The organism is Pantoea conspicua (genome assembly GCF_002095315.1).
GTDB lineage: Bacteria > Pseudomonadota > Gammaproteobacteria > Enterobacterales > Enterobacteriaceae > Pantoea > Pantoea conspicua.
This window is the reverse complement of record NZ_MLFN01000022.1, coordinates 1-55,762: the sequence shown is the minus strand read 5'-3', so window position 1 is coordinate 55,762 and position 55,762 is coordinate 1. Positions and strand designations below refer to the sequence as shown.

Annotated in this window: 50 protein-coding genes, 1 pseudogene and 1 riboswitch; of the genes and pseudogenes, 27 read left to right on the top strand and 24 right to left on the bottom strand. The window is 57.3% G+C overall.

All coding sequences use genetic code 11. The features are described from left to right. Nucleotides 1-66 precede the first annotated feature (66 nt). Entirely contained in the window at nt 67-1,812 is a 1,746-nt protein-coding gene (dnaG, locus tag HA41_RS09990; protein ID WP_094120659.1) for a DNA primase, read from the bottom strand. 118 nt (nt 1,813-1,930) lie between these two features. Beyond that, a complete protein-coding gene (gene rpsU / locus HA41_RS09985) occupies nt 1,931-2,146 on the bottom strand; it encodes a 30S ribosomal protein S21 (protein WP_001144069.1) in 216 nt (71 codons plus the stop codon). A 277-nt stretch (nt 2,147-2,423) separates the two neighbouring features. Here rpsU and tsaD point away from each other — a divergent pair, with 277 nt between their 5' ends. Continuing rightward, nucleotides 2,424-3,437, top strand: coding sequence for a tRNA (adenosine(37)-N6)-threonylcarbamoyltransferase complex transferase subunit TsaD (gene tsaD / locus HA41_RS09980; protein WP_094120658.1), 1,014 nt, complete (start codon nt 2,424-2,426; stop codon nt 3,435-3,437). 29 nt (nt 3,438-3,466) lie between these two features. Here tsaD and plsY read toward each other — a convergent pair whose 3' ends face one another. After that, nucleotides 3,467-4,072 carry a glycerol-3-phosphate 1-O-acyltransferase PlsY gene (plsY, locus tag HA41_RS09975; RefSeq protein ID WP_094120657.1) on the bottom strand — a complete coding sequence of 202 codons (606 nt, stop codon included), beginning with the start codon at nt 4,070-4,072 and terminating at the stop codon, nt 3,467-3,469. Nucleotides 4,073-4,180: 108 nt separating this feature from the next. Between plsY and folB the strand changes: the two genes are divergently transcribed. Together folB and bacA are read left to right on the top strand one after the other, a co-directional pair. Next, the gene (gene folB, locus HA41_RS09970) at nt 4,181-4,540 is read left to right on the top strand and encodes a bifunctional dihydroneopterin aldolase/7,8-dihydroneopterin epimerase (RefSeq protein ID WP_094120656.1); all 360 of its coding nucleotides are present in this window, start codon (nt 4,181-4,183) and stop codon (nt 4,538-4,540) included. 192 nt (nt 4,541-4,732) lie between these two features. Next, nucleotides 4,733-5,551, top strand: a complete 819-nt coding sequence (gene bacA / locus HA41_RS09965; RefSeq protein ID WP_094120655.1) for an undecaprenyl-diphosphate phosphatase — start codon at nt 4,733-4,735, stop codon at nt 5,549-5,551. A gap of 15 nt (nt 5,552-5,566) precedes the next feature. On the opposite strand, the gene HA41_RS09960 is transcribed toward bacA, so the two are convergent. Together HA41_RS09960 and HA41_RS09955 are read right to left on the bottom strand one after the other, a co-directional pair. Further along, a complete protein-coding gene (locus HA41_RS09960; RefSeq protein WP_094120654.1) occupies nt 5,567-6,799 on the bottom strand; it encodes a multifunctional CCA addition/repair protein in 1,233 nt (410 codons plus the stop codon). 158 nt (nt 6,800-6,957) lie between these two features. Next, on the bottom strand, nt 6,958-7,578 hold the full coding sequence (locus tag HA41_RS09955; RefSeq protein WP_069729240.1) for a TIGR04211 family SH3 domain-containing protein: 621 nt from the start codon (nt 7,576-7,578) through the stop codon (nt 6,958-6,960). Nucleotides 7,579-7,850: 272 nt separating this feature from the next. Between HA41_RS09955 and HA41_RS09950 the strand changes: the two genes are divergently transcribed. From HA41_RS09950 to hldE, 3 genes are all read left to right on the top strand, one after another. Continuing rightward, entirely contained in the window at nt 7,851-9,161 is a 1,311-nt protein-coding gene (locus tag HA41_RS09950; RefSeq protein WP_094120653.1) for a CYTH domain-containing protein, read from the top strand. Between the two features lie 28 nt (nt 9,162-9,189). Next, complete coding sequence (gene glnE / locus HA41_RS09945) at nt 9,190-12,042, top strand: bifunctional [glutamate--ammonia ligase]-adenylyl-L-tyrosine phosphorylase/[glutamate--ammonia-ligase] adenylyltransferase (protein ID WP_094120652.1); 2,853 nt, start codon at nt 9,190-9,192, stop codon at nt 12,040-12,042. 69 nt (nt 12,043-12,111) lie between these two features. After that, complete coding sequence (hldE, locus tag HA41_RS09940; protein ID WP_094120651.1) at nt 12,112-13,539, top strand: bifunctional D-glycero-beta-D-manno-heptose-7-phosphate kinase/D-glycero-beta-D-manno-heptose 1-phosphate adenylyltransferase HldE; 1,428 nt, start codon at nt 12,112-12,114, stop codon at nt 13,537-13,539. Between the two features lie 145 nt (nt 13,540-13,684). Here the strand turns inward: hldE and ubiK are convergent, their stop codons facing one another. Beyond that, nucleotides 13,685-14,005: a ubiquinone biosynthesis accessory factor UbiK gene (gene ubiK / locus HA41_RS21195; RefSeq protein ID WP_244175115.1), complete on the bottom strand. Its 321-nt coding sequence runs from the start codon at nt 14,003-14,005 to the stop codon at nt 13,685-13,687. A gap of 169 nt (nt 14,006-14,174) precedes the next feature. Then, a riboswitch (FMN riboswitch) is annotated at nt 14,175-14,332 on the top strand. 110 nt (nt 14,333-14,442) lie between these two features. Between ubiK and ribB the strand changes: the two genes are divergently transcribed. Together ribB and ygiD are read left to right on the top strand one after the other, a co-directional pair. Then, entirely contained in the window at nt 14,443-15,099 is a 657-nt protein-coding gene (gene ribB / locus HA41_RS09930; protein WP_094120650.1) for a 3,4-dihydroxy-2-butanone-4-phosphate synthase, read from the top strand. 239 nt (nt 15,100-15,338) lie between these two features. Continuing rightward, nucleotides 15,339-16,124: a 4,5-DOPA-extradiol-dioxygenase gene (gene ygiD, locus HA41_RS09925; protein ID WP_094120649.1), complete on the top strand. Its 786-nt coding sequence runs from the start codon at nt 15,339-15,341 to the stop codon at nt 16,122-16,124. A 38-nt stretch (nt 16,125-16,162) separates the two neighbouring features. Here ygiD and HA41_RS09920 read toward each other — a convergent pair whose 3' ends face one another. The 3 genes from HA41_RS09920 to tolC all read right to left on the bottom strand — a co-directional run bounded on the left by HA41_RS09920 (nt 16,163) and on the right by tolC (nt 19,615). Next, a complete protein-coding gene (locus HA41_RS09920) occupies nt 16,163-17,323 on the bottom strand; it encodes a glutathionylspermidine synthase family protein (RefSeq protein ID WP_094120648.1) in 1,161 nt (386 codons plus the stop codon). 7 nt (nt 17,324-17,330) lie between these two features. Next, complete coding sequence (locus HA41_RS09915; RefSeq protein WP_094120647.1) at nt 17,331-18,005, bottom strand: DUF1190 family protein; 675 nt, start codon at nt 18,003-18,005, stop codon at nt 17,331-17,333. Between the two features lie 143 nt (nt 18,006-18,148). Then, nucleotides 18,149-19,615 carry an outer membrane channel protein TolC gene (gene tolC, locus HA41_RS09910; protein WP_094120646.1) on the bottom strand — a complete coding sequence of 489 codons (1,467 nt, stop codon included), beginning with the start codon at nt 19,613-19,615 and terminating at the stop codon, nt 18,149-18,151. Nucleotides 19,616-19,828: 213 nt separating this feature from the next. Here tolC and nudF point away from each other — a divergent pair, with 213 nt between their 5' ends. The 6 genes from nudF to HA41_RS09880 all read left to right on the top strand — a co-directional run bounded on the left by nudF (nt 19,829) and on the right by HA41_RS09880 (nt 25,291). Then, entirely contained in the window at nt 19,829-20,461 is a 633-nt protein-coding gene (gene nudF, locus HA41_RS09905) for an ADP-ribose diphosphatase (protein ID WP_094120645.1), read from the top strand. Then, nucleotides 20,461-20,886: a DUF1249 family protein gene (locus HA41_RS09900; protein WP_009087284.1), complete on the top strand. Its 426-nt coding sequence runs from the start codon at nt 20,461-20,463 to the stop codon at nt 20,884-20,886. Before nudF ends, HA41_RS09900 begins: the two co-directional genes overlap by 1 nt. Before the next feature lie 42 nt (nt 20,887-20,928). Further along, nucleotides 20,929-21,756: a 3',5'-cyclic-AMP phosphodiesterase gene (gene cpdA / locus HA41_RS09895; RefSeq protein ID WP_094120644.1), complete on the top strand. Its 828-nt coding sequence runs from the start codon at nt 20,929-20,931 to the stop codon at nt 21,754-21,756. Nucleotides 21,757-21,759: 3 nt separating this feature from the next. Continuing rightward, nucleotides 21,760-22,341 carry an esterase YqiA gene (gene yqiA, locus HA41_RS09890; protein ID WP_094120643.1) on the top strand — a complete coding sequence of 194 codons (582 nt, stop codon included), beginning with the start codon at nt 21,760-21,762 and terminating at the stop codon, nt 22,339-22,341. A gap of 49 nt (nt 22,342-22,390) precedes the next feature. Continuing rightward, entirely contained in the window at nt 22,391-24,286 is a 1,896-nt protein-coding gene (gene parE, locus HA41_RS09885) for a DNA topoisomerase IV subunit B (RefSeq protein WP_094120642.1), read from the top strand. A gap of 105 nt (nt 24,287-24,391) precedes the next feature. Continuing rightward, on the top strand, nt 24,392-25,291 hold the full coding sequence (locus HA41_RS09880) for a LysR substrate-binding domain-containing protein (RefSeq protein WP_094120641.1): 900 nt from the start codon (nt 24,392-24,394) through the stop codon (nt 25,289-25,291). 72 nt (nt 25,292-25,363) lie between these two features. Here the strand turns inward: HA41_RS09880 and HA41_RS09875 are convergent, their stop codons facing one another. Both HA41_RS09875 and HA41_RS09870 read right to left on the bottom strand, forming a co-directional pair. Beyond that, entirely contained in the window at nt 25,364-25,672 is a 309-nt protein-coding gene (locus HA41_RS09875) for a putative quinol monooxygenase (protein ID WP_094120640.1), read from the bottom strand. A gap of 48 nt (nt 25,673-25,720) precedes the next feature. After that, nucleotides 25,721-26,302, bottom strand: coding sequence for an NAD(P)H-dependent oxidoreductase (locus HA41_RS09870; protein ID WP_094120639.1), 582 nt, complete (start codon nt 26,300-26,302; stop codon nt 25,721-25,723). Nucleotides 26,303-26,463: 161 nt separating this feature from the next. On the opposite strand from HA41_RS09870, the gene HA41_RS09865 reads away from it, so the two are divergent. The 4 genes from HA41_RS09865 (at nt 26,464) to ftsP (ending at nt 32,029) form a co-directional block, all read left to right on the top strand. Further along, on the top strand, nt 26,464-27,231 hold the full coding sequence (locus tag HA41_RS09865) for a transporter substrate-binding domain-containing protein (protein WP_094120638.1): 768 nt from the start codon (nt 26,464-26,466) through the stop codon (nt 27,229-27,231). Nucleotides 27,232-27,398: 167 nt separating this feature from the next. Then, entirely contained in the window at nt 27,399-29,672 is a 2,274-nt protein-coding gene (gene parC / locus HA41_RS09860; RefSeq protein WP_094120637.1) for a DNA topoisomerase IV subunit A, read from the top strand. A gap of 45 nt (nt 29,673-29,717) precedes the next feature. Continuing rightward, nucleotides 29,718-30,455 carry a 1-acylglycerol-3-phosphate O-acyltransferase gene (locus HA41_RS09855; protein ID WP_094120636.1) on the top strand — a complete coding sequence of 246 codons (738 nt, stop codon included), beginning with the start codon at nt 29,718-29,720 and terminating at the stop codon, nt 30,453-30,455. Nucleotides 30,456-30,598: 143 nt separating this feature from the next. Continuing rightward, entirely contained in the window at nt 30,599-32,029 is a 1,431-nt protein-coding gene (ftsP, locus tag HA41_RS09850; RefSeq protein ID WP_094120635.1) for a cell division protein FtsP, read from the top strand. Between the two features lie 93 nt (nt 32,030-32,122). Here ftsP and dkgA read toward each other — a convergent pair whose 3' ends face one another. Further along, nucleotides 32,123-32,950, bottom strand: a complete 828-nt coding sequence (gene dkgA, locus HA41_RS09845; protein WP_094120634.1) for a 2,5-didehydrogluconate reductase DkgA — start codon at nt 32,948-32,950, stop codon at nt 32,123-32,125. Nucleotides 32,951-33,154: 204 nt separating this feature from the next. On the opposite strand from dkgA, the gene HA41_RS09840 reads away from it, so the two are divergent. After that, nucleotides 33,155-34,063 carry an AraC family transcriptional regulator gene (locus HA41_RS09840; protein WP_094120633.1) on the top strand — a complete coding sequence of 303 codons (909 nt, stop codon included), beginning with the start codon at nt 33,155-33,157 and terminating at the stop codon, nt 34,061-34,063. 28 nt (nt 34,064-34,091) lie between these two features. On the opposite strand, the gene HA41_RS09835 is transcribed toward HA41_RS09840, so the two are convergent. The 5 genes from HA41_RS09835 to HA41_RS09815 all read right to left on the bottom strand — a co-directional run bounded on the left by HA41_RS09835 (nt 34,092) and on the right by HA41_RS09815 (nt 39,115). Further along, nucleotides 34,092-34,754 (bottom strand): DedA family protein, encoded by a 663-nt coding sequence (locus HA41_RS09835; protein WP_094120632.1) that lies wholly within the window; start codon nt 34,752-34,754, stop codon nt 34,092-34,094. A gap of 207 nt (nt 34,755-34,961) precedes the next feature. Further along, the gene (metC, locus tag HA41_RS09830; RefSeq protein WP_094120631.1) at nt 34,962-36,152 is read right to left on the bottom strand and encodes a cystathionine beta-lyase; all 1,191 of its coding nucleotides are present in this window, start codon (nt 36,150-36,152) and stop codon (nt 34,962-34,964) included. A gap of 135 nt (nt 36,153-36,287) precedes the next feature. Beyond that, on the bottom strand, nt 36,288-37,574 hold the full coding sequence (locus HA41_RS09825; protein WP_094120630.1) for a TRAP transporter large permease: 1,287 nt from the start codon (nt 37,572-37,574) through the stop codon (nt 36,288-36,290). 13 nt (nt 37,575-37,587) lie between these two features. Then, nucleotides 37,588-38,094, bottom strand: coding sequence for a TRAP transporter small permease (locus HA41_RS09820; RefSeq protein ID WP_094120629.1), 507 nt, complete (start codon nt 38,092-38,094; stop codon nt 37,588-37,590). Nucleotides 38,095-38,143: 49 nt separating this feature from the next. After that, complete coding sequence (locus tag HA41_RS09815) at nt 38,144-39,115, bottom strand: TRAP transporter substrate-binding protein (RefSeq protein ID WP_094120628.1); 972 nt, start codon at nt 39,113-39,115, stop codon at nt 38,144-38,146. 343 nt (nt 39,116-39,458) lie between these two features. Here HA41_RS09815 and exbB point away from each other — a divergent pair, with 343 nt between their 5' ends. Together exbB and exbD are read left to right on the top strand one after the other, a co-directional pair. After that, nucleotides 39,459-40,181, top strand: a complete 723-nt coding sequence (gene exbB, locus HA41_RS09810) for a tol-pal system-associated acyl-CoA thioesterase (protein ID WP_208612757.1) — start codon at nt 39,459-39,461, stop codon at nt 40,179-40,181. Nucleotides 40,182-40,187: 6 nt separating this feature from the next. Continuing rightward, a complete protein-coding gene (exbD, locus tag HA41_RS09805; protein WP_094120626.1) occupies nt 40,188-40,610 on the top strand; it encodes a TonB system transport protein ExbD in 423 nt (140 codons plus the stop codon). 33 nt (nt 40,611-40,643) lie between these two features. Here exbD and HA41_RS20985 read toward each other — a convergent pair whose 3' ends face one another. Beyond that, complete coding sequence (locus HA41_RS20985) at nt 40,644-40,793, bottom strand: hypothetical protein (protein WP_158086620.1); 150 nt, start codon at nt 40,791-40,793, stop codon at nt 40,644-40,646. Nucleotides 40,794-40,846: 53 nt separating this feature from the next. Here HA41_RS20985 and tcuC point away from each other — a divergent pair, with 53 nt between their 5' ends. Then, a complete protein-coding gene (gene tcuC / locus HA41_RS09800) occupies nt 40,847-42,169 on the top strand; it encodes an MFS transporter (protein WP_094120625.1) in 1,323 nt (440 codons plus the stop codon). Here tcuC and HA41_RS09795 read toward each other — a convergent pair. The 5 genes and pseudogenes from HA41_RS09795 to HA41_RS09775 form a co-directional block, all read right to left on the bottom strand. After that, a complete protein-coding gene (locus HA41_RS09795) occupies nt 42,166-43,143 on the bottom strand; it encodes a Csu type fimbrial protein (RefSeq protein ID WP_094120624.1) in 978 nt (325 codons plus the stop codon). The two genes, tcuC and HA41_RS09795, sit on opposite strands and share 4 nt — an antisense overlap. Beyond that, nucleotides 43,140-45,586: pseudogene (locus tag HA41_RS09790) on the bottom strand (fimbria/pilus outer membrane usher protein). The gene HA41_RS09795 and the pseudogene HA41_RS09790 overlap by 4 nt, the downstream one beginning before the upstream one ends. A gap of 7 nt (nt 45,587-45,593) precedes the next feature. Next, entirely contained in the window at nt 45,594-46,292 is a 699-nt protein-coding gene (locus tag HA41_RS09785) for a fimbrial biogenesis chaperone (protein ID WP_094120623.1), read from the bottom strand. Nucleotides 46,293-46,319: 27 nt separating this feature from the next. After that, a complete protein-coding gene (locus tag HA41_RS09780; RefSeq protein ID WP_208612756.1) occupies nt 46,320-46,841 on the bottom strand; it encodes a Csu type fimbrial protein in 522 nt (173 codons plus the stop codon). Nucleotides 46,842-46,857: 16 nt separating this feature from the next. Continuing rightward, complete coding sequence (locus tag HA41_RS09775; protein WP_094120622.1) at nt 46,858-47,427, bottom strand: spore coat protein U domain-containing protein; 570 nt, start codon at nt 47,425-47,427, stop codon at nt 46,858-46,860. Between the two features lie 531 nt (nt 47,428-47,958). Here HA41_RS09775 and HA41_RS09770 point away from each other — a divergent pair. The 3 genes from HA41_RS09770 to HA41_RS09760 all read left to right on the top strand — a co-directional run bounded on the left by HA41_RS09770 (nt 47,959) and on the right by HA41_RS09760 (nt 53,851). Further along, nucleotides 47,959-50,046 (top strand): putative bifunctional diguanylate cyclase/phosphodiesterase, encoded by a 2,088-nt coding sequence (locus HA41_RS09770; RefSeq protein WP_094120621.1) that lies wholly within the window; start codon nt 47,959-47,961, stop codon nt 50,044-50,046. A 166-nt stretch (nt 50,047-50,212) separates the two neighbouring features. Further along, nucleotides 50,213-52,348, top strand: a complete 2,136-nt coding sequence (locus HA41_RS09765; protein ID WP_094120620.1) for a bifunctional diguanylate cyclase/phosphodiesterase — start codon at nt 50,213-50,215, stop codon at nt 52,346-52,348. A 90-nt stretch (nt 52,349-52,438) separates the two neighbouring features. Continuing rightward, complete coding sequence (locus tag HA41_RS09760) at nt 52,439-53,851, top strand: aminotransferase-like domain-containing protein (protein WP_094120619.1); 1,413 nt, start codon at nt 52,439-52,441, stop codon at nt 53,849-53,851. Here HA41_RS09760 and HA41_RS09755 read toward each other — a convergent pair. After that, the gene (locus HA41_RS09755; RefSeq protein ID WP_094120618.1) at nt 53,830-54,312 is read right to left on the bottom strand and encodes a YlaC family protein; all 483 of its coding nucleotides are present in this window, start codon (nt 54,310-54,312) and stop codon (nt 53,830-53,832) included. The two genes, HA41_RS09760 and HA41_RS09755, sit on opposite strands and share 22 nt — an antisense overlap. Nucleotides 54,313-54,616: 304 nt before the next feature. Between HA41_RS09755 and HA41_RS09750 the strand changes: the two genes are divergently transcribed. Both HA41_RS09750 and HA41_RS09745 read left to right on the top strand, forming a co-directional pair. After that, nucleotides 54,617-55,219 carry a cupin domain-containing protein gene (locus HA41_RS09750; protein ID WP_094120617.1) on the top strand — a complete coding sequence of 201 codons (603 nt, stop codon included), beginning with the start codon at nt 54,617-54,619 and terminating at the stop codon, nt 55,217-55,219. 130 nt (nt 55,220-55,349) lie between these two features. Continuing rightward, the coding region (locus HA41_RS09745) for an ABC transporter ATP-binding protein (protein WP_143807312.1) at nt 55,350-55,762 on the top strand (413 nt) is incomplete at its 3' end.

Below are 55,762 nucleotides of genomic sequence, written 5' to 3'. Positions count from 1 at the left end.
CCATAAAGCCATAAAACGCTCAATCTGTCCTTTCACACGTCAGAATGGACAAATGATTAAAATCGGTTATTTTCTGGCAAAAGCCTGGCTCAGTGTCCAGAGCTCGCGACGCTCATCGGCGCTTAATCCCTGGGTGCGCTCACGCGCTATCAAAAACTCCAGGCGCTCTTCAAGAGCGGAATCGTAGATGCTGGCCAGCGAGTCCTGAAACACCGCTTCGGCTTCCTCATCTACTATCATGTGGTTCCAGATCGCCAGCGTTTCAAGCGTCTGACTAAAATTTGTCCCGCGATATAACTCTAGTAGCTGTCCGGTGGTCAATCCAGGATTCTCGTTACAACGGCCCACTAATTCGATAAATAGCGGTAATCCCGGCATTTTTGACTCAGACAAACCATCAAGTGAAGGCACCATCGTCGCCAGCTGCGGGTTCTGAATCAGCAATGCCACCAGCACCCGCATCGTGGTGCGCTTAAGCGGGGGAGCAACCGGTGCGGCTCCGCTTGCGGCCAGCTTTGGCATCAGCTTTTCAAGCTGATTGTCATCCAGAATACCCAGCTTATTGCCCAGCTCCTGACGCATATAAATACGCAGCGTTTCACCGGGGATCTGCGAAATCAGCGGTAAAGCCAGCGTACTCAGGCGTGCTTTACCGTCGCGTGAAGTCAGATCGACCTGCGGCAGCAAACTATCGAATAAAAACGAAGAGAGCGGCATCGCCTGCTCCATCCTCGCTTCGAAAGCTGCTTTGCCCTCTTTGCGCACCAGCGTATCCGGGTCTTCGCCATCCGGTAAAAACATAAAGCGTAGCTGACGACCATCATTCATGTAAGGTAATGCGGTCTCAAGCGCACGCCAGGCGGCTTCACGGCCAGCACGATCGCCGTCATAACAGCAAATCACGTTGTCGGTACTGCGAAACAGCAGCTGAATATGTTCAGCAGTGGTTGAGGTGCCCAGCGAGGCGACGGCGTAATCGATGCCGTACTGCGCCAGTGCCACCACATCCATGTATCCCTCGACCACCAGTAAACGGGCCGGTTCCGGATGGTTTTTCACTGCTTCATACAGGCCATACAGCTGGCGACCTTTATGAAAAATCGGTGTTTCCGGCGAGTTCAGATATTTAGGCGTATCGTTGCCTAATACCCGTCCGCCAAAACCAATGACGCGGCCACGCTTATCGCGAATCGGAAACATGACGCGGTCGCGAAACCGGTCATAGGTGCGACCCTTATCATTGCTGACCAGCATGCCCGCTTCCATCAACGATTCACGATCTTCCGACTGCTTACCAAAACGTTTGAGAACGTTATCCCAGCCGGCAGGCGCGTAACCAATGGCGAAATGATTGATGATATCGGCGCTCAGACCACGACGGTCAAGATAGTCGCGTGCAGGTTGCGCACTGGATTGCTGCAGGCCCTGCTGATAAAAACCGTTCAGGTTCTCCATCAGCTGATACAGGCTCTGGCGCTGATGGCGTTCCATCTGCCTGGGCCCGCTGCCTGCTTCGTAAGGCACGTCTAAACCGTGAGAGGTGGCTAACTCTTCGATACTTTCAACAAACTCAAGACGATCATAGTTCATTAAAAAGTCGATAGCGTTGCCGTGTGCGCCACAGCCGAAACAGTGATAGAACTGTTTTTCGCCGTTTACGGTGAAAGAAGGCGTTTTTTCATTATGGAAAGGACAACACGCGTGGAAATTCTTACCCTGCTTTTTCAGCTTAACGCGGGCATCGATCAGATCCACGATATCCGTGCGGGCAAGTAAATCATTAATAAATACGCGTGGAATTCGTCCAGCCATACGCCCCAGATTTTCAGCTCATAAACGGCAACAAGCCGCGCTTCCTTTCGGAAAGCACGGCCTTTTACTTGACTCTGTCTGCGTTTAACACGCGGTGGAGGCGGACCTCCGGAAGAAATTAGTACAGACGAGTGCGGCGTGCGTTTTCGCGAGCCAGTTTCTTGGCGTGACGCTTAACTGCAGACGCTTTAGCGCGCTTACGTTCGGTAGTCGGTTTTTCATAGAACTCCCGACGACGAACTTCAGCCAGAACGCCTGCTTTCTCGCAAGAACGCTTGAAGCGACGCAGTGCTACGTCAAATGGCTCGTTTTCACGTACTTTAATTACCGGCATGTAACTCTCACCTCGAATAATTCGGTTTTTGCTGCTGACTGCGGCGCCAGCACATTTCAAAATGGTGCAGCATTTTACTCCAACTCAAGTTGGTTTGTAAAGCACCATGGATAATTTGAAACCAACAGGAGCGTTTGCCTGTGCGGCTGCCGGTTTTTCCAGGGGCGGGAGTATAGCGTACTCTTTAGCCGACAGAAAATGACTTTTTGCGGGCATTGGCTCCTCTGTCCGCACAATGGCTGTGCTAAACTGCGCGCCGCGAGAAAGAGGTGATGCAATGCGAATTCTGGGTATTGAAACGTCATGCGATGAAACCGGCATCGCAATTTACGATGATGAGGCCGGGTTACTGGCGAATCAGCTGTACAGCCAGGTGAAACTGCACGCCGATTACGGTGGTGTGGTACCGGAACTGGCATCACGCGATCATGTGCGTAAAACCGTGCCGTTAATTCAGGCGGCGCTGAAGCAAGCTGGATTAGCACCGAACCAGATCGATGCGGTGGCATATACCGCCGGTCCGGGTCTGGTGGGCGCACTGCTGGTCGGCGCCACCATTGGTCGGGCGCTGGCCTTCGCCTGGAAAGTGCCGGCGGTGCCGGTCCATCATATGGAAGGCCACCTGCTGGCACCGATGCTGGAAGAAAATCCGCCGGAATTTCCCTTCGTCGCGCTGCTGGTATCCGGCGGGCACACCCAGCTGATCAGCGTGACCGGTATCGGTGAATATGAACTGCTGGGCGAATCGATTGATGATGCAGCCGGTGAAGCGTTCGACAAAACCGCCAAGCTGCTGGGGCTGGATTATCCTGGCGGGCCGATGCTGTCGAAGATGGCGCAGCAGGGAACGGCGGGACGTTTTACCTTCCCGCGACCGATGACCGATCGTCCGGGGCTGGACTTCAGCTTCTCGGGCCTGAAAACCTTTGCCGCTAATACCATCCGCGGTAACGATGATGACGCACAGACCCGGGCCGACATCGCCCGAGCCTTTGAAGATGCGGTGGTGGATACGCTGTCGATAAAATGTAAGCGTGCGCTGGATCAGACCGGCTTCAAACGCCTGGTGATTGCCGGTGGCGTCAGCGCCAACCGGACGCTGCGCGAGCAGATGGCGGTGATGATGCAGAAGCGTGGCGGAGAAGTCTTCTACGCACGCCCTGAGTTCTGTACTGACAACGGTGCAATGATCGCGTATGCGGGCATGGTGCGACTGAAAGGCGGAACGCGGGGAGGATTAGGCGTCAGCGTGCGACCACGCTGGCCGCTGGCAGAACTGCCCGCCATCTGAATGTAAAAAAGCCGGCTAGCCGGCTTTTTTTATTCCTGAGATTTCTTCTTACGCTTCCAGATTTTTCCTTCCTGGCCGCGCCACAAGCGTTGAATATTATCGTGATGGCGCAGCAGGATCAGGCAGGAGAGCATCGAAACCGGAAAGGTGAACTGGGGTTTAAACCACCAGACATAGAAGGGTGCAATCAGCGCGCTGACAATCGCGCCCAAAGAAGAATAACCGCTGAGCAGCACCGTGAGCAGCCAGGTGCCGGTGACCAGCCCGGTTAAGTCCCAGCCAATCGGCGCAATCGCCCCGAAAGCAGTCGCGACCCCTTTGCCACCGCGGAACTGGAAGAAGACCGGATAGATGTGACCCACGCAGGCTGCAATCGCTGTCAGACCCAGAAACAGGGGTGTCACATGCAGCAGGTAAGCCAGCCAGACCGGCACCATTCCTTTCAGCACATCAAACACCAGCACGCAGGCCGCTGCGACTTTGCCACCAAGACGTAACACATTGGTCGCGCCAGGATTGCCTGAGCCGTGGGTGCGGGGATCGGGCAGGCCAGCGAGTTTGCAGACCAGAATCGCACTGGAAATCGAACCGCAGAGATACGCGAAAATAATCATACCAGGCGCGAAAGCACTCATAACACCGTACCGTTACCTTTAGGGTCGTTTTGATCTCATCAACCGTGGATAATACGCATAATCCGCCGGAAGTGGTATCCGGCTAAGCCAAAAACAGAGACCATCATCATGGATATCGTATTTATAGAACAACTCACGGTGTTCACCACCATTGGCGTTTACGACTGGGAACAGGGTATGCAGCAGAAGCTGGTGCTCGATGTCGAAATGGCATGGGATAACCGACTGGCGGCCCGCAGTGACGATGTGAACGATTGTCTGAGTTATGCCGACGTCTCCGAAGCGATTCTGATGCACCTGACCGGCAGCCGTTTTGCGCTGGTTGAGCGGGTCGCTGAAGAAATCGCGGATCTGTTGATGAACCGTTTCAATTCGCCTGGCGTGCGCGTAAAGGTAAGCAAACCGGGCGCTATCGCCCAGGCAGCGCAGGTTGGCGTGCGAATTGAGCGCGGGACTATTCCTAAATAAGTGCGATGTGATTGCCATCACAATGAAACCAAACCAAATTACTGTCTGTCATAGCAAGAGCCGTTTCGTTGTAGCCAGCGAAATGGCCTAAGACCTTAAGGTTTTACTCAGGCTGATGCAGCATGATTTCAGGCGATAGCCTTTGCGCTAGCGCCTTTTTAATGGTTTTGAAACGGATAGAGGGAAAATTTGATGGCAGATATTCATCAGCTTTGGGTAGCTGCAATCCTGGGCGTTGTGGAAGGGCTGACCGAATTTTTACCGGTCTCATCCACAGGGCACATGATTATAGTGGGTCACCTGCTGGGCTTTGAAGGTGAGAAAGCGGAGACCTTCGAGGTGGTTATCCAGTTAGGTTCGATCCTGGCGGTTGTCGTGATGTTCTGGCGACGTCTGTTTGGTCTGATCGGAATCCACTTCGGTGAAGTAAAACATGAAGGCGTCGGCACCGGGCGTTTATCGCTGATCCACATTCTGCTCGGCATGGTGCCAGCGGTGGTCGTCGGACTGGTACTGCACGATCAGATCAAAACGCTGTTTAATCCGATCAACGTGATGTATGCGCTGGTGGTCGGAGGTGTGTTACTGCTGGCAGCGGAATACCTTAAACCGAAGCAGCCAAAAGCGGTTGGCGTCGACGACATTACCTATCGTCAGGCGTTTATGATTGGCTGCTTTCAGTGCTTAGCGCTGTGGCCGGGCTTCTCTCGCTCAGGTGCAACCATTTCCGGCGGGATGCTGATGGGCGTGAGCCGCTATGCAGCGTCTGAGTTCTCTTTCATCCTGGCGGTGCCGATGATGATGGGTGCCACGGTGCTGGATATGTATAAAAGCATCGGCTTCCTGACCATGGCGGATTTCCCGATGTTCGCCGTCGGCTTCGCCACCGCCTTCGTGGTCGCGCTGATCGCGATTAAAGCCTTCCTGGAGCTGATTAAGCGTATCTCTTTCGTCTCGTTTGCTATCTACCGCTTTATCGTGGCGGGCGCGGTTTACATGGTCTTCATGTAAACCGCCTGCAGCCTGCTAGTCAGGCTGCGGTGTTGCCAGACCCTGCGCGACGGCGTCAACCCGTCGTCGCGTTAACTCCTCCCGCACCTCAGCGCCTTTAAAACCCGCCTCGACCACCGCTTTGGTCGGAACTGCCTGTGCCCGCGCAAATGCGCGCCGCAGATAGTCGCCCTGCGGATAGGCCATGCTTTCCAGTCCGGCACGTCCGCGCGCATCGGCTTCGCTGGTCAGCGCCATCTGCTCGATGCGCTGCGGCTTGCGCCAGGCATCGATCCGATCAAACAGTGCCACCAGCGAGTCAGCCGACTGGCGTTCAATGGTATGCACGATGTCGTGAAATTCGGTGACGATCAGCGCCAGATCGCGAATCGCATTCGGCACGCGCAGACGCTGGCAAATCGCTTCAACCAGCGGCACGCCCGCCAGGCCATGACCGTGATGGCTGGGCCATTTTTCAGGCGGCGTCAGCGCCTTACCCACGTCGTGAAACAGCGTAGCGAAACGCACATCAACGGAGTCGGAGAGCGCAGCCGCTATGGTCAGCGTCATCAGGGTATGCACGCCGGTATCGATCTCCGGATGCCACTTCGCCGGTGCCGGAATGCCAAACAGGTTATCGAGCTCCGGGAACAGCACCTGCAACGCGCCACAGTCGCGCAGCACCTGGAAGTAAACCTGAGGATTGCGGGTAGTCAGCGCTTTTTCGGTCTCTTTCCACACTCTTTCAGCGGTCAGGTGCGCCAGCTCGCCGCTGCTCGCCATCTGCTGCATCAGGTGCTGAGTCTCATCGGCAATACGGAAGTTGAGATGGGCGAAACGGGCTGCAAAGCGCGCCACACGCAACACCCGCAGCGGATCTTCATTGAACGCATCGGAAACATGACGCAACTGGCGCCCGGCGAGGTCGCGCTGACCGTGGTAGGGGTCAACCAGCGTGCCATTTTCATCCTGCGCAATCGCATTGATGGTCAGATCGCGGCGTTGTAAGTCCTGCTCCAGCGTCACATCCGGCGCGGACCAGGTCACAAATCCGGTATAGCCTTTCCCGTTTTTCCGCTCGGTACGCGCCAGCGCATACTCTTCGCGGCTGTCAGGGTGCAGGAAAACGGGAAAGTCGCGACCGACCTGTTGATAGCCCTGCTCAAGCATGGCTTCGGGTGTGGCACCAACCACCACCCAATCTTTATCTTTAACCGGCAGCTTCAGCAGTGCATCACGCACTGCGCCGCCCACAAGAAACGTCTTCACGCAAAACTCCAGAGAAAAAGAAATGACCTGCACGCCGGTCGCTTCCCGCGCGACGCTTCAGCGGTGCATGTTGCTCTATTGTTGCACAGATTCAGCAGATTGCAGGCATGCCAAAAGGGGGATCTGGCGATCCCCTGATGAAAAACGGCAGAGACGGGTCAGTTCATCCAGCGATCGTTTTTCTTGCGGCGCGGCAGCATGTGCGGCAGCAGTAAACCTAACAGCAGACCGACACCCAGCACGCCGCCGCCATACATAAACCACTGCATGATGATGGTCCGCTGCTTGTCATCCAGCTGAACGTTAGCCGCGCTGACTTTCTTCTGCGCCACGATCAGTTCGTTTTTCAGCTTCTGATTTTCGCCCTTCAGCCCGTTGATCACGCCGTCGCTGCTGGCAACTTTGTTCTGCATTTCAGCGGTGCGCTGATTCCAGCTGTTATCGATGTTATCCAGCTTGGCGGTAAGATCTTTGACCTGTTGTTCCAGCTGCGGCACCCGGGTACGCAGGCTGGGGCTGGCGCTGAGCTGCGACAGCGGGATCCAGGTGGTGCGGCCTTCCGAGTCACGGATCTGGCCATAATGCGTGTCATTATTGGTCTGGAGCAGCTGCACCTCTTCCCCGGCATTCAGCTTACCGAGCAGGCGAAACTGATCGCCAGGGCCACTGCGAACCCAGGTCGATAACTCATCAGACACGTAGCGTTTTTCGTCGGCATGGGCAGGTGCAAGGGTGCTGAGAGCCAGCAAAGTGAGTCCAGCGAGTGTAATTTTTTTCATTCGATTTCGTTTTGCTTAGTCTGACTAAAAATTTACCGGCACAGTCTGGAGAGGCCTCGCATAAATCACTATGAGAACTATCCTGGTCTCATGAGAGTGCGAAAAGGTCTGCGAAAGCACAAAGAAAGCAGAGACAGCGCGGCTTCTGTGCATTAATCTTCGCCTGATAACCCCTTGCCCTTCAGGCGACAGCATGAGTAACCTGCTGATTATCGCCTGAAATATGCAGGAAACATCCTCTTAAGTGCCAGCGGCGTAGTGAATAAAAAATTATGACCATCGAAATCGAACTAAAGTTCATTGCAACTCCTCAGGCGGCCGGGAAGCTGGCTGACCTTGTCGCGGCGTGGCCGCATCAGCATCAGCCTGCACGTGAGCTGACCAACATCTATTTTGAAACCGACGATAACCAGCTGCGGCGCTGGGATATGGGGCTGCGGATCCGTGGCGTCGATAAGCGTTATGAGATGACGCTGAAAGCGGCCGGGCAAACGCTGGGTGGGCTGCATCAGCGGCCGGAATATAATGTCGACCTCAGCGAGCCGACGCTGGATATTGCGCAACTGCCTGCCGACATCTGGCCGAAGGGCACCGATATTGCGGCGTTGCAGCAACGCTTACAGCCGCTGTTCACCACCCATTTCCAGCGTGAAGTCTGGCTGCTCACCGTGGGTGACAGCGAAATCGAGCTGGCGTTTGATCAGGGCGACGTCACGGCGGGTGAGCTGAGCGAACCGCTGTGTGAAATCGAGCTGGAATTAAAACGCGGCGAGCGAAAGGACATGCTGACCTTCGCGCAGCAGCTGGTGGCGATCGGCGGTTTGCGGATGGGCAGCCTGAGTAAAGCGGCACGCGGCTATCAGCTGGCACAGGGCAATCCGCCGCGCCAGCTGCGTCCTTTCCCGCTGCTGAAGGCCGGTGCCAAAGCCACGGTGGAAGAGGGCATGGTGGCCGCGATGTCGGCCGGTCTCAGCCACTGGCAGTATCATGAAGAAGTCTGGCTGCGCGGCAACGCGGCGGCCCAGGATGCGGTGCGGGAAGCGCTGGATGTGCTGCGTCAGGCATTTACGCTGTTCGGCGCACTGGTGCCACGTAAAGCCAGCAGCGCCCTGCGTCAGCAACTGACCACGCTGGAAGAGACGCTGGTCAATGACGAAGTGGATGCGTCCGGCTTCTGCCTCTCATCACTGGCGGTGGAAACCCAGCTGGCGCTGACGCACTGGCTGGTGGAATCGCAGTGGCAACAATGGGTCGATGCCAAAGGCCAGGCCAAGTTGCAGGGATCGTTTAAACGCTTTGGCGATATCATGCTGAGCCGCATTAATGCCGATCTCAAAGAGACCTTCAGCACCGTCAAACAGCCGAATGAGTATCAGGATAAAGCGACCCGCCTGGCGCGTCAGTTGCTGGCGGTACATCTGCTGGCCGGTGCCTATCCGCAGGAAGATGTGGCGGTCTGGCTGGCTCCCTGGCAGCAACTGTTGTCAGCGATTCACGAACAGCAGGAAGCCGGATTAGCCTGGCTGGCGTCGCAGGCGCTGAAACAGCCGCCGTTCTGGCTGACCAGCGGGTCGGCACGCTAATCGGATCAATGCCATCATGGAGGGATTTATGTTGTCAGCACTTCCCGCGTTGTTACGCGAACAGGCCGAACGCGCCGCGCAGCAGCTTAATGACTCCCTGACTTCGCTCAGCGCGGAGCAGGTCGCCGGGCTGGCTTTCAGTGATTTTGTGCTGGAAAACCTGCAGCAGCATCCCGACTGGTGGCAGACGATCCGTGATACGCCGCCACAGGCAGACGAGTGGCAGCACTATGCCGACTGGCTCAATCAGGTGATGGCGACGGTGGACAGCGAAGCCAGCCTGATGCGCGAACTGCGGCTGTTTCGCCGCCAGATGCTGGTGCGTATCGCCTGGATGCAGTGCCTGCAACACGCCAGCACGGAACAGAGCCTGCAGCAGTTAAGTGTGCTGGCGGAAGTGTTAATCAGCCGGGCGCGTGACTGGGTTTATCAGGATTGCTGTCGTGACTTTGGTACGCCCTGTAACGCCGACGGCGAAGCGCAGCCGATGCTGATCCTCGGCATGGGCAAGCTGGGCGGCGGCGAGCTGAATTTCTCATCCGATATCGACCTGATTTTTGCCTGGCCGGAAAACGGCACGACTCGCGGTGGACGGCGTGAGCTGGATAACGCCCAGTTTTTCACCCGCATGGGACAGCGGCTGATCAAGGTACTCGATCAGCCGACCATGGATGGCTTTGTTTACCGGGTTGATATGCGTCTGCGTCCGTTTGGCGACAGCGGCCCGCTGGTGATGAGCTTTGCCGCACTGGAAGATTATTATCAGGAGCAGGGCCGCGACTGGGAACGGTACGCAATGGTCAAAGCGCGGCTGATGGGCGACGATCACGATCGCTGGAGCATCGAGCTGCAGCAGATGCTGCGGCCGTTCGTCTACCGGCGTTATATCGACTTTAGCGTGATCCAGTCGCTGCGTAACATGAAAGGGATGATCAGCCGGGAAGTACGCCGCCGTGGCCTGAAGAACAACATCAAGCTGGGCGCGGGCGGCATCCGTGAAACAGAATTTATCGTCCAGGTGTTTCAGCTGATTCGCGGCGGCCGTGAGCGCTCGCTACAGCTGCGCGCTTTACTGCCGACGCTGGAAGCGATTAAGGCGCTGGCGTTATTGCCGGCAGAACAGGTGGATGCGCTGCGTGAAGCCTATCTGTTTCTGCGGCGGCTGGAGAATCTGCTGCAAAGCCTCGGTGATGAGCAGACCCAGACCTTACCCGAAGATGAACTGCATCGCGCCCGTCTTGCGTGGGCGATGGGCTATGCCGACTGGCCAGCTCTGATGGCGGCGCTTGAACGCCAGATGGCAGCGGTTCGCGCCATTTTTGATGAACTGATTGGTGAAGATACGCCAGAAATCGGCGATCAGCGCGAGCTGGCGGAGTACCAGATGCTGTGGCAGGATCCGCTGGAGGAGAGCGAGCTGGCCCCGCTGGTGCCGCAACTCAGCAATGAACAGTGCCGTACGCTGCATCAGACGCTGGAGGCGTTTCGCCAGGATATCAGCCGACGCACCATCGGCCCGCGCGGCCGTCAGGCGCTGGATCAGCTGATGCCGCGTCTGTTAAGTGAAGTCTGCCCACGCGACGATGCTGCCGTCACGCTCAGCCGCCTGACGCCATTACTGCTTGGCGTGCTGACCCGCAGCACCTATCTGGAGTTACTCACTGAATATCATGGCGCGCTGCGTCATTTGATCCGGCTGTGCGCCGCGTCACCGATGGTGGCTAGCCAGCTGGCACGGCATCCATTATTGCTGGATGAGCTACTCGATCCGGCCACGCTCTACCAGCCAACCGCCACAGATGCCTACCGCGATGAGCTGCGTCAGTACCTGATGCGAATCCCCACCGACGACGAAGAGCAGCAGCTGGAGGCGGTGCGGCAGTTCAAGCAGGCGCAGCATCTGCGTATTGCCGCTGCCGACATCGCCGGCACGCTACCGGTGATGAAAGTCAGCGATCACCTGACCTGGCTGGCCGAGGCGATCATCGAATCGGTGGTACGCCAGGCCTGGCATATGATGGTGCAGCGCTACGGCCGGCCATCACATCTCAGTAATGAGCACGAACGTGGCTTTGCGGTGCTGGGCTACGGCAAACTGGGCGGCTGGGAGCTGGGATACAGCTCCGATCTCGATCTCGTCTTTCTGCACGATTGCCCGGCGGATGCGGTGACCGAAGGAGAACGCAGCATTGATGGCCGCCAGTTCTATCTGCGCCTCGCCCAGCGCATCATGCACCTGTTCAGTACCCGTACCTCATCCGGCATTCTGTATGAAGTGGACGCGCGGCTACGTCCTTCCGGCGCGGCGGGCATGCTGGTCAGCACCTTTGAGGCATACGAAGAGTATCAGCGCAATGAGGCCTGGACCTGGGAGCATCAGGCGCTGGTGCGGGCGCGCGTGGTGTTTGGCGAGCCGGCGCTGGGTGAACGTTTTAACACTATCCGCCAGGCGATTCTCTGCCTGCCGCGTCCCGCTGAGGCGTTACAGACAGAAGTGCGCGAGATGCGTGAAAAGATGCGCACTCACCTCAGTAACCGGCATAAAGGGCGCTGGGAGATCAAAACCGATCAGGGCGGTATCACCGACATTGAATTCATCGCCCAATATCTTGTCTTACGCTACGCCGCTGAACAACCGGAGCTCACGCGCTGGTCCGACAATGTGCGTATTTTTGAACTGATGGCGAAATACCATAAAATGCCCGCCGATGAAGCGCAGGCGCTGACCGAGGCGTACGTTACCCTGCGCGACGCGTTACATCATCGGGCATTGCAGGAGCTGCCCGGCCATGTGGAGCCGGATGCTTTCGCCGCCGAGCGGCAAACGGTTGTTGCCAGCTGGCAGCGCTGGCTGAACTCGCCCGCGTCTCTCCCGGCGTGATGCTGATAGCACAAATCGCAACTGTGCTATCATCCGCGCACTATTTTAATGCAGTCTGGAGTGTCTGGAATGAAAGTTACTCTGCCCGCGTTCGGCCAAGCCTCAGTGCTGGTCGTTGGCGATGTGATGTTGGATCGTTACTGGTATGGCCCTACCAGCCGTATCTCCCCTGAAGCACCGGTTCCGGTGGTGAAAGTGGACACCGTTGAGGAGCGTCCTGGCGGCGCAGCAAACGTGGCGATGAACATTGCAGCACTCGGTGCCGCCTCACGCCTGATTGGCCTGACCGGTGAAGATGATGCGGCACGCGTGTTGAGTAACACGCTGAAAGACGTCAACGTACATTGCGATTTCGTGGCGGTGAAAAGCCATCCGACTATCACTAAGCTGCGCGTGCTGTCACGCAACCAGCAGCTGATCCGCCTCGATTTTGAAGAGGGCTTCGATCAGGTTGATCCTGAGCCGATCCACGACAAAATGCGCGCCTCACTGGCCGCAGCGGGCGCACTGGTGCTGTCGGACTACGCCAAAGGCGCGCTCTGCAGTGTGCAGACGATGATCGCTCTGGCGCGTGACGCGAACGTCCCGGTACTGATCGATCCGAAAGGTACCGACTTTGCCCGCTACCGTGGCGCAACGCTACTGACCCCGAATCTCTCTGAGTTTGAAGCAGTGGTGGGTAAGTGTAAGAACGAAGAGGAGATCGTGGCGCGCGGTATGCAGCTGATCGCCGATTTTGATCTCTCCGCACTGCTGGTGACCCGCTCAGAAAATGGCATGACACTGCTGCAGCCCGGCAAAGCGCCGTTGCATCTGCCGACCCAGGCGCAGGAAGTCTATGACGTGACCGGCGCCGGTGACACGGTGATTGGCGTGCTGGCGGCAGCGTTAGCGGCCGGTGACTCGCTGGAAGAGGCCTGTTTCCTTGCCAACGCTGCCGCAGGCGTGGTGGTCGGTAAACTGGGGACCTCAACCGTCAGCACGGTTGAGCTGGAAAATGCGATTCATGCCCGTCCGGAACAGGGCTTTGGCATCATGACCGAAGCTGAACTGAAAGCGGCGGTGGAGATGGCACGCCGGCGCGGTGAAAAAGTAGTGATGACCAATGGCGTGTTCGACATTCTGCATGCCGGTCACGTCTCCTATCTGGCCAATGCGCGCAAGCTGGGCGATCGCCTGATCGTCGCGGTAAACAGCGATGCCTCAACCAAACGGCTGAAGGGCGCGAGCCGCCCGGTTAACCCGCAGGAAAACCGCATGATCGTGCTGGGTGCGCTGGAAGCGGTAGATTGGGTGGTGGTATTTGAAGAGGATACACCGCAGCGGCTGATTGCCAGCATTCTGCCGGATCTGCTGGTGAAAGGCGGCGATTACAAACCGGAAGAGATTGCGGGCAGTAAAGAGGTGTGGGCCAATGGCGGTGATGTCCAGGTGCTGAATTTTGAAGATGGCATCTCAACCACCAATATCATCAAAACCATTCGCGGCGACAGTTAACACCAGAAATCAGCGGGAGACCGGCTCCCGCTAAACCGGTTGTTAGTGGTTACTGTCGTTATCAGGCTTGACCACATCCGCTGGAGTAATGGCTGACGGCGCCGGTGAAGCGGCAGGGGAGGTCGCGGCACCCGCAGTGGCGGTGTTAGCCGTGGCGGCACCGGTCACCGCCGGAGTCACTGTCGCGGCAGGGGCACTGGCCGTTGGTGGGGGTGCTGGTACCGCCACTCTGGCTTTCCAGCTGCGCCAGACGCTGCTCCAGCGCCGCCAGTTTCTCCCGCGTGCGCAGTAACACCTGGGTCTGTACATCAAACTCTTCACGGTTGACCAGATCCATACGCGTCAGCTGCGCCTGCAGAACCTGACGAATTTTCTTTTCGACATCATCACCAAACTCACGTACCCCTTTCGGCATCGCTTCGTGAACCTGACGTGCAAGTTGTTCAATTTTTTTCGTGTCGATCATGATGATTTCCTGGTTTCGGGGAGCTGTGTCAGCATTTTACTAACCTGATAACGGTAAGTGTAATGCCAGAAATGAAAAGGATAAACCTCAAATCGGTAACGCAGGAAATGCAAAAGCAATTGCACTAATGGTGATTGCTGCTCCAGATAATCAGCGCTATAGTAAAACCGCTTATTCTCAGGGCGGGGCGCAATTCCCCACCGGCGGTAAATCAGCCAGGCTGAAAGCCCGCGAGCGCTTCATGATGATGAAAATTCGCCATGAAGGTCAGCAGATCCGGTGTAATTCCGGGGCCGACGGTTACAGTCCGGATGGGAGAGGGTAACGACTTCTGTCGGACAACTGTGTCTGCTTCACGTTATTGCCACGTCTTTTTGACGTCACTCCTAAGCACGCCCTGATTCTGGTAACCCATACATTTAAAGGTTTTTATTACCATGAATCAGACGCTACTTTCTGAATTTGGCACGCCTGAACAGCGTGTAGAACGTGCTATCGCCGCCCTGCGTGAGGGACGCGGTGTGATGGTACTCGACGATGAAAATCGTGAAAACGAAGGCGATATGATTTTCGCCGCCGAAACCATGACCGTTGAACAGATGGCGCTGACCATTCGCCACGGTAGCGGCATTGTCTGCCTGTGTTTGACCGAAGAGCGTCGTCAGCAGTTAGATCTGCCGATGATGGTAGAGAACAACACCAGCTCTTACGGCACCGGTTTCACCGTGACGATTGAAGCGGCTGAAGGCGTGACTACCGGCGTTTCTGCTCAGGATCGTATTACCACTATCCGTGCCGCGATTGCCGATAACGCGAAGCCCACCGATCTGAATCGTCCTGGTCATGTCTTCCCGCTGCGCGCGCGCGAAGGCGGCGTACTGACCCGTGGCGGCCACACCGAAGCCACCATCGACTTAGTGACCCTGGCGGGCTTTAAGCCGGCGGGCGTGCTGTGCGAACTGACCAACGATGACGGCACCATGGCCCACGCGCCCGAAGCCATTACGTTTGCCAGACAACACAATATGCCGGTGGTGACCATTGAAGATTTAGTGGCCTGGCGTCGTAACCACGAAACGCGTCACGCCAGCTAATCAGTGTGATGACGAGGTGAAACAGGCCAGCCCGGCCTGTTTCACCGACACGCCCGCTTTTGTGACGGCCCTCTGAATCGTCAGCCCGCCTTCGTCTGGCGTTATCCCCGATCGATCCGCTTCTTAATCTCCGATCTTATTCAGATTTTCTGAGCATCACCATCAGGCTTATCCGCGTGATATAGCGGGTAAAGCGCGTATCGTAGTGGCTATCAAATACTCCATTCTGAGAACCCATTATGAGCCAGTCACGTATGCCAGCGCTGTTTCTGGGCCACGGCAGTCCAATGAATGCCCTGGAAGAGAACCGCTATACCACCGCGTGGCGTGACGCAGGCGATACCCTGCCGCGACCCCGCGCCATTATTGCGGTTTCTGCCCACTGGTATACAACCGGCACTGCGGTAACGGCGATGGCGCAACCCCGCACGGTGCATGACTTTGGCGGTTTTCCTCAGGCGCTGTTTGATACCCGCTATCCGGCACCGGGATCGCCCGAACTGGCTGAACAACTGGTCAGTTTGTTAGCGCCGATTCCGGTGAAGCGGGATCACGCATGGGGATTCGATCACGGCTCGTGGGGCGTATTGATCAAGATGTATCCGCAGGCTGACATTCCGGTAGTGCAGTTAAGCATCGACAGCACCAAACCGCCGGCCTGGCATTATGAACTGGGTCAGAAGCTGGCGGCGCTGCGCGACGAAGGTGTGATGATCGTTGCCAGCGGTAACGTGGTGCATAACCTGAGAAAGGTGCAATGGGACGGGGGCAATGAAGTCTATCCGTGGGCCAGCAGCTTTGAGCAGTATGTACGTGACAACCTGGCGGCAGAGAGTGACGCAGCATCGCATCCGCTGGTCAACTTTATGCAGCATCCCGGCGCAGCGCTCTCTAACCCGACGCCGGAGCATTATCTGCCGTTGCTCTACGTGCTGGGCTCGCGTCAGAAAGGCGAAGCGATCACCATTCCGGTTGATGGAATTGAGATGGGTGCAATCAGTATGTTGTCAGTACAGGTTGGATAAAGATAAACAGGCCAGCGACTGGCCTGTTTACCGCGGCATTAACCGATAAAGGCGTGTGGATAGAAGCGGGAGAGATCCTGGGTGATCAGATCGCGATCTTCACGCAGGCCGATACCAGCCGGTTGATCGTCGATCAGCCAGCTACCGATCAGCGTGTAGCTGTCGCCAAATTTGGGCAGCGGATGGAACTGCTGGACGATCATTCCCTCTTCGCCGTACGGGCCGTCGACGCGGGCTATCTCCTGACCGTTTTCGACAATGCGAATATTGGCACCTTCGCGGGAGAACAGCGGTTTCACCACATATTTGTCCATCGGCGGCACGTCATCTTCGGCAAAGTAGGCGGGCAGCAGGTTAGGATGATTCGGGAACATCTGCCACAGCATCGGCAACAGCGCTTTGTTCGACAGAATGCTTTTCCACGCCGGTTCCAGCCAGCGTACGCCTGCATCCCCCAGCTTGGTGGAAAACATCTCGCGCAGCATGAACTCCCACGGGTAGAGCTTAAACAGGTTGCTGATCACCTGGTCGTGGACGTCGGTAAACTCACCTTTTTCACCCAGACCAATTTCATCCATGTAGAGAAATTCGCTCGGCAGGCCCGCTTCGGTGGCGCAATCCTGCAGATACTGCACTGTGCCACGATCTTCGTCGGTGTCGCGGCAGCAGGCGAAATGCAGCCAGTTAAAACCGTGCTGCTGATGCAACGCCGCAAAGCGTTCGATCAGCTTTTCCTGCAGGCTATTGAACTGATCGCTGCCTGCCGGTAACTGTCCGGCGCTGAGCTGATCTTCCAGCCATAACCACTGGAAAAACGCCGCTTCATACAGCGAGGTGGGCGTATCCGCGTTGTTCTCCAGTAATTTGGCATCGCTTTTGCCATCCCAGGCAAGATCGAGACGGGAATAGAGCGAAGGCTGACGCTGATGCCAGGAATCACGCACAAAATCCCAGGTATGTTTGGGAATGCGGAATTTGGTCAGCAACGTCTCACTGTTAACGACTTTGTCGACCACCTGCAGGCACATCTGGTGCAGCTCAGCGGTAACCTCTTCGAGTTGTTCGATCTGCGCCAGCGTGAACTGGTAGTAAGCATCTTCACACCAGTAGGGCTCGCCATGCATAGTATGAAAACGAAAACCGAACTCGGTGGCTTTTTCCCGCCAGCCTGGGCGTTCTGAAATGGCAATGCGTTGCATCGGGGCGTTAGCCTCCCATTGAACGGCTGGAGGTGCCGGTGGCGCTGCTGCGCTGCATGCTGTTCTGCTTAGCTACCGTCTCGCCAAAGCCGCCACGGGTAATGGTCGAGGTGGTGGCAGGTTTCGGTGCTAATGCGGTTTTCGGCACGTTCATGGTTTTACCCGAGGTGGCCGCGCCATAGTTACGACCGGAGGCATCCACAAACTGACCGTTTGCCGGGCTGTTAGGCGTTTTAGGTGAAAACAGCGGTTGCTGAGCGAAGCCTGCGCCGCCACCCATCATCCGGCCCATCATGTAGCCAGCCATTAATGGCATCCAGAAGCTACCGCCGCCCTGTTGCGCTTCCGCATTATTGGTGCTGCCGACGCCAGCCTGAGCCGGCGTTTGCTGACACTGATTCTCGCCAAACTCAGCGACACAATCTTCGCGGGTCGCATATTTTGGCGCAGTACGTTCTGCCTCTTTTTTGGCTTCATTGAAGGCGGTGGTGCACTGTGCGCTCTGGCCTGGATTGGCTTTCGAACAGTCATCCGCATTCTGATACATCGAGACTGATTCGTCGTTTTGTTCACAGCCAGCCAGCATAAATACCGCCGAAACGGCGATCGCGACGGGCGTTAAATGGCGTGCCTGCCAGCTCTTACGAAAAGCGGCATAGCGAATAGATTTTGTGCGTTTCATTATGATTATCCTGTGCCCAAAGGTAGCGCATAGAATAGGGGATGAGGGGTCAAAATTGAAGCTGAGGGCCTGATACAGTAGGGATCTTTACTTAGCTATACGTTCGATAGAGAGACGGGCCGCAAAGCGACCCGTCTGTTCAATCAGTTACCGAACGGATTGCTGCTGTTGCTGCGTGCCGCAGGGCGTGCTGCCGCGGCAGAGCCGTTGGCGGAAGGGCCGTTATCCACCCGCGCGGTCTGCTGAGCGTCTTCCGGTGCTACCGTTTCTGGCGAGGTTGGAATCTCTTTACCCAGCTGGCTGTTCAATGTCTGCAGGTTCTGCTCGTTGAGCGTTCCCAGCGCATAGCTGATGTTCAGCTGGTTGATCAGGTAGTTATAACGCGCATCAGAGAGCTGCTGCTTGGCATTATACAGGGCGGTGGTCGCATCCAGCACGTCAACGATGGTACGCGTACCGACCTGATAACCCGCTTCAGACGCATCCAGCGAACTCTGTGCCGAGACCACAGCCTGTTTGTAGGCGTTAATCGTACTGATCGAGGCATTTACGTTGTTAAACGATGAACGCACGGTCTGGACGGCGGAACGGTGCGCGCTTTCCAGCTGTTCGCTGGCGCTGACAAAATTATACTGCGCCTGTTTCACCTGCGAGGTCACGCTGCCGCCGCTGTAGAGTGGCAGAGAGAAGCTCAGGCCAACCTGGTTAGTCCCGGTAATTGAGTCGGTCGAGCCGGCGCTCTGGTTCGCGCGGCTGCCGCCATATTTGCTGTTTGACATGCCGGTCGAAGCGGTCAAATCCAGCGTCGGCATATGGCCGGTTTCTGCTAAACGAATCTGCTCACGTGACAGATCCTGGTTCAGACGAGCAGAGAGCAAAGAGAGGTTACGGCTTTCCGCCTGCTTCAGCAGCGCGCTGACCGCCTCCGGCTTATCGGTTTTGAAACGCTCAATATTTAGCGACGCCAGTGCCTGATAATCCATGCCGGTAATCTGACGCAGGGATTCAACGGTGTTATCCAGATTATTACGGGCCGTCACTTCGTTGGCTAATACGTTGTCATACTGTGCACGGGCGTTTTGCACATCCGTGATCGCGACCAGGCCGACGTTGAAACGCTGGGTGGTTTGATCCAGTTCGCGATAGATCGACTGTTTCTGCGCTTCGGTGTAAGAAAGGGTATCAATCGCTTTCAGCACGTTGAAGTAGGCGGTAGCGGTGTTCAGAATCAGATCCTGCTGCGCGACCTGATAGGTAACGTCCTGGATGCCGGCCGCTTTTTCCTGCAGGGTCAGGGCGCGCCATTTCGACATGTCGAAAATTGTCTGGGTTAATTGCAGCGTGCCGCTGGTCGTGTTGGAATGGAGACCACTGCTGTCACGATAGCCGTTATTATAGGTGTAGTCTGCACCCAGTCCGAGTTGGGGTAATAAGGGGCTACGCGCTTCGTTGATTTTCTCAAAGGCAGAATCGCGATCGGCAGCGGCGCTGCGCAGATCCGGGTTGCTCAGACGTGCTTGTTGATAAACCTGAAGCAGGTCTTCGGCCTGGCTGGCGAAGCTGAAACCGCCCAGGCTCAGCCCAATAAAAAATGGGAGCAGTTTTTTCATTTGCATTCCTTGTATTGCAGCAAATTGCAGTGGTAGCGCTGCCGGGTAAGCCAAAAAATTATCGCCGATTCTAGCAGAGGGCAACTGTGAGATAAGTTGGCTGAAAGTGCCTTCTTCCCCTAATTTACGTAAATAATTCAGAAAGAACCACTCAGACGGAGCACCGTGCCAGGCTTTTTTCGCTCCACCCCAATCTGCACAAGGAACCATATGATGTCGGAAGAAAAAAAATCCCCTGTGACTTTTACAAAAAACGATGTAGAAATTATTGCACGCGAAACCGTCTACGATGGTTTTTTTTCGGTGGTACGCTATCGCTTCCGTCATCGCCGTTTTAATGGCGAAATGAGCGCCGAAGTGCAGCGCGAAGTTTTTGAGCGCGGACATGCCGCCGTGCTGCTACCTTATGATCCCTTACGCGACGAAGTGGTGCTGATCGAACAGATCCGCATTCCGGCCTATGACAGCAGTGCATCACCCTGGCTGCTGGAGATGGTGGCCGGCATTATCGATCCCGGTGAAACCGTTGAGCAGGTGGTGCGTCGTGAAGCGGTCGAAGAAGCAGGATTACAGGTTGGGCGAATTAAGCCAATGCTTAATTACCTGGCCAGCCCCGGTGGCACCAGTGAACGTTTATCGGTGCTGATTGGGGAAGTGGATGCCAGCCAGGCAACAGGATGCCATGGTCTGGAGGAAGAGAATGAGGATATTCTTGTCCATGTGGTCAGCCGCGAACAGGCTTATCGCTGGGTGGAAGAGGGGATTATTGACAATGCGGCGTCTGTCATCGCCTTGCAATGGCTGGCGTTGCACCATGAGAAACTACGACAAGAGTGGAAACCATAATGAAACAGCGCTATACCCCTGACTTCCCCGAAATGATGCGGTTGTGCGAAACCAATTTCGCCCAGTTACGCCGCCTGCTGCCCCGCAGTGATGAGGCGGGTGCATCGGTGATCTATCAGGTGAGTGGCGCCCGTTATCAACTGACGATTCAGGAGTCGACGCGTTACACCACGCTGGTAGAGATCCGCCAGGTCGCGCCTGCGGTCAGTTACTGGAGCCTGCCGTCGATGTCGGTGCGGCTCTATCACGACGCGATGGTCGCCGAAGTGTGTTCAACGCAACAGATCTATCGTTTCAAAGCGCGCTATGATTATCCTAATAAAAAACTGCATCAGCGTGATGAAAAACACCAGATAAACCAGTTTCTCGCAGACTGGCTGCGCTACTGCCTGGCGCACGGCGCAATGGCAGTTCCGGTCTGCTGATGCGTATAATGCATTAAATGGCGTGGAGACGAAGGAAACGCTTTGGATAGCCTGCTAACTCTTCCTGCAGCGAACGGTTCCGCAATCAGGATTCTGCAAATCACGGACACCCACCTGTTCGCGGGAAAACATGAATCGCTACTTGGGGTAAATACCTGGTCGAGCTATGAGGCGGTGCTGGATGCGATCATTGCGCAGCATCGCGACTATGACCTGATTATCGCCACCGGCGATCTCGCCCAGGACCACTCTGTTGAAGCCTATCAGCATTTTGCTGAGGGCATATCACGTTTACCGCGGCCCTGTGTCTGGCTGCCGGGCAACCACGATTTCCAGCCGGCGATGGTCGACACCTTCGCTGACGCCCACATTAATTCGCATAAACAGATACTGATCGGTGAGCAGTGGCAGATCGTCTTGCTCGACAGTCAGGTCTTTGGTGTACCGCACGGTATGCTGAGCGACTATCAGCTGGAGTGGCTCGAAAAAGCCCTGGCGCGTTATCCGCAACGCCACACGCTGGTGTTGCTGCATCACCATCCGCTGGCGTCCGGCTGCACCTGGCTTGACCAGCACAGCCTGCGGAATTCACACCAGCTGGATGCGGTGCTGCAACACTATCCGCTGGCGAAGACGCTGGTCTGCGGCCATATCCATCAGGAGCTGGATATGGAATGGCATGGCCGCCGGGTACTGGCAACGCCCTCCACCTGTGTGCAGTTCAAGCCGCACTGCACCAGCTTCGCGATTGACACCGTCGCACCCGGCTGGCGCTGGTTTACCCTGCACCCGGACGGGCAGCTTGAAACCGAGGTTAACCGCCTCGACACCGATATCTTCCGCCCCGATTTAGATTCGGATGGATACTGACCGATGGCAGCGCTCCTTTATCTGCACGGTTTCAACAGCTCACCGCAGTCGGCGAAGGCGACACAGTTTCGCCAGTGGTTACAGACATCGCATCCCGGGATCGAGATGATCGTGCCGCAGTTGCCGACCTTTCCGGCCGATGCCGCTGCGATGCTGGAAGAGCTGGTATTGAGCCGCAGTGGTGAAACTCTGGGGCTGGTGGGCTCCTCGCTTGGGGGGTATTACGCCACCTGGCTGTCGCAATGTTTTATGCTGCCCGCCGTGGTGGTGAATCCCGCGGTGCGGCCTTTTGAGTTGCTGGCGGATTATCTGGGCGACAATCAGAATCCCTACACCGGTCAGCAATATGTGTTAGAGTCACGCCACATTTACGATCTGAAAGTGATGCAGATTGAACCGCTGGAAGCGCCCGATTTACTCTGGTTGCTGCAACAAACCGGCGATGAAGTTCTCGATTACCGTCAGGCGCTCGACTATTACAGCGCGTGCCGCCATACGGTCGAAGAGGGCGGAAACCATACATTTACTGGATTCGAGCGCCATTTCCCGCAGATTCTGGACTTTCTCGGTCTGAATCACCCCTGAGTAATGCGGAAATCGCACCCCATTTCACCCTTCTAATCAGACATTTACGATGAGTCAATCAAACTATAACGCGGATGCCATTGAGGTCCTGACTGGCCTTGAGCCTGTTCGCCGTCGCCCGGGCATGTACACCGACACGACGCGACCCAACCATTTGGGTCAGGAAGTGATTGATAACAGCGTCGATGAGGCGCTGGGCGGCCACGCGAAGCGGGTTGAAGTGATTCTGCACGCCGATCAGTCACTGGAAGTGATTGATGATGGTCGCGGCATGCCGGTGGATATTCACCCTGAAGAGGGCGTGCCTGCGGTGGAGCTGATCCTCTGTCGCCTGCACGCCGGCGGCAAATTCTCCAACAAAAACTATCAGTTCTCGGGCGGCCTGCACGGCGTCGGCATTTCGGTGGTTAACGCCCTGTCAAAACGGGTGGAAGTTACGGTACGCCGTAATGGTGAAGTGTATGACATCGCCTTTGAAAATGGCGAAAAAGTGCAGGAACTGACGGTGACTGGCACGGTGGCGAAACGCAACACCGGCACCCGTGTTCACTTCTGGCCCGATGAAAGCTTCTTCGACAGCCCGCGCTTTTCGGTGTCACGTCTGTCACACCTGCTGAAAGCCAAAGCGGTGCTCTGTCCGGGCGTTGAAATTGTCTTTAAAGATAAGCTGAACAACACCGAACAGCGCTGGTGCTACGAAGATGGCCTGACCGACTACCTGTGCGAAGCGGTTAACGGGCTGCCAACGCTGCCGGAAAGACCTTTTGTCGGCAGCTTTGCCGGTGATGTGGAAGCGGTCGACTGGGCGCTGTTGTGGCTGCCGGAAGGCGGTGAGCTGCTGACCGAAAGCTACGTCAACCTGATCCCGACCATGCAGGGCGGTACCCACGTTAATGGCCTGCGTCAGGGCCTGCTGGATGCGATGCGCGAGTTCTGTGCATACCGCAACATCCTGCCGCGCGGCGTAAAACTCTCGGCGGAAGATATCTGGGATCGCTGCGCCTACGTACTGTCTGTGAAGATGCAGGACCCGCAGTTTGCCGGTCAAACCAAAGAGCGCCTCTCTTCACGTCAGTGCGCGGCCTTTGTTTCGGGCGTGGTCAAAGATGCCTTTAGCCTGTGGCTTAATCAGAATGTGCAGGCGGCTGAGCAGCTGGCCGAACTGGCCATCTCCAGCGCCCAGCGTCGTCTGCGTGCGGCGAAGAAAGTGGTGCGTAAAAAGCTCACCAGCGGTCCGGCGTTGCCTGGCAAGCTGGCGGACTGTACCGCGCAGGATCTGAATAAGACCGAACTGTTCCTGGTGGAAGGGGATTCGGCAGGCGGCTCGGCCAAGCAGGCGCGCGATCGTGAATACCAGGCGATCATGCCGCTGAAAGGCAAGATCCTCAACACCTGGGAAGTCTCCTCGGATGAGGTGCTGGCCTCGCAGGAAGTGCATGATATTTCCGTGGCGATCGGTATCGATCCCGACAGCGAAGATCTTTCGCAACTGCGCTACGGCAAAGTCTGCATTCTGGCAGATGCCGACTCCGACGGTCTGCATATCGCCACGCTGCTCTGCGCGCTGTTTGTGAAACATTTCCGTTCGCTGGTAAAAGGCGGTCACGTTTACGTGGCGATGCCGCCGCTCTACCGCATCGATCTGGGCAAAGAGGTCTATTACGCGCTGGATGAAGATGAGAAAGAGGGCGTGCTGGAGCAGCTGAAGCGTAAAAAGGGCAAACCTAACGTCCAGCGCTTTAAAGGGCTGGGTGAGATGAACCCGCTGCAGCTGCGCGAGACCACCCTTGATCCTAATACCCGCCGTCTGGTGCAGCTGACCATCAGTGATGAGGACGTTGAGCAGACGTTACGCATGATGGACATGCTGCTGGCGAAAAAACGTTCCGAAGACCGGCGAAACTGGTTGCAGGAAAAAGGCGACATGGCCGACATCGAAGTATAAAAAACAGGACGCGCCAGCGTCCTGTTTTCTCAGGTTGCGGGTCAACGATGACCGCCGGGCGACAAGCCGCCCGGAGAGGTCCACACAGCAGAGACAGCAGCGATTGTGAAAATTACACTGGAAGAGTTACGTGCCTGGGTGGCGGTCGTGGATACCGGATCCATCACCGCCGCGGCCGACCAGCTGTCGCAGACCAGTTCAGGTATCAGCCGCGCCCTGAGCCGGCTGGAGAGCAAACTGCAAACCACCCTGCTTCATCGCACCACCCGACGGCTGGCACTGACAGAAGAAGGGCAGGTGTTTCTGGAGCATGCGCGTCAGATTCTGGCGTCGGTCGAGCAGGCAGAAGAGCAGATTGCGCAGCGACGCGAGATGCCGTCCGGGCGATTACGGGTGAATGCCGCCACCCCGTTTATGCTGCACGTGATTGTGCCGCTGGTGGAGGCGTTTCGCGCGCAATATCCGCTTATTCAACTGGAACTCAATACCGACGATATCCTGATCGATTTGCTGGAGCAGCAAACTGACGTCGCCATTCGCATCGGCGAACTGCGTGACTCTACGCTGCGCGCACGGATGCTGGGCAGCAGCGCCATTCGTCTGATGGCCAGTCCGGCCTATCTGGCGAAGGCGGGCACGCCGCAAACCGTCGCCGATCTTGAGCAGCATCAGATTATCGGTTTCAGCCATCTTGATAATCACAACGTCTGGCCGGTCTGGCAGCCCGATGGCGAATTTATGCGGATTAAGCCGACGCTCTCCGCCTCCAGCGGCGAAACCATCCGGCAACTGGCGCTGGCCGGACAGGGCATTGCACGCCTCTCGGACTTTGTCAGCCGGGAAGATTGCGCCGCCGGGCGGCTGGTCCCGGTATTGCCTGATGAAACCCGTGAACTGCGTCTGCCGGTGCATGCAGTCTATTATCGCAATACCACGCTCTCCTCACGCATTGGCTGCTTTCTCGATTTTCTGCGCACCGAGATCGACCGTCGCCAGTTGCTGTGACGGGGCGCGAGCTATAAAAAAACCCTTGTCGCAGGACAGGGGTTTTTCGCTTTTTAACGGGTCACGTCAGATTCAGGCGCTGGGTTCCAGCACCAGGATTTTCACATCCACTACATCATCTTTAATAATGGCGCGATGCGCATCCATGTGCGGCATCTGCTGATGCTGCTCCAGATGGCGCAGCGTTTCCCACTGTTCCAGCATAAAAATGGAGTCCGGCGAGTTCTGTTTCCACGGCACCTGTGCCTGATGGTCCAGCAGCGCATCATACTGGTGGCATCCCTCTTCCTGAAGCACGGTCGGGATCAGCGCTTTCACGGCATCCAGCACCACCTGACGGCGGCCCGGTTTTACACAAATTTCAGCAACGACTGTTAACATTCGCGGATTCCTCTTTCGCGTGGGAGTAAAGCGTAACGGTAGCCTGATTCAGGCAAACACGCGAGTAAGATGGTCGCGATAGGCCGCAATGTCACGCGGTACATCAGGCTGCTTGATGACGTCATTACAGATAAAGGTCGGCAGCGCTTCCATACCCAGGAACTGGTTGGCTTTATGGAAGTGCAGATAGAGCCCATCCACGCCAACGCCTTCAAAGAACTGCTCCGGATCGGTAAAAGCCTGCAGCGGCGCGTTCCAGGTCAGTGACAGCATATATTTTTTGCCCTGCAGCAGGCCACCGGAACCATATTTTTTGGCGGCGTCAGATCGGGTACGACCATCACTGGCGTAGAGCGAGCCGTGACCTTCGGTAAAGACTTCATCAATATAACGCTTTACGGTCCATGGCTCGCCCATCCACCAGCCTGGCATCTGATAAATAACCACATCGCTGTCGAGATATTTCTGCACTTCGTCAGCCACCACGTAATCGCTGTCAGCGACGGTGACCGAGACGTCATGGCCCAGGTCGCGCAGCTGGCTGGCAGCGACGTCGGTCAGGGTGTGGTTCAGTTCGCCTTTTGAGTGGGCAAAGGTTTTGCCGCCGTCGATAATTAAAATTTTACTCATTCGAATAGGTGCTCCGTTTTCTGTGTATGACGCTCAGCTTACGCGTGAAGCGGCAACAGAGAAATGGGAGGCTGATCACAACACTTTTGCTGTAGCGGCAACAATACGCCGATTTATGGCACCATCAGTACGCAAACCCACCTGCCGAAGAAAAGCCCACCATGAAAAAAATTGTCATCCTTGCTCTGCTGCTGACCAGCGGAGCCGCCCAGGCGCAGTCGCGTCTGGAGAGTGTTCTCAGCAGCAAAGTGCTGAAGGTCTGTACCACCGGTGACTACAAGCCTTACAGCTACCTGCGACCCGACGGCCAGTATGAAGGGCTGGATATCAGCATGGCGAATGCGCTGGCCGCCTCACTCGGTGCAAAAGTGCAGTGGGTGCCCACCAGCTGGAAAACCCTGATGCCCGATTTTCTGGCGAAGCAGTGTGACATTGCGCTCGGTGGCGTGTCGGTTACCCTGAAGCGCCAGCAGACCGCCTGGTTTGCTCAGCCGCTGGGTGTGGATGGCAAGATCCCGCTGGTGCGCTGTGCCGATAAAGACCGCTATCAGACGCTGGAGCAGCTCAACCGTCCGGAGGTGCGCCTGGTCGAGCCGGCGGGCGGCACCAATGAAGCCTTTGTTCATAGCCATCTGCCGCAGGCCTCGCTGACCCTGTTCCATGATAACGTCACCATCTTCCAGCAGCTGGTGGACAACCACGCCGATGTGATGATCACCGATGCCTCTGAGGCGCGCTATCAGCAGCAGCGCTTCCCGACGCTGTGCGCGATCAATGCCGATAAACCGCTACAATATGGCGAGAAGGCTTACATGATCCCGCGCGATGACATCAGCTGGAAACTCTATGTCGATCAGTGGTTACACCTCAGCACCGCGACCGGAGAGTACCGCGAGATTGCCCGGCAGTGGATGGGCGATCAGCCGTAACATCCTCGGTCCGATTTCCACTGAGTCAGCGGGTTTACCACCGCCTGCTGACCGCCTGTCGCCGCGTGCTTCCCCTGTGACTAACACCGGCGAATAAGGTACTATCCTCGCCAAACCACCGCCGGGTGTCCCGCCGTTGTGGGCCACGATGTGAGGATGAGAAATTCATGAGTGAACTGACGCAGGATGGTGCAGAGCGTCTCGCCCTGCACACATTTACCGAGAATGCGTACTTAAACTATTCGATGTACGTCATCATGGACCGCGCCTTGCCTTATATTGGCGACGGCTTAAAGCCGGTACAGCGACGCATTATCTATGCCATGTCCGAACTGGGACTGAGCGCCAGCGCGAAATTCAAAAAATCAGCGCGTACCGTCGGTGACGTGCTGGGTAAATACCATCCGCACGGCGACAGCGCCTGTTATGAAGCGATGGTACTGATGGCGCAGCCGTTCTCGTATCGTTATCCACTGGTGGATGGACAGGGTAACTGGGGCGCGCCCGACGATCCCAAATCGTTTGCCGCCATGCGTTATACCGAATCACGCCTGTCGAAATATGCTGAACTGCTGCTGGGCGAGCTGGGTCAGGGCACGGTCGATTATCAGCCCAACTTTGATGGCACCCTGCAGGAGCCGAAGATGCTGCCGGCGCGGTTGCCGAATATTCTGCTGAACGGCACCACCGGAATTGCCGTCGGTATGGCGACCGATATTCCGCCGCACAACCTGCGTGAAGTGGCGCAGGCGGCGATCACCCTAATCGACCATCCTAAAACCACGCTGGATGCGCTGCTGGATATCGTGCAGGGCCCCGATTATCCGACCGAGGCGGAGATCATCACGCCGCGCGACGAGATCCGCAAAATTTATCAGAACGGGCGCGGCTCTATTCGCCAGCGCGCGATCTGGAAGAAGGAAGAGGGCGAGGTGGTGATCACCGCGCTGCCGCATCAGGTATCGGGTGCGCGGGTACTGGAACAGATCGCCAGCCAGATGCGCAATAAAAAGCTGCCGATGGTGGAGGATCTGCGCGACGAATCGGATCATGAGAATCCGACCCGTCTGGTGATCGTGCCGCGCTCGAACCGGGTCGATCTGGATCAGGTGATGAACCACCTGTTCGCCACCACCGATCTGGAAAAGAGCTACCGGGTTAACCTGAATATGATTGGCCTGGATAACCGTCCGGCAGTCAAAAATCTGCATGAAATTCTGTCGGAATGGCTGGTATTCCGTCGTGATACGGTGAAACGTCGTCTTAATCACCGGCTCGATCGCGTGCTGCGTCGTCTGCATATCCTCGACGGTTTGCTGGTGGCCTTCCTCAATATCGATGAAGTGATCCACATCATCCGTACCGAAGATGAGCCGAAGCCGGTGCTGATGTCACGCTTTGAACTGAGCGAAACCCAGGCCGAATCGATCCTCGAACTGAAGTTACGCCACCTGGCGAAGCTGGAAGAGATGAAGATTCGCGGCGAGCAGGCCGAACTGGAAAAAGAGCGCGATCAGCTGCAGGCGACGCTGGCCTCTGAGCGCAAGATGAACACCCTGCTGAAAAAAGAGTTACAGGCTGACAGCGCCAGCTATGGGGACGAACGTCGTTCACCGCTGCATGAGCGTGAAGAAGCGAAAGCGCTGAGCGAAACTGAGCTCATCCCTTCCGAGCCAGTGACCATTGTGCTGTCGCAGATGGGCTGGGTGCGCAGCGCCAAAGGACATGATATCGATCCGGCCGGGCTGAGCTACAAAGCGGGCGACAGCTATCTGGCCGCCGCGCGCGGCAAGAGCAACCAGCCGGTGGCCTTTATCGACTCCACCGGCCGCAGCTATACCCTGGATCCGACCTCGCTGCCGTCGGCGCGCGGGCAGGGTGAGCCGCTGACCGGTAAACTGACGCCACCGCCGGGTGCGGTCGTCGAGCAGGTGCTGATGGAGCCGGACGAGCAGCGATTACTGATGGCGTCTGATGCGGGCTATGGCTTTATCTGCACCTTTGCCGATCTGGTCTCCCGTAACCGCGCCGGTAAAGCGCTGCTGACGCTGCCGGAGAACGCCAGAGTGATGACGCCGATGGCGGTGCATCATGAAGATGACATGCTGCTGGCGATCACCCAGGCGGGACGGATGCTGATGTTCCCGGTCGGTGAACTGCCGCAAATGTCGAAAGGCAAGGGTAACAAGATCATCTCTATCCCGGCCGCTGAAGCGGCTGCAGGTCAGGATAAGCTGGCGTGGCTGATGATTCTGCCACCGGGCAGCGCCATTACTCTGCACGTCGGCAAGCGTAAGATGCTGCTGCGCAGCGAAGAGCTGCAGAAATTCCGCGCCGACCGCGGCCGTCGCGGCACGTTGTTGCCACGCGGCCTGCAAAAAATTGATCGTGTTGAACTGGATGCGCCTGCGCGTCCGGCAAGCCCGGACAGCGAAGCGTAAACTACCCGGCTGACGCTGTGTCAGCCGTGACTCAATGAGGGAACTATGTTACTGATACTACGTACCATTATCGTGGTAATTTATTCGATATTAGTCTCTGTGTTTGGCTGTATCTGGTGTCTTTTTTCACCGCGCAATCCGCGCCACGTCGCCACTTTTGGCCGCCTGTTCGGTAAATTGTCGACGGTATTGGGCCTCAAAGTCGAATTGCGTCGGCCGGAAGGGGCAGACAATTATGGCAATGCGATCTATATCGCTAACCACCAGAACAACTACGACATGGTGACCGCTGCCAAAATCGTGCAGCCAACCACGGTGACAGTTGGCAAAAAGAGCCTGTTGTGGGTACCATTTTTTGGTCTGCTCTACTGGCTGACCGGTAATCTGTTGATTGACCGGGATAACCGCGCCAAAGCACACGGCACTATCGGCCAGCTGGTCGATCAGTTCAACCGTAAGCGCATCTCATTCTGGATGTTTCCGGAAGGCACGCGCAGTCGCGGTCGAGGTTTAATGCCGTTTAAAACCGGCGCATTCCACGCCGCCGTGGCGGCAGGTGTCCCGATTATCCCGATTGTGGTCTCCAATACGCACGATAAGATCAAACTGAATCGCTGGAACAATGGGCTGGTGATCGTCGAGATGCTGCCACCGGTTGATGTGAAAGCGTTTGAGTCTTCCTCAGTGCGTAAGCTGGCAACCCACTGCCGTGAACTGATGGCGGCGAAGCTGGAAGAGCTTAACGCCGAAGTCGAAGCACGCGAAAAAAGCGGTAAAATCTGACCGGTGATCTTATCGCCGAACCAGCCTGCAGGGATGCCGCACGGCGAGGGGCTAAACGGCTCGCCGTGAACGCAGCACAGCACATAACAGCAATAAAAACAGGGTTGGCGCCTTAGCGCCACGCGTAAAAGGTCAGAAGTTTTATGTCTTTCAGCAGACGTCAGTTCATCCAGCTTTCTGCTGGAGTGGCGCTTAGCGCCGGTATTATGCCTCATGCGGCCCGTGCCGCGTCCGCCGCCAATGGTGATACGCCACTGCCGATTCCGCCGTTACTGGAATCCCGTCGTGGTCAGCCGCTATTTTTGACTATGCAGCGCAGCCACTGGGCATTCAATGGCGATAATAACAAGGTGCCGGTATGGGGCATCAATGGCCTCTATCTCGGGCCGACGGTGCGCGTCTACAGCGGCGACGACGTGAAGCTGATCTACAGCAACCGCCTCAATGAACCGGTGTCGATGACCGTCAGCGGCCTGCAACTTCCGGGCGCACTGATGGGTGGCGCACCGCGCATGATGTCAGCCGGTGCCGACTGGGCACCGGTGCTGCCGATTCGTCAGGCGGCTTCGACCTGCTGGTATCACGCCAACACGCCAAACCGCATGGCACCGCATATTTATAACGGGCTGGCAGGGATGTGGCTGATTGAAGACGATGTCAGCAAGCAGCTGCCGCTGCCGAAACACTACGGCGTTGACGACTTTCCGATCATTATTCAGGACAAGCGGCTCGATAACTTCGCCACCCCGGTGTACGACCCGCCGCAAGATGGCGGCTTTCTCGGCGACACGCTGCTGGTGAATGGCGTGCGAAACCCTTTTGTCGAGGTCTCCCGCGGCTGGGTGCGTCTGCGTCTGCTGAACGCCTCGAATGCGCGCCGCTACGAGATGGTGCTGAGCGATAACCGGCCGTTTATGGTGATCGCCAGCGATCAGGGCTTTTTGCCTGCGCCAGTCGCGGTGCAGCGCCTGTCACTGGCACCCGGTGAACGACGCGAGGTACTGATCGATATGTCCCAGGGCGATGAGGTGTCGATTACCGCCGGCACCGCGGCGGGCATTATGGATCGGCTGCGCGGTTTTTTTGAGCCGTCATCGATCCTGACCTCGACCCTGATCCTCACCTTACGGCCCACCGGGCTGCTGCCGCTGGTCACCGATAATCTGCCAATGCGTCTGCTGGCCGATCAGATTCTGGATGGCGTGGCGGTACGTACGCGTGAGTTCCGGATTGGTGACAGTATGCCGGGCATCAACGGCGCAATCTGGGATATGAACCGTATTGATAGCACCGCGCAGCAGGGCACCTTTGAGCGCTGGATCCTGCATGCCGATCGGCCACAGGCGCTGCATATTCAGGGTGTGATGTTCCTGATTAAGAGCGTGAACGGTGCGCAACCTATGGGCGAAGATCGCGGCTGGAAAGATACGGTCTGGGTGGATGGTGATGTGGAACTGATGGTCAGCTTCCCGCAGAGTTCGTCAGACCATTTCCCGTTTGTCTATTACAGTCAGACGCTGGAGCTGGCCGACCGCGGTACGGCAGGGCAGCTGGTGGTGCAGCCAGCGCAGTAAGTCGTGCGGCGAAATGAAATAAAAAAGGGCAACGCAACGTTGCCCTTTTTTCAGTGCGAAAGGCGAGGTCACACCCTCCACCTTCACGACCGGTTAGCCGTTAAAGGTTTCCGGGTCTGGTCCCAGACGATTGCCGCTGTCCAGCTTAGTAATATCACTCACTTCATGCTTATCCAGACGGAAATCGAACACCTTAAAGTTCTCTTCAATACGCGCAGGCGTGACCGACTTCGGAATCACCACCAGCCCGCTGTCCAGATGCCAGCGGATGACGATCTGCGCCGGGGTTTTGCCATATTTCTTCGCCAGCGATTTAATCACCTCCTGATCAAATACGCCTTTACCGCCCTGCGCCAGCGGACTCCAGGATTCCGTCTGAATCTGGTGCATCGCGTTCCACGCATGCAGCGTGCGCTGCTGCAGCATCGGATGCAGCTCAATCTGGTTAACCACCGGTGTCACACCGGTCTCATCCAGCAGGCGCTTGAGGTGGGATTCATGAAAGTTACAGACGCCGATACTTTTGGTCAGCCCCTGTTGTTGTAGCTCGATCATTTTCTTCCAGGCATCAACGTAGTGATCTTTTTCCGGGCACGGCCAGTGCATCAGATAAAGGTCAACCTGCTCCAGTTGCAGCTTCTGCAGGCTGGTTTCCATTGCCTGCTGAACGTTCTGCTGATCGTCATTCCACAGCTTGGTGGTGACGAAAATTTCGTCGCGCGACACGTCGGTTTCCTGCAGCGCCTGACCAATCGCTTCTTCGTTCTTGTAAGCAGCCGCGGTATCAACAGAGCGATAGCCGACCTGTAAGGCTTTCAGAACCGCCTGGCGCGCTTCGTCGATACTGGCCTGCCACACGCCCAGTCCCAGTTGCGGCATCATATTGCCATCGTGCAGTTTGATAATGGGTTGGTCTGCCATAGTTGCTCCTTTCCGTTGCAGTTAACCAGTGAGATTTCACTGTGCTTAAGTCTAGCCAACAATTCACAGCCTGCCTGTCGGACTGAGCGAGGACGACAGCATCATCCTGCCCGATCCGGCAAACTTCTTGCCTGATTCTCCAATTCGCTGGCGGTTCAGGCAGTGTCGCGGCACACTGAATTTTTGTCCTGATAAGGAGTCTGGATGGCGCATGATGCTCTGTGTCACCGCCTGGCGCAGCAGGTAGTGACCTTAATGACCCACGGCCGCGATCGTCTCTGTCCGGTCAGCCATGTTTCGCTGATTTATGCTAATCAGTATCGTCCGCGCACGCCGATGATGTATCAGCCCGGCATAGTGATCCTGTTTCAGGGCAGCAAAACCGGCTATCTGGGCAGCACGGTGTTCCAGTACGACGCCAGCAAATACCTGATGCTCACGGTGCCGCTGCCAGTTGAGTGCGAAACCTGGGCCTCGCCGGAGGTGCCTATCGCCGGTTTATGCCTGAATGTCGATACCGCCAGCCTGCAGGATCTGCTGATTGAGATCGGTGACGATGAGCAGTTTCAGCCACAGCCGCTGACCTCCGGCATCCATTCGGCGTGGCTGACTGAACCGATGCTGTGCGCGGCGGAACGGCTGCTGGATGTGATGACGCAGCCGCGCGATGCCAGAGTGCTGGGGCCGCAAATTGTGCGTGAGATTATCTATTATGTGCTGACCGGCCCGCTGGGCGGTGCGCTGCTGTCACTGGTGAGTCGCCAGACCCAGTTCAGTCAGATTGCGCGTGCGCTGCGGCGCATTGAAAACCACTTTGCCGACAATCTCAGCGTTGATGCGCTGGCGGCGGAGGTGAACATGAGTATCTCGGCGTTTCACCACAACTTTAAAGCGGTGACCCAGACGTCTCCGCTGCAGTATCTCAAACGTTACCGTCTGCACCAGGCGCGGTTACTGATGCTGCATGATGGACTGAAAGCGAGTGCGGCTGCGGTGCGGGTTGGCTATGAAAGCCCGTCGCAGTTTTCGCGCGAGTTTAAGCGCTATTTTGGCGTCACGCCGGGCGAAGAGGTGAGTCGGGTACGGCAGACGGTGGCGGACCCATCCGCCTGACAGGCGGCGGGTCATCACCAGAACGGTGTCAGGCCTGCTTCTGCCGACGTTTTTTCCAGATCACAATAATGCTGCCGAACAGGCCGAGAAACAGCAAGACCATTGGCAGCACCATCAGAATCGCCATCACCTGATCTTCATGACGTTTGATAAACGGCACCTGACTGATGCCATAGCCAAACGCCACCACGATGCCGACCCAGAGGAGACCGCTCAGCCAGTTAAACAGCTGGAAGCGGCCATTCTGTAAACCGGCAATGCCCGCCATGGTAGGCAGGATGGTGCGGATAAAGGCGAGAAAACGTCCCACCAGCAGCGCCATCAGGCCATGACGGTTAAACATATTCCAGGCGCGCTGATGGTATTGCGCTGGCAGATGCATCAGCCAGCTTTTCACCAGCCGGGTATTGCCCAGCCAGCGCCCCTGCAGATAACTCAGCCAGCAGCCGAGACTGGCGGCCGTGGTGAGGATCACCATCGTCGGTATGAAATCCATCACGCCCTTGGCGACCATGGCCCCTGCCAGCAACAGCAGGCTGTCGCCCGGCAGGAAAGAGGCGGGTAACAGCCCGTTTTCCAGAAACAGCGTCAGGAACATTACGCCATACACCACCCACACTACATCCGGATTTGCCAGCGCGGCAAAGTCCTGATGCCAGAGCGCGTGGACAATCTCGTGTAAAACACCCATTAGCTATTCCATCACGTCACAAGGAGAACCCGCCTTATCAGGCTGCCGCGAGGGTGAAGTGCTGAACCTGCCTGGTCTGCAGGAGCTCAGTGCTTCACGCTCGGCCTGGTGCCTGAACGGTCCGGGATAAATTTTAACAATAATCAGGCCGCAGCCCGGCAATCTCTGCTGACGGCGACCACCGTGTTTATCTTCTGTTTAGCTTACTCAGCGCGTCAGGCGCGCAAAACCGGCGTCAAGATCGCTGAGCAGATCCTCAACGTGCTCCAGACCAATATGCAGCCGCACCAGCGTTCCCTTGAAATCGACCCCGCCAGCTGGGCGTATCGCCGCCAGTTCTTCCGGCTGATTCGCCAGGATCAGCGACTCATAGCCGCCCCACGAGTAAGCCATGCTGAAATGATGGAAGTGATTAAGGTATTCCGCCAGCTGCGCCGGGCTGAGTTTCTGTTGCAGGATAAAGGAGAACAACCCGCTGCTGCCGTTAAAATCGCGCTGCCAGAAAGCGTGGCCCTTACTTTGCGCCAGCGCCGGATGGTTAACTCTGGCCACTTCCGGACGGGCTGCCAGCCACTCAGCCACCTGCAGCGCACTCTCTTCATGTTGACGCAGCCGGGTGCCGAGCGTGCGTAATCCCCGGCTCGCCATGTAGGCGGTATCCGCATCGACCATCTGGCCCATCAGATAGGAGTTCTCGCGCAGCTGATCGATGCAGCGTGCATTGGCCACTGCGGTCCCGATCATCGCGTCACTGTGACCAATCAGATATTTGGTGCCGGCCTGAATCGAAATATCGATCCCATGTGCCAGCGCGTTGAACAAAATACCGGCGGCCCAGGTATTGTCGATCATGATAATCGCGTCGGGGGCTTTAGCCCGCACCGCCGCCACAATGGCCGGGATATCCTGCACTTCCATCGTGATTGAAGCAGGTGACTCCAGAAAGACCACCCGGGTGTTGGGCTGAACCAGCGCACCGATTTCGCTGCCGATGCAGTGATCGAACCAGCCAATGGAGACCTGCATTTTTTGCAGAATTTTGTGGCAGAAGTCCTGCGTCGGCTCATACACCGCGCCGCTCATCAGTACGTGGTCGCCCGCACCGACAAACGCCAGTATCGCGTTAGCAACGGCAGCCGCACCGCACGGGTAGAGCACACAACCGGCGCCGCCTTCCAGTTCGGTCATCGCATCCTGCAGCGCAAAGTGGGTCAGGGTGCCACGGCGACCATAAAACAGCTCGCCTTTGGCCCGTCCCGCGGTGGCGCGTTTTTTGTCCGCTACCGTGTCAAAAACCAGTGAGGAAGCGCGCTGAATCACGCTGTTCACCGAGCCCTGAGTATAACGTTTGCTGCGTCCTGCGCTGACGAGTGTGGTATCAATTTTTTTAGTGCTCATGAGTCGCCTTTGCCGCTTCTGCCGAAGCCTTCACGTTAGCACGAAACGGCCTGCAGGGTTGAGACTCAATGGCGATTATCAGAGTGCGTCGCAGGATAAAAATCGGGCCCGTTAGCGGACCCGATTGGGTGACAGCTACATCACGCCCATCAGGCGCGGTAACCAGAGTGAAATGGCCGGAATATAGGTAATCAGCATCAGCACGATAAATAGCATGCCGTAGAACGGCAGCATAGCGCTGACGACCTGCTCGATTTTCTGCTTACTCACTGCGCTGGCGACAAACAGCACCGTGCCGACCGGTGGCGTAATCAGGCCGATGCCGAGGTTGGTCAGCATGATCATACCGAAATGGACCGGATCGATTCCCAGCGAAGTCGCGACCGGCAGCAGCACCGGTGTCAGGATCAGAATCAACGGTGCCATGTCCATCAGCGTTCCCACCACCAGCAACAGGACGTTGATGCACATCAGAATCACATACTTGTTATCTGACAGGCTGGTGAACGCCTCGGTGATCAGGGTTGGCAGCTGCATAAAGGTCATCACTGCGCCAAACCCGGCGGCGAAAGCGATCAGCACCATCACGATGGTGACGGTTTTAATGGTGCGGAACAGCAGGATATGCAGCTGGTTCCATTTGAAATCACGATAGATAAACATCGTGACAAAGAAGGCCCAGATACAGGCGATCGCCGCTGACTCCGAGGCGGTGAAAATACCGGACAGAATCCCGCCCATAATGATCACTACGGTAAACAGGCCCCAGAACGCATCAAAGAAAATCTTCAGCGCCTGACGAAACGGAATGCGATCGCCTTTCGGATAGCCACGTTTACGGGCGAAGCCGAGGCACATCACCATCAGACAGCCACCCAGCATCAGTCCTGGCAGGATACCGGCAACAAACAGAGAAGAGATAGTGACCAGCCCACCGGTCGCCAGTGAGTAGATCACTGAGTTATGGCTCGGCGGTGTCAGTACCGCCTGCACCGACCCGCTGGCGGTAACGGCGGCGGCAAAATCGCGCGGATAACCTTTCTCTTCCATCTGCGGGATCATTACCGACCCGATTGAGGCGGTATCTGCCACCGATGAGCCCGAAATGGCGCCGAAGAAAGTGGAGGCAACAATGTTAACCAGCGACAGGCCGCCGCGAATAAAGCCAACAAAGATATAAGCGAAGTTGACCAGCCGGCGGGCAATGCCGCCTTCAGCCATGATCGCCCCGGCGAGAATAAAGAACGGAATAGTCAGTAGCGAAAATTTGTTAATGCCGTTAGTAATCTGAATCACTACCGCCTCCAGCGGCAGATCGATCCACCAGGCGCCGATAAAGGCGCTCAGGCCGACCGCAAACGCCACCGGAAACCCCACCAGCAGCAATACCAGCAAACTGCCTAATAAAATTAATGCGTCCATCTTCTGCTCCGGATTAGTGGGTGCCGCCCAGCGTGACAATCGGTCGCTGACTCTGATCGCCGGTCAGCAATCGCTCAATAACAAACAGCAGGGTAAAGATCGCGCCAATCGGGATCGGCAGATACATCTCGCCGTAGGTGACGGCGGGCAGCGAGGCCAGGGTCTGGACCCACATCGCTTCACACAGGCTGTAGCTGGCCTGAAAGATCACCAGGCAGGTGATGATCATCAGCAGATCGCAGACCCGCAGCAGCAGACGCTGCAGGGCGGGTGACAGGCGATCGGTCATCATTGAGACGCAGATGTGAGTTCCGGCGCGTAAGCCGACCGGCGCACCAATAAAGGTAAAAATAATCATGCAGATGATGGCGACCGGTTCCGGCCACGAGAGCGCGCCGTTCATCACGTAGCGGGCAAAAATCCCGATCGGAATCACCGTCACCATGATCATCAGCGCCACGGCGGCAACCAGCATGCACAGCAGATAGAGCCCATCCATCAGACGTGTATAAGCAGCCATAATTGATACCTGATTAAGCACGCCACACGGGAGTGTGGCGCGGGGTGGGTTATTTCACGTCAGCGATCCGGGTCATCAGATCCTGGTATTTGCCGCCAAACTGATCGCGCACCGGCTGGGTCGCCTTAACGAAATAGTCGCGGTCAGTTTGCTGGAAGGTGACGCCACCTGCTTTCATCTTCTCAAGTGACTGTTCGGTATAGGTTGCCCAGAGCTGACGCTCTTCATCCTGCGCCTCTTTGCCCAGTTTCTTCAGCAGCGCCTGATCGTCAGGCTTTAGCCGATCCCAGGCACGTTTCGAGAACAGGATCATTTCCGGCTGAATAAAGTGTCCGGTGAGGGTGTAATATTTCGCGACCGGCATATAGTTATGGGCAACGAAAGTCGGTGGGTTATTCTCAGTGCCGTCAACCACGCCAGTCTGCATGGCGCTGAACACTTCGCTGACGCCCATCGCCACCGGGTTCGCACCCATCGCTTTCAGCGTAGCCAGCGAAATGGCGCTGTTCTGTACGCGGATTTTCATGCCTTTCAGATCTTCGGGCTTAGCCAGCGGTTTTTTGGTGATCATGTTGCGTTCACCGGCGTCGGTCCAGCCGAGAAACACCATTCGGGCGTTGGGATCTTTATCGAATTTATTGGCAATTTCCTTGCCGATTTCGCCATCCAGTACCTTGTGCATATGGTCGACGTCGCGGAAAATATAGGGCAGCGTCAGCACGCTGGTTTCCGGCGCGATGCTGGTGACCGGTGCCAGCGACACGCGGATCATATCGATCGCGCCCAGTTGCACCTGTTGCAGGGTCTGATCTTCATCACCCAGCACGCCACCGGCATAGAGTTTCATCTCCAGTCGGCCATCGGTAGCCTGTTTCAGTTTGTCACCCATGTGCTGCAGCGCCACCACGGTGGGGTAGCCAGCAGGCTGTACTTCTGCCACTTTAATGACCTGTGCCGAGGCGGCGGCGCTCACCATCATTGCCGCCAGGGCACATGCCAGGCGTGTTTTCGTCATTCTCATTATGTTGTCTCCAGCAAAGGAAGGGCGGCGCTCAGGAATCCGGCGTGTGTAGCAAAGGGCCGCGTGGAGCCAGCATAGTGAAAAGCGGCGACGGAAAAATGCGCAAATGTTAATTGAATGAATGCGATCACATTTTGAAACGTTGTTTTAATAAATTTTCACTCGACATCACATTTTCGAAACGAGTTGTTAAACGCTAATCAAACGGGCGGCCTGGCAGCTGGCGGGGTTTGTAAATACTAATGAGAACGACTATCAATTCGCTGTCATTTTGCTATTATTCGCGCTTGTCTCGCATCCCTGTAGATGAAGTTGGAGAAGCAGCGTGGTAGCCAGTGATTTGATGCAAACGGACCTCTCCGTTTGGGGCATGTATCAACATGCCGATATCGTGGTAAAGGTAGTGATGATTGGCCTGTTACTGGCCTCGGTCGTCACCTGGGCGATCTTTTTCGGCAAATATGCCGAACTGAGCGCCGCTAAACGTCGCCTGAAACGTGAGCAGCAGGCGCTGGGCGAAGCGCGTAACCTGAATGACGCCGCCCGTATTGCTCAGCAGTTTACCGGTCACAGCCATAGCGCCGTGCTACTGAACGACGCACAAAATGAACTTGAGCTGTCAGCCGGGGTAGAAGACACCAACGGCATTAAAGATCGTACCAGCTTCCGTCTTGAGCGCCGCGTTGCCGCTTTCAGCCGCCATGCGGGCCGCGGCAACGGCTTCCTGGCGACCATCGGTTCGGTCGCGCCGTTTATCGGGCTGTTCGGCACCGTGTGGGGCATCATGAACAGCTTCATCGGCATCGCCAAAACCCAGACCACCAATCTTGCGGTCGTGGCGCCAGGCATCGCGGAAGCGCTGCTGGCGACGGCGATTGGCCTGGTGGCCGCGATTCCGGCAGTGGTGATCTATAACATTTTTGCCCGGATGATCGCCAACTACAAAGCCTCGCTGGGTGATGTAGCGGCGCAGGTGCTGCTGTTACAGAGCCGTGATATTGATCTGGGAAACGTCGCCACTGACGTTCCGCGTCCTGCGACGACCCAGAAACTGCGCTTAGGGTAAGCTGTTATGGCCATGCGATTAAACGACGATCTGGAAACCGATGGTGAAATGCATGAGATCAACGTCACGCCGTTTATCGACGTGATGCTGGTTCTGCTGATTATCTTCATGGTGGCGGCACCGCTGGCGACTGTCGACGTGCGCGTGAATCTGCCTGCTTCTACCAGCGCGCCACAACCGCGACCGGAAAAACCGGTTTACCTGTCGATCAAGGCGGATAAGCAACTGTACGTCGGTAACGATCAGGTGACGCCGGAATCGCTGGTCAGCGTGCTGACCGGTCAGACCGGTGGCAACAAAGAGACCACGATTTTCTTCCAGGCAGACAAGTCGGTGGATTACGAAACGCTGATGAGCGTGATGGATCAACTGCGTAGCGCGGGCTATCTGAAAATTGGACTGATGGGTATGGAAACCGTGAAGAAATAGCGGTTTACCCGACAGAGAGAGAAGGCGGCTGATTCAGCCGCCTTTTTTTATGCTGACCGTCAGACCGGATGAAATCAGGCGAACCGGCGCTTCCAGCGGTTGGTTATGCTGGGGATGCTCAACTGTTAATTGGTTGTTACCTCTGCACACAGTTTTGTAAAGTGCAATGGTGAGATTGCTCACATTATTGCCGCCTCAGGCAGGCTAAAACGGCTAAAAAACTACAGGAAGCCGTTATGAGTCACATCCCGTCTTTACAAAAGCCGCCGAAAAGTGCTGCCCGCACTATCTTTAGCGTTACCAGCGGTAACTTTCTCGAAATGTACGACTTTATGGTGTTTGGTTACTACGCCACCGCCATCGCTAAAACCTTTTTCCCCGGCGATAACCCGTTCGCTTCCCTGATGCTGACCCTGATGACCTTTGGTGCCGGCTTCCTGATGCGCCCGCTGGGGGCGATTATTCTCGGGGCTTACATTGACCACCACGGCCGCCGCAAAGGTTTGCTGCTGACGCTTGGCCTGATGGCGATCGGCACCCTGACGATTGCGCTGGTCCCCGGCTATGCCACGCTGGGCGTGGCGGCTCCGATTCTGATCCTGCTCGGTCGTTTATTGCAGGGCTTCTCGGCAGGCGTTGAACTGGGTGGCGTCTCGGTCTATCTGGCGGAAGTCGCGCCCGAAGGACGCAAAGGGTTCTTTGTCAGCTGGCAGTCCGGCAGTCAGCAGGTTGCGGTGATCTTTGCCGCGCTGCTCGGCCTGGCGCTGAATCACCTGCTGGCGAAAGAGGCGGTTACCGAATGGGGCTGGCGTATTCCGTTTGTGGTCGGCTGCCTGATCGTACCGTTCCTGTTCTATATTCGCCGGATGCTGGAAGAGACTGAAGCGTTCAGCAAACGTAAACACCATCCGCGCATGACTGAGATTATGCGCTCGGTAGCCAGCAACTGGGCACTGGTACTGGCGGGGATGCTGATGGTGGTGACCACCACCGTGATGTTCTACATGATTACCGCGTTTACGCCGACCTTTGGCAAAACGGTGCTGATGATGAGTGATAAGCAGGCATTCCTGGTGACGCTGTGTGTGGGTGTCTCTAACCTGATCTGGCTGCCGCTGATGGGAGCGCTGTCGGACCGCATCGGCCGTCGTCCGCTACTGATCGTTTTTACCCTGCTGATGATTGTCACCACCTGGCCGGTGCTGCACTGGCTGGTAGGCTCGGCCAGCTTCGCTCATTTGCTGGAAGCGGAACTGTGGCTATCATTTCTCTATGCCAGCTATAACGGGGCGATGGTGGTTTATCTGGCGGAAATTATGCCAGCCGAGGTGCGCGCCGCCGGTTTCTCGATGGCCTACAGCCTGGCGACCGCGCTGTTTGGCGGCTTTACCCCAGCGATTTCCAGCTACCTGATCCACGTCACTGGCGACAAAGCGATGCCGGGCGTCTGGCTGACCTTCGCCGCCGTGTGTGGCTTGATCGGTACCTTACTGATTGGCCGGATGGTGAAGCAGTACCAGGCGCGTCACAGCGGCGCACCGGTCAGCGCTTCGCTCTAAAACGACAAATCCACCACCACGCTGTCGCTGTAGTTGCCGGCGGGCGGCGTGTTCTGGCTGGTGAGGACCCGCGCGGTGTAGTTAAAGCCGCGCGTCAATCCGTCTGCCGACACCGCCGATGAGGTGGTACTGCTCCAGCGTTCAGTGCCGCCCGGTCCCCAGCGGTTGCTGGTCGTCCCCTTATAAATCTCATAGCTCAGCCGGTTTGCCCCGCTCGCCATATTCCTGACGCTGCCAGTTGGATAACTGCCGTTGCTCAGGCCAACGGTATAGGTGCTGCCTTTGCTGCACAGCACGTTGATGGTCTGTGACACGCTGGAGAAGCTGCCGACCAGCGGCGCGCTGCCAAAGCCGATATTCGGCGCGGTAATGGTGGTGCAGTCATTGGTCAGGATCGCCGTGACGGTGATCGGGATCACACCGCTGCCGTTCTGCTCGCTGAGGCAAAGGTTGCCAATGGCGATGCTGGTACAGATACGGTAGGTCACCGCCAGGTTCAGCGTCACCTGATAACTGCCCGCAGCCACCACCTGACCCGGCACGGTACGCAGATAGACCGGGATCGCGAAGTTCAGGCTGCCCAGCAGGCCAGCCAGGTTGATCAGGGTTTGCGAGCCAAAGACGAATGGCGTACCGCCGATCGTCAGTTCATTGGCGCAGGCGCTGTCGGTACAGAGCCGCACCGGCACGTTGTCGCTGCCGGTATCGCCGCTGCGCTTCAGAATGCCGCGGGTGCCGTTACTGTTGGTGGCAACGGTCAGTTGAAAGGTGATCTGGTTATTGCCGAGCAGCGACAGCGCCGCCCCGGCCCCGCAGTTGACGTTGGCGTTGGTGGTGACCGAACTGACGGTACTGTTGGCAACAAAAGTGGTGACGGAGCCGAAACTGGCGGTGGAGGCGGGCAGGGCGCAGGCGGCGTAACCCAGTGCCGGCAACAAAAGCAGCAGAGCCGCGAACAGCAGACGATTTATCATGGTGGATTTCCGGTAGCAAAACATCAGCAGGATGGGCGGTGCTGCCCGCCGCCGCTGCCGGCAGCGCGCAGATCAATGGCCCATAGGTTTTCAGCGCCTGCGGCTGACCGCCGGCAATACGCAGTTCGGTGTCACAGTGGCGACCATCCGGCGTCACCACCTGTATCGGATTGCTGGCCCTCAGATCCTCCATCCAGACAATGCCATCCCAGCCGACATATTCGGTGGCGTGATCGGGGCGCTGCACCAGGCTGGAGACCGGCAACGGCTGGCCCTGCGCATCGTGCAGGATCACGCTGGCGGAGCGCAGTTTTTCCACCGGGAAGTTAAGCAGATAGCCGCTCTGGCGCTTCACGGCAAACCGCTGCTCCACCCGTGGTGTGGTCATATCCGCGGGCAGGTCGAGGGTGTCGATATCATATTTGGCCGGATAGTAGCTGCTGATCGACGGCACCAGCAGATAGCCCTGCTGATTGGTGCGGCCCATTGCCTGATTCTCGTACCGTACCGTGACGTCGGGATAGCGGGTTTTGACCAGCACAAAGGCGTCGTTAATCTCGTTGGCGATAAACAGGCTGTTATCCATCAGCACCAGCGCGCCGGAGAGGTCAGCCCATTGCGTGGTGTTGGCATCGTCGCCATAAAAGCCCGCCGAGGTATCAATCTGATTGTTGCGATAGCGCAGGCTGCCCTGACGATAATCGCCGCTGTCGCCGCTCTGATTGGCCCAGGAGGCGTCCCAGGCGATGCCGCCGTCGCTGGGCATGGCACGCGAGACATAGAGCCGCTGGCTGTCGCGTCCCAGCGGGTCGCGTTCGGTGCTGATGGCGGCGCTGCCCTGTTCGCCAAACGGGATCACCAGCGAAATAGCTCCGGTCCAGCTTTTCTCCTGCTGATCGCGGCTGGCTGAAACAGAGAGGCTGCTGTTGCCCCACAGATTTTTACTCCAGGAGAGGTTCCATAACCGGGTGCGATCGCCGCGGCCACCGGTGATATCGATGTACGCCGCGCCGACGCTGCCGAAGCGGTTGAGCGACACGCTGGCGCTGTACTGGGCGCTGCGGCGTGACAGGGCATAGCTGCTACCGGCGTCAGTGCCGGCGCGGCTGCCGACCAGCGCCAGATTACCAAAGTCGCGACTGCGCTGGGTTTGCTGGGTACCGAGGTTAAACCAGCGGTTGTTGTACTGATATCCCCAGCTGTACTGCGTGCCGGTTTCGCCATCGAGCTGGCTGTGCGCTACCGCGCCATTCACCACGCCCCAGCTTCCGACGCGCAGCAGTCCGCCGACGCCGCCCATCGCCAGGCTGTCGCTGCCTTCAGCGTGACTCTCCAGCGTCAGCCAGTCGGTCAGGCCGTAACGATAAGAGCCACTGGCCGCCGCCGCGCCATAATCGAAATTCTTTATCCCATAGTTCTCGCGGATCGCCCCGGCAGAAAAGACGTAATCGGACAAGCCGGACTTCAGCAGGCTGCTGGAGACGTAGAACGGCAGGGTGGTCGTCACGCGCCGTCCTACTGCATCGGTGGTGGTGATCACCGCGTCGCCGGCACCGTTAACAAACGGCACGTTGGTCAGCGACCAGGGCCCCGGCTGCACGTTCGCCTGGCTGGAGCGGTAGCCGTTGATAAACAGATCGACGGTGGAAGGCACGGCGGCCTGACCGGAAAAGGCGGGCAACGGATAGGTCACCAGATCGGGACGGACGCCAAAATCGCGGCCAATACGGATGCCGCCGAGCCGCACGCTATTACTCCAGGCCAGCGAATCGGTTACCAGATCGCCGACCCGCCAGCTGATTGCCGCATTCTCATTTTCATTACTCCATCCGCTGTCGTAGCGGATATAGCCATCATCCTGATAACTGGTGCTGCCTTCCAGCTGCTGCTGCCAGACGCCGTTGCTGAAGAACTGGCCTGCCGGTCCAAACAGCCGTAGCTCGTTCCAGGCGGAGAGACGGGTGCCGCTGGTATCGGTGCGGCTGGCGTAGAGATCGTAATTGATCAGCGCGCCACTGCTGGTACGTCCGGGGTAGCGCGGTCCGTTTTGCGCCTCGCCAATCACCTGACCCGGTAGCCAGCCGGGTGGCACGGTGAGCAGCAGACGTTGCCGCGCATCGTCATACTCCACTTTGACCTGCGGTATGACGCTGACGTCGACCTGCGGCTGCGATCCCAGTTTATCCTGCGGCAGACCGGCCCGCTGCAGGTCGCCACTGCGCAGCCAGAAGTGACCGTCACGCTGTTCAACCGCCACGATGTCACCGCGCGCCTGCTGGTTAACGATCAGCTCCAGCATATATTGCTGGCCGTTACCGGGGTTCTGCAGGCTGGGCGGTGGCGGCAGGGATGAGTAGGTTTCCGCCAGTGACAGGCCTGGCGTCAGACAGTAAAAGACGCTGGTTACCGCCAGCGCACAGGGATGAAGAGAAAAAAGTTTCATCGGGCGCTTACTGCTGGGCAGCGCTGCGCCACTGGCTCTTGTTCACTTCAGCCGCGAGTTCACCACTGACCGCCGCGTTCAGCGGCCAGCGATAGCGGCTGTTAGCCAGCACATAGCCATATAACCCTTCGCCCAGCTTGCGGCCACCGACGCTGACGTGACTGAGGCGGGCATGGCCGTTGCCGCGGTTGGTCAGCTGTAGCCAGCGCTTACCGCCTTCGCTGACCTGCTGCCAGCTGAGATCCGGACGGACGCTGTCGGCGCTGAGGCCCTCGCCATAGACAAACAGTGGCACCGAATAGCGCATCTGAAAAGTCAGTCCGGCCTGGTTTTCGCCCGGCTGGCGCGGCGTCGGGATCTCATCCAGCACCACCCGATAGGCCAGCTCCTGACCGGCAGCGGGTGGGGTCTGCTTGATCAGCCGGACCAACTGCTTCTGGCCGGGCTCCATCCGCACCATCGGCGGGCTGGCGACCACCTGTTGCTGCGTCTGGTACTGCTCCTGGTCATTGACCTGCTGCCAGCCGAATACCCGGATCTGCATCATGGTGGTGCTGTTGCCGCGGTTCTCCAGCCACAGTTCGCTGGCTTTCTCCGCAGGATTGATCGCCGGATCGATCGGCCAGATCATCACCGAGTTAGCGGCAAAAGCCGGCGACAGTAAGGTGGTGCCGATCAGAATCAGCAGGGCGCGCAGTAACTTCATCGTCGTTTCCTTGTTATTGATATCGCCTCACCAGCTCAGGGTGACGGTCAGGGTGTCGGTATAGACGCCGGCGCGCGCGGTTCCCGGCAGTGTCAGCTGGCCATAAATCGGCAGCGTGATGTTATTGGCATTACTGTAGCTCAGTGGCACCGCCTGGTTTACCGGGATCACCGTGGTGCGGCTGGCGTTGCTGTAAAGCGTGTAGGGAACGGTATTGCTGAAGTTCGGCAGTTTCAGGTTGCGCGTCGTGGTGTAGTTGTTGCCCTGATTAATGCTCATGTTCAGCGTGGTGCCCGGCGTACAGGCAAGATTGAGGGTGGTGCTTTGCACATAGCTGGCGCTGACGACACCGGTCGCCACGCCAGACTGAGAGCCAAAATTGAGCGTGCCAAAAACGCCGGTATTGGTACCGGATATCACGCAGCCTGCCACAATCGAAGCGGTCACCTGGAAAGTGCTGGTCGGCAGACTCCAGGCGCTAATACTCCATATCAGCAGAAACAGACCGCGTGCAATCGTCAGACAGGACCGCGAGACAGCCACCCACATTCACCGGCGAATGCAGTTAATAGTTCACGGCGACGTTAATGGTGTCGGTATAAGTTCCGGCAGGGATCAGCGGGTTAAAGCCCCCGCCTGTCACCTGGCCATAGATGGCATAGTTAGTGCCTAAAGTGGGATCGGTAGTACCACTGGCCGCGATTGGCGTGTTATTGGCAATCGCCGTGGTGAAGGAGGCGTCGCTATACAGGGTGTAGGCGATACCCTGAGCATTATCTGAGCCCAGAACCAGATAGCGCGGCGACGAGGACGCCGTGCCATAGACGGTGGCGGGCGCGGTATTACTGCTGGTGACCACCACATTGTAATCCTGGCCGGTGGTGCAACGGACAAAAATACCGTTGCCTGCCGCACCGACCAGCGTGGCGTTCAGGGTATCGAAGGTTGCCGCACTGCTGCCGAAGTTCAGGGTACCGAAATTAACCCCTGCGGTGGCCGACTGACCGTTGACCAGACAACCGGTGGTCAGCGTCAGCGTCGCGTTGATGGTGCCCGAGGTGGTTGCCGCCAGCGTTAATGTCGGAAGTGTGGTGGTGAAGCCAGCAGCAGCCAAAAGAAAAAGCTTGAGTTTCATAATCATTCCTTACCGATTATCCAGAGTCAGTGCTTTTTCACCCGGTGTTAATTTAATGGATCAATCCAAAAACAGAGAAAATAAACATAATCAATTAAGTAATGCCAGCGTCCTGATAACTATCCTGGACTTAAGCTAAATGATTTATATCAGTTTTATTTACTATAGAACAGTTAAAGCGTCCCGCGACTTGCGCCTCGCTATTTTTCATTAATCAAATGGGGTGAATGGCCGATAACCCAGTAACGGCAAGGCATTACAGGAAGGTTTTAAAACGAAAATCATTATTTTCGTCCCCTCTATCGCCCTTTCTGCTTCGGTGATATGTTCTTGCATCAATCAGACAAAATAACGATTTACTGCTCAGTGCGGTGGCCAGCGAGTACGAGCTATCCCCGACAGAGCGCGTTGCCAGGACGTCATGACAACATTAAACCTGGCGCTAAATAACTTTCACCCGACGGGTGTTTTCAGAATATTTTTCAGGCTTTACACAGCGCCCGTTCAGCCGCGGGTGGTGAGGAGTTGCATATGCTACAGGTCTCCTGGGATGGCGTACTGGTCTGCGTTTCGCTGATCGTCGCGTTTATTGCTTCGTTTACCGCGCTGGACACGGCGGGGCGGGTCACCGTTTCCCAGGGCTGGATAGCCCGTCTCTGGCTGCTGGTGAGCGGCACCGCAATGGGGATTGGCGTCTGGGCGATGCATTTCATCGGGATGCTGGCGATGATGCTGCCAATGACCCTGCGTTACGATCTCCGGCTGACCATCATTTCGCTGCTGGTGGCGATTCTGGCATCAATGCTGGCGTTTAGTCAGACGGTGGGCGGCCTGCATCTTACCCGGCGTCGTCTGCTGCGCGGCAGCCTGATCCTCGGCGCGGGTGTCGTGGTGATGCACTATCTCGGTATGCATGCGTTACTGATCTCACCGCAGCCGCACTGGAACCGGCCGCTGGTGGCGCTATCGATGCTGATCGCCTTTGCTGCATCCGGTGTGGCGTTGTGGCTGGCGTTTCATCTGCGCCAGGGGGAGTATAATCTGCTGATCATGCGCGGGCTGGCGTCGCTGGTGATGGGGGTTGCCATCGCCGGGATGCACTATGTCGGCATGGCCGCGGCGCAGTTCAGCCACCTCAGCGCGATGCAGCAACAGGGCGTCGGCAACCCGGGGCTGGCAGTGTGGGTCACCCTGATTACGCTCACTATTCTTGGCGTCACCCTGCTGAGCTCGATGCTGGATGCCCAGCTACGTGCCGCGCGGCTGACCGCCAGGCTGAACCGGGCTAACCAGGAGCTGCGCCAGCTGGCGATGCATGACAACCTCACGGCGCTGCCCAACCGGGTGATGCTGGAGCAGCAGCTGGACCTGGCGATCAAACAGGCGATGCTTAAAGAGAACTGCTTCGCGGTGATGTACATGGATCTCGATGGCTTCAAGGCGGTCAATGATACCTGGGGACATCACGTCGGTGACCGGTTGCTGATTGCGGTAGCGGAACGGCTGCGCAGTCAGCTCAGCGACGCGATGCTGCTGGTGCGCCTGGGCGGCGATGAATTTGTGCTGATGGCGGAAGGCTATGATGCCAGCAGCGCCAGTCAGCTGGCGCAAAAGCTGGTACAGGTGATCGACGTTGCCTTTGAGCTGGATCGCTACTCGCTGCACGTGTCGCTCAGCGCTGGCATCGCTATCTTTCCGCTGCACGGCCGTAACAAACAGGAACTGCTGTTTAATGCCGATTCGGCGATGTACCACACCAAGCATAACGGCCGCAACGGCTGGTGCCTGTTCGAGCCGGCAATGAACGCCGCAACACAGCATCAGCTTGAGCTGGCGAACGATCTGTGGAAAGCGATAGAACGCCAGGAGATGCGGCTGTTCTATCAGCCAAAATTCCGCACCAGCGGCACGATGCTGATTGGCTTTGAAGCGCTGCTGCGCTGGCAGCATCCGGTACGGGGCTTACTGATGCCGGATCTGTTTCTGCCGCGCGCGGAAAAAACCGGTCAGATTGTGGCGCTGGGAAACTGGGTGATTAATGAAGCCTGTCGCCAGCTGAAGATCTGGCATAATCAGGGGCACAGCGACTGGACGGTGTCGGTTAACCTCTCGGCGTTGCAGTTTCATCAGCGCGATCTGCTGGCGACCCTCACGCAGGCGCTGACGCGCCATCAGGTTGCCAGCGGTAAGCTGATGCTGGAGATCACAGAAGCCATTGCCATGCGCGATCCCATCTTCAGCCAGCAGCGTATCCGTGAATTACACCAGGCCGGCGTCAGGGTGGCGATCGATAACTTTGGCATCGGCTACGCTAACCTGCTGCATCTGAAACATCTGGACGCCAGCGAGCTGAAAATCGATCGCAGCTTTATCAACTGTCTGCGACCCGACAGCGAAGATGCGACCGTGGTGACCGCGATGCTGACGCTGGCTCAGAGTCTGAATCTGCGGATGGTGGCAGAAGGCGTCGAGACGGAAGAGCAGCAACAATTACTGACCGGGCTGGGCTTTGACGCATTGCAGGGTTATCTGCTGGGCAAACCGACGCCCGCTGAGCGGGTCGGCGAGTTCAGCGTGGCCGCGCCGCTGCAGCCCTGTATCGTCGCGCAGATACCCTGACAGACCGGTCTCTGACGATAGGTTGTAACCTTTGAATCAATCGGAAACAGATATCGTGACGGGTTAATTATCCCGCAGATATTGCCGATAACCTGTACAACAAGACCATCCCTGATCCCTACTCAACCCACCCAGCTGCTGGCACGGCTTTTCTCGGGAACGCACTATGTTAGTGACCTCATACGACTCTTTTATCGTCATCGTTTCGATTCTTGTTGCGATGCTGGCTTCGTTTACCGCCTTAGACATGGCGGGACGGGTGGTGCATTCGACCGGCAAAGTGGCGCTGGTGTGGCTGTTCGGCGGCGGTTTCGCGATGGGGATCGGCATCTGGGCGATGCATTTCATCGGGATGCTGTCGATGAACATGGAGATGGTGATGAGCTACAACGCCGGGCTCACCGCCTTTTCGGCTGGCATCGCGGTCTGCGCCTCTATCTTTGCGCTGTGGCTGGTGTGCAACGGTGATTTGCCGTTACCGCGTCTGGCGGGCGGTGCGCTGATCCTCGGCAGCGGCGTAGTGGCGATGCACTACACCGGTATGGCGGCACTGATGTTTTCGCCCGGTATCGTCTGGAACGGGTACTGGATCGCCGTTTCGGTGGTTATCGCGCTGGCGGCGTCCGGCGCGGCACTGTGGCTGGCCTTTAACCTGCGTGAAGGGCAGACCGGCCGGGTCACGCTGTTACGTATCGGCGCCTCGGTGGTGATGGGCGCGGCTATCGCCGGTATGCACTATACCGGCATGATGGCAGCAGAGTTTCCGCTGCACAGCCATCCGACGCAGCAGGGCGTTAACAGTAACTGGCTGGCGATTCTGGTGACGGTGGTTACCCTCTCGATCCTCGGCATTACGCTGCTGGTGTCGATGCTGGATGCCCGTATGCAGGCGCGCACTTCGATTCTTGCCAGCTCGCTGGCCGAGGCGAACCGTGAGCTGGCACAACTGGCGCTGCACGATAACCTGACACGCTTGCCGAACCGCATCCTGCTGGAGGACCGGCTGGAGCAGGCGATCAACAAGGCGAACCGGGAGCAGACGCAGTTTGCCCTGATGTTTATGGATCTCGATGGCTTTAAGGCGGTGAATGACGCTTTTGGTCACCATATTGGCGACAATCTGCTGATTGGCGTGACGGAACGCATGAGCCAGCAGATGGAGGGCTATTACACCCTGGCGCGGCTGGGGGGTGATGAGTTTGTGTTGCTGATTGAGATTGACGATCCCAACGATGCGGCCGCGGTCGCCGATAAGCTGGTGAAAGCAGTCGATCGTCCGTTTGATATTTCGCGTTATGAACTGGTGGTGTCACTCAGTATCGGCATTGCGGTCTATCCGGGCGATGGGGTGGATGAGCGGGAACTGATGTTTAACGCTGATGCGGCGATGTATCACACCAAAAACAACGGACGCAACGGCTACACCTTCTTCCAGCCTTCAATGAATATCCTGGCGCAGAGCCAGCTCCAGCTTAATAACGATCTCTGGCAGGCGCTGGATAACAACGAGCTGCGCCTGTTCTATCAACCCAAATATTGTGCGCCACGCGGGCCGATCCTGGGGTTTGAGGCGCTGCTGCGCTGGCAGCATCCGCAGCGTGGTTTACTGACGCCGGACCAGTTTTTACCGATGGCGGAAAAAACCGGGATGATCGTCAGTATCGGAAACTGGGTGATCCTCGAAGCCTGTCGTCAGCTGCGGCAATGGCATCTGCAGGGCCATCCACACTGGTCGGTGGCGGTCAATCTCTCGGCATTACAGTTTGAACAGAGTAACCTGGTGGAAACCGTCACCGAGGCGCTGGCACGCCATGAGATCCCACCCGAGCTGCTGACGCTGGAGGTGACGGAAACCACCGCGATGCGCGATCCCGATGAGAGCGTCCGTATCCTGACCGAACTGACCACGCTCGGGGTCAAAGCCTCGATTGATGACTTTGGCACCGGCTATTCCAGCCTGCTCTATCTGAAACGCCTGCCGGCCAGCGAACTGAAGATTGATCGGGCGTTCGTCAATGAACTGCAGCATCAGAGCGAAGATGCCACGATTGTTTCAGCGATTGTGGCGCTGGCGCAGTCGCTACAATTGAAAGTGGTGGCAGAGGGCGTGGAAACAGCCGAGCAGCAGGCCTTTCTTACCAGCCTCGGCTGTAACACCCTGCAGGGCTATCTGCTGGGTAAACCGATCCCGCCTGACCGGGTCAATGAGCTGGCTAATTTTGTCGGCGATGAAAAAGTGGAGATGGGCGCGGCATTAACGCCCGACCAACCGCCGTTAGCGACAGAGATTGCGCCCGCCTGACGCCGTGCGGGCAAGATAAGTGGCAAGCCCGGCCTGTCATTAGCCGTCGTGCATGGTAAAGTCTCGCGGGTAGAAAAGGAGAGGCGACCCGTGGCGAAATACCAGCGATTGATGGATGAGATTCAGCAGCAGATAGAGGCCGGCATCTGGCTACCGGGCACCCGTTTACCCTCGCTGCGCCAGCAGGTTGCGCAGCAGGGACTCAGCCTGATGACCGTACTGCACGCCTATGAGTTGCTGGAGAGTCAGGGCTGGATCGTCTCAAGGCCACAGTCGGGTTACTACGTCGCGCCGCGCGCGCTGGCCTCCGCGCCGCTCAGCGTAACGATTAGCGAGCAGGTCGATATCAACGACTTTGTGTTTGATGTGCTGCAGGCGACCCGCGATCCCGCCATTGTCCCCTTTGGTTCCGCTTTTCCCGATCCCGCGCTGTTTCCGCAACGCCAGCTGATGCGCTCGCTGGCAAACGTCTCCCACCAGCTGACCCCCACCGATGCGTTACACAATCTGCCGCCCGGCAACGCCACCCTGCGACAACTGCTGGCGCAGCGCTATGCGCGTCAGGGCATTACCCTGTCGCCGGATGAAATCGTCATTACCAGCGGGGCGCTGGAAGCGCTTAATCTCAGCCTGCAGTCGTTAACCGAGCCGGGCGATTATGTGGTGATTGAGCAGCCGAGCTTTTATGGCGCGTTACAGGCAATTGAGCGGCTGAAGCTCAAGGCGCTGGCGATTCCGGTCGATGCGCAGAACGGCATCGATCTGGTGCAGCTGGAAGAGGCACTGCAGCGCTGGCCGGTTAAAGCGTGCTGGCTGATGACAACGTTACACAACCCGCTGGGCGTCACCTTATCCGCCGAGCGTAAGCAGCAGCTGGTAGCGCTGCTGGCGCGTTATCAGGTGCCGATGATTGAAGATGACGTCTACGCTGAACTCTGGTCAGGCGACACGCCGCCGCTGCCCGCCAAAGCCTGGGATCGTCAGGGGAATGTGTTGCACTGCGGCTCGTTTTCGAAGTCGCTGGTCGCGGGATTCCGCGTTGGCTGGGTGGCGGCCGGCCAGCATGCGCAGCGCATTCAGCGTCTGCAGCTGATGAGCACCTTATCGACCAGTGCGCCGATGCAGCTGGCGCTGGCCGATTTCCTCGCCACGCGACGTTACGATACCCACTTAAAACGGCTGCGGCAGATTCTGGCGAAACGCCAGCAGATGGTGCGGCAGGCGTTGCTGAAAGTATTGCCGGCGCAGGCGACGCTGAGCGAAGCGCGTGGCGGCTATTTCCTCTGGGTGACGCTGCCGGACAGCATCAATACTACGCAGTTGTATCAGCAGGCGCTGGCACAGGGGATCAGTATTGCACCAGGGCAGTTATTTTCGGCGGGGGAGCAGTTCAGTCACTGCTTTCGACTCAACACCGCCTGGCCGTGGGATACGCGGGCCGAGGCGGCGATTGAGACGCTGGGTAAGCTGATGGCGCAGGGTCAGACGCGCGCCGCTTCCTGATGGCCCCAGGTCAGGTAGTAGACATCATAAAAATCGACTTCGCCTTTTTGCGTCAGCAGGCGCTGAATGCCGCTTTTAACCCGCTCTGGCGTCTCCGGCAGCGACAGGATACGTGACACCGCCTGCTCGGGTACCGGCTGGACGTAATACCATTCGCCGTTGTAGCAGACGCGCAGATCGAGCGCATCGATATCTTCAAAACGGTATTTAGGATTGATATCCAGCAGCATCAAAAAGCTCATCACCAGCACAAACGCGGTGGCAAACCAGAAGGCGGGCCAGCCGAGCATCTCCGTAGTGAAAATCAGCGCAACACACAGGCCGTAGCACAGATACATCACCGCCCACAGGCCGGGATGGTTTTTCAGAAATGAGAGGCTGAAGCGCGGCCGATTGTCGCGACGTTCTTCGCGGTTAAGCGTAGCGATCTCATCGATCAGGATTTGTTTAATAGCGTCCATTTTTTTACCTCACTGTCATCTGTTAACGATTAGAACAGATAACAGTCAAGAATATCAGAAACAGATTTGTGCACTTTTTATATAACAGTTGCCGGCGCGATCGCGCTCACCGCCTGACATTTTACAACACTTTCGCTCAGTGATAACCACTATCATCAACCGCTGCAGGATCGGGTCGCGATATTGTTAACGACGCATTTGGCTTTAGTTAGCAATATCAGTTAATTATGTTAATTTTGTCGGCTGGCGCACATTGCATTGTGGCCCGGCTTTGCCACACTGATAAAAAAACCGGAGAACCTGTATGACTGTTCAATCCTCCAGTCTGATGTTGCTGATGTCGTTCGCCGCGGGCACCTTCTCTGCCGGAGCCTCTGACAACCCCCAGCACCTGATGCTCGCCAGCCCGTCGGGCGGTGTGCCAAACAACCCGTTACCCCTGATTATCTGGCCACGTGTGGTGCCGGATGAAGAAGAGGATATTGCGGCCTGGTTTGAAAAAACCTTTGGGCAACACGGCTGGCCGCCCGCCTGGCGCTACCCGATTTTCCCCTACACCCATTATCACCCGAATACGCACGAATTGCTGGGCGTGGCGGCAGGCTGGGCAGAAGTGCTGTTTGGCGGCGACAGCGGCCGGATGGTGACGCTGCGTGCCGGTGATGCGGTCCTGATCCCGGCGGGCGTCGGCCACCGGCAGGTCAGCGCCAGCGAAGATTTTCTGGTCGTCGGCGCTTATCCGCAGGGCATGTCACCGGAAACGCTGCGCGATGAGCCCGCTAAGCTGAAAACGTCGCAGGCGCAGATCAAAAAGGTTCCGCTGCCGCATCAGGACCCGTTTACCGGCAAAGCGGGCGCAATGACCGATATCTGGCAGCCGATTGCCGCGCTGACCTCTCAGCAGTAAACCCGAACGCGTTCGCCCGGCTTGTCGCGGCCTGACGGTATTGCGCGACGATTGAGCCCGGCTGTCACCGGGCTGTCATCAAACTGTCGTAGCGTTTTGCCCAGAACGTAAACGGCAGGGGCAGAATGAGATGGCGGCAATTTCGTTAACCGGGCTGCACAAAGCCTTCGGGGCGCAGCCGGTACTGGACGCGATTTCGTTACAGATTAAGCAGGGCGAATTTGTCGCCGTTCTCGGGCCATCGGGCTGTGGCAAAACCACCTTGCTGCGCCTGCTGGCCGGTTTTGAAACCCTCGACAGCGGTGAAATCCGTATTGGCGATCGGCAGGTCGCCGCAGACGGGCTGCATCTGCCACCGGAAGCGCGCAATCTCGGCGTGGTATTTCAGTTGTGGCCGCATATGACGGTGGCGGAAAACGTCGCCTACAGCCTGAAGGTCAACGGTGTGGCACGAGCAGAACGTCTGCTGCGCACCACCCAGGCCCTGACGCTGGTCGGGCTGGATCGCTTCGCCGACCGCCGGCCAGCCGATCTCTCTGGCGG

Bases quoted from the DNA above. Each gene is read 5' to 3' on its own strand.
- dnaG (WP_094120659.1), bottom strand. From the start codon at position 1,812: ATGGCTGGACGAATTCCACGCGTATTTATTAATGATTTACTTGCCCGC.
- rpsU (WP_001144069.1), bottom strand. From the start codon at position 2,146: ATGCCGGTAATTAAAGTACGTGAAAACGAGCCATTTGACGTAGCACTG.
- tsaD (WP_094120658.1), top strand. From the start codon at position 2,424: ATGCGAATTCTGGGTATTGAAACGTCATGCGATGAAACCGGCATCGCA.
- plsY (WP_094120657.1), bottom strand. From the start codon at position 4,072: ATGAGTGCTTTCGCGCCTGGTATGATTATTTTCGCGTATCTCTGCGGT.
- folB (WP_094120656.1), top strand. From the start codon at position 4,181: ATGGATATCGTATTTATAGAACAACTCACGGTGTTCACCACCATTGGC.
- bacA (WP_094120655.1), top strand. From the start codon at position 4,733: ATGGCAGATATTCATCAGCTTTGGGTAGCTGCAATCCTGGGCGTTGTG.
- HA41_RS09955 (WP_069729240.1), bottom strand. From the start codon at position 7,578: ATGAAAAAAATTACACTCGCTGGACTCACTTTGCTGGCTCTCAGCACC.
- HA41_RS09950 (WP_094120653.1), top strand. From the start codon at position 7,851: ATGACCATCGAAATCGAACTAAAGTTCATTGCAACTCCTCAGGCGGCC.
- glnE (WP_094120652.1), top strand. From the start codon at position 9,190: ATGTTGTCAGCACTTCCCGCGTTGTTACGCGAACAGGCCGAACGCGCC.
- hldE (WP_094120651.1), top strand. From the start codon at position 12,112: ATGAAAGTTACTCTGCCCGCGTTCGGCCAAGCCTCAGTGCTGGTCGTT.
- ubiK (WP_244175115.1), bottom strand. From the start codon at position 14,005: ATGATCGACACGAAAAAAATTGAACAACTTGCACGTCAGGTTCACGAA.
- ribB (WP_094120650.1), top strand. From the start codon at position 14,443: ATGAATCAGACGCTACTTTCTGAATTTGGCACGCCTGAACAGCGTGTA.
- ygiD (WP_094120649.1), top strand. From the start codon at position 15,339: ATGAGCCAGTCACGTATGCCAGCGCTGTTTCTGGGCCACGGCAGTCCA.
- HA41_RS09920 (WP_094120648.1), bottom strand. From the start codon at position 17,323: ATGCAACGCATTGCCATTTCAGAACGCCCAGGCTGGCGGGAAAAAGCC.
- HA41_RS09915 (WP_094120647.1), bottom strand. From the start codon at position 18,005: ATGAAACGCACAAAATCTATTCGCTATGCCGCTTTTCGTAAGAGCTGG.
- tolC (WP_094120646.1), bottom strand. From the start codon at position 19,615: ATGAAAAAACTGCTCCCATTTTTTATTGGGCTGAGCCTGGGCGGTTTC.
- nudF (WP_094120645.1), top strand. From the start codon at position 19,829: ATGTCGGAAGAAAAAAAATCCCCTGTGACTTTTACAAAAAACGATGTA.
- HA41_RS09900 (WP_009087284.1), top strand. From the start codon at position 20,461: ATGAAACAGCGCTATACCCCTGACTTCCCCGAAATGATGCGGTTGTGC.
- yqiA (WP_094120643.1), top strand. From the start codon at position 21,760: ATGGCAGCGCTCCTTTATCTGCACGGTTTCAACAGCTCACCGCAGTCG.
- parE (WP_094120642.1), top strand. From the start codon at position 22,391: ATGAGTCAATCAAACTATAACGCGGATGCCATTGAGGTCCTGACTGGC.
- HA41_RS09875 (WP_094120640.1), bottom strand. From the start codon at position 25,672: ATGTTAACAGTCGTTGCTGAAATTTGTGTAAAACCGGGCCGCCGTCAG.
- HA41_RS09870 (WP_094120639.1), bottom strand. From the start codon at position 26,302: ATGAGTAAAATTTTAATTATCGACGGCGGCAAAACCTTTGCCCACTCA.
- HA41_RS09865 (WP_094120638.1), top strand. From the start codon at position 26,464: ATGAAAAAAATTGTCATCCTTGCTCTGCTGCTGACCAGCGGAGCCGCC.
- parC (WP_094120637.1), top strand. From the start codon at position 27,399: ATGAGTGAACTGACGCAGGATGGTGCAGAGCGTCTCGCCCTGCACACA.
- HA41_RS09855 (WP_094120636.1), top strand. From the start codon at position 29,718: ATGTTACTGATACTACGTACCATTATCGTGGTAATTTATTCGATATTA.
- ftsP (WP_094120635.1), top strand. From the start codon at position 30,599: ATGTCTTTCAGCAGACGTCAGTTCATCCAGCTTTCTGCTGGAGTGGCG.
- dkgA (WP_094120634.1), bottom strand. From the start codon at position 32,950: ATGGCAGACCAACCCATTATCAAACTGCACGATGGCAATATGATGCCG.
- HA41_RS09840 (WP_094120633.1), top strand. From the start codon at position 33,155: ATGGCGCATGATGCTCTGTGTCACCGCCTGGCGCAGCAGGTAGTGACC.
- HA41_RS09835 (WP_094120632.1), bottom strand. From the start codon at position 34,754: ATGGGTGTTTTACACGAGATTGTCCACGCGCTCTGGCATCAGGACTTT.
- metC (WP_094120631.1), bottom strand. From the start codon at position 36,152: ATGAGCACTAAAAAAATTGATACCACACTCGTCAGCGCAGGACGCAGC.
- HA41_RS09825 (WP_094120630.1), bottom strand. From the start codon at position 37,574: ATGGACGCATTAATTTTATTAGGCAGTTTGCTGGTATTGCTGCTGGTG.
- HA41_RS09820 (WP_094120629.1), bottom strand. From the start codon at position 38,094: ATGGCTGCTTATACACGTCTGATGGATGGGCTCTATCTGCTGTGCATG.
- HA41_RS09815 (WP_094120628.1), bottom strand. From the start codon at position 39,115: ATGAGAATGACGAAAACACGCCTGGCATGTGCCCTGGCGGCAATGATG.
- exbB (WP_208612757.1), top strand. From the start codon at position 39,459: ATGCAAACGGACCTCTCCGTTTGGGGCATGTATCAACATGCCGATATC.
- exbD (WP_094120626.1), top strand. From the start codon at position 40,188: ATGGCCATGCGATTAAACGACGATCTGGAAACCGATGGTGAAATGCAT.
- tcuC (WP_094120625.1), top strand. From the start codon at position 40,847: ATGAGTCACATCCCGTCTTTACAAAAGCCGCCGAAAAGTGCTGCCCGC.
- HA41_RS09795 (WP_094120624.1), bottom strand. From the start codon at position 43,143: ATGATAAATCGTCTGCTGTTCGCGGCTCTGCTGCTTTTGTTGCCGGCA.
- HA41_RS09785 (WP_094120623.1), bottom strand. From the start codon at position 46,292: ATGAAGTTACTGCGCGCCCTGCTGATTCTGATCGGCACCACCTTACTG.
- HA41_RS09780 (WP_208612756.1), bottom strand. From the start codon at position 46,841: ATGTGGGTGGCTGTCTCGCGGTCCTGTCTGACGATTGCACGCGGTCTG.
- HA41_RS09775 (WP_094120622.1), bottom strand. From the start codon at position 47,427: ATGAAACTCAAGCTTTTTCTTTTGGCTGCTGCTGGCTTCACCACCACA.
- HA41_RS09770 (WP_094120621.1), top strand. From the start codon at position 47,959: ATGCTACAGGTCTCCTGGGATGGCGTACTGGTCTGCGTTTCGCTGATC.
- HA41_RS09765 (WP_094120620.1), top strand. From the start codon at position 50,213: ATGTTAGTGACCTCATACGACTCTTTTATCGTCATCGTTTCGATTCTT.
- HA41_RS09755 (WP_094120618.1), bottom strand. From the start codon at position 54,312: ATGGACGCTATTAAACAAATCCTGATCGATGAGATCGCTACGCTTAAC.
- HA41_RS09750 (WP_094120617.1), top strand. From the start codon at position 54,617: ATGACTGTTCAATCCTCCAGTCTGATGTTGCTGATGTCGTTCGCCGCG.